We start from the raw sequence: 57,671 nt of genomic DNA on the forward strand, positions 1-57,671 counted from the left end.
TGGCTATAGCACGGAGCAGGAGCTGATTCAAGCACGCAAACGCATTGGGGCAATTATTGAGGCTCCTGCGTTGTATCCGCATATGACAGCGGCTGAAAACTTGGAGGCGCATCGATTACTAAAAGGAATTCCAGGGAAAGCGTGTATTGAAAAAACATTGAAGCTTGTTGGGCTTGAGAACACTGGGAAAAAGAAGGCGAAAAATTTTTCCCTCGGTATGAAGCAACGCCTCGGCTTGGGGATTGCTCTATTAGGTGATCCGGAGTTTTTAATTTTAGATGAGCCAATTAATGGGCTTGATCCAATGGGCGTAGTTGAAATACGAGAGCTGCTCAAAAAATTAAATCAAGAATACGCTATTACCATTTTAATTTCTAGCCATATTTTAAGTGAGCTACATCTCCTAGCAACCCATTATGGCATTATTCATCAAGGTAAGCTTATTGAGCAGCTGACAACAGAGGAATTAACGCAAAAATGTCAGCAATATATTCATATTAAAGTGGATAATCCAGATAAAGCGGCAACAGTTTTTGAAATGCAGTTAAATACGAAGCATTTTGAAGTGTTACCAAATGGCACAATGAAGCTTTTTGCTTATACAGATTCAGTGGGCTATGTTTCAACAACATTGGTGCAAGCAGGTTTAGTCATTGAAGAGTTTATGCCAATGGGAGAGGATTTGGAAACATATTTCAAGAATTTGATTGGAGGTGTGTCACATGAGTAATTTAATGATGGCTGAATTATTTAAGCTGAAAAAGGACCGTGTATTTTTAGTGTTAGTTGTGATCTTAGCAGCAGCAGGTATCACTTATCCATTCCTTGTGTTTTTCGATGAGGCGACATTTAATGCACAGGCAGTCGCAGTCAAGGAGCTATATACGTTTTCGGCTTTAGCTGGCAATAACTATATTATCCGTTTGATTCCTTGTATATTAGCAGGATTTTTTATTTCAAGTGAGTATTCAATTGGGACAATGAAAAGTATTTGTGCTTCAGGCAATAGTAGAGTGCATCTTTATCTTGTCAAATTGCTTGTATTTTCGCTTGGTGCAATAATTATTGCATTGGCGTTTCCATTAGCGCTCCTATTTTCAAGCAGCTTGCTGTCAGGCTTTTATGGCATGCCAACTTTCATTTATGTGGCTAAAACGCTAGGTCTAACAATTTTGTATGCTGCTGCATTCGCCTCCATGATGGCTGTAGTGGCGATTATTTTTACAGATAGCGGTAAAACAATTGGTTTTTCCATTATTTTTTTCATTTTAATTGATAGCATTTTGTATATGCTAAGCCAAGAGTTCACACTGTTTGAATGGCTATTTAATCATTCGGTATTTAAATTATTTCTAGATATATCGAAGGAAAGTTACACATCCTCAATGCTCATTGTGCCGCTTATGACATTTGCTTTATTTGCAGTTATTGGTAGCATCATATTTAAGCAAAAAGAAATTAAATAACAGAAGGTGGTGAGCGGATATTATTTTCATATGTATAGCGATTGCTCTATTTTTTGCACTGCGCTTTTATTTGTTGAAACGTGAGGTCAAAAGGGCATATCGTCAGCTAATCGCTGTAAATCGTAAAGAAACCGAGAAAAAGCTAGATTTGCAATTTTGGGATAAAGATTTGCAAAAGCTGGCAGAGACCATTAATGCACAAATTGATTTAACAAAGCAGGCAACGGCAGAAAAACGCCAGCAGGAAAATGAATTAAAGCAGGCAATTGCTAACATTTCTCATGATATTCGCACACCACTGACCTCGATATTAGGCTATATTCAATTTTTAGAGCAGGACAACCGTAGTCAATATACCGCCATTATTAAACGAGGCGCTTTGCGCTTAAAGGATTTGCTAGAGGACTTCTTTGAATTATCGTTAATTGAATCAACTGATTATTTGTTAAAGCCTGAGCACATTAAAATGAACCAGCTTTTATCAGAGGTGCTAGTAGGCTTTTATGATCAGTTTCATCAAGCGAATTTGCAGCCGACTATAGATATGCCAACACAGGAGCTGACGATGATTGCAGACTCCTCAGCTGTAAAGCGTGTCATCGAAAACTTAGTGTTGAACACGATTAAGCATGCACATAGCAATATTCTTATTCGCATAGAGCAGGAAGGGCATATAGTGAGGCTTATGATTAGTAACGAGGTCACTAATTTATCAGAGAAGGACGTGAATCATCTATTCCAACGCTTTTATAAGGGGGATAAAACAAGAGCGGAAAATGGCACAGGTTTAGGGCTAGCAATTGCCAAAAGCTTAATGCAGAAAATGAACGGACAGCTTTCTGCTGAGTTACAAAATAATAGATTAACTATTATCTGTGAATGGCGCTAGGATAATTCGTATTCATAAGTACTTGGCATAGACAACAAAAAATAATAAACACATTAGCCAATTTTTTTAGTAAGATGTACAATAAGAATTGTGTGTAAATTGTGTGTGTGCCTGGCACTATATCAAAGAAAGGAGTTAGCTCATGACAAATAATGATATATTGATTCGTTTGCGCTACGCGTTCGATATTAAAAATATAGATATGGTAGAAATTTTTAAGCTTGGTGGCATAGATGTGACGAAGGACGATGTAATGAATATGCTTATTAAAGTGAAGGAAGATGAAGAGGAGCCAGCGAACTATAAAAAATGCAATAATAAAATGCTGGAGGCTTTTCTCAACGGCTTTATTACCTTTAAGCGTGGCCCACAGCTATCCGCAGCAGGAGAGCCTGTGGCACCACCGAAGGCAACGGGTCAAGAAAGTCCAAATAATATGCTATTTAAAAAGGTAAAAATCGCTTTAGCTTTAACGACTGAAGATGTTATTGATTTCATTGATGATGGCGGTGGCATTAAAGTATCAAAGGGCGAAATGGGCGCGATTTTACGCAACCCAAGCCATAAAAACTATAAAGAATGTGGCGATAGCTTTGCTCGTTATTTTTTACGAGGCCTTACAAATAAATATCGCGTATAAAAAAACAGCTCTGATTCGTTTAATCAGGGCTGTTCTTTTTGGCTTGAGAATCCATTGTCTTTAAAAAATCCTTGGTGATACGAACGACGTATTTCACTTCATCTAAGTTGCGTTCTTTTAATAGTGAGTGATGAATGCTCAGCATTAAATTTTTCTCCTCGATATCTGTAACGCTTGAGAGGCTTTGGAAATTAAAAAGCTCTTCAGGTGCAATGTCCAATGCCTGCATTAAGCTTTCAAGCGTTTTTAACGTAATATTGGATTGACCATTTTCAATATTGGAAATGCGCCCTTTACTATAGCCTATTTTCCCCGTTTTTTCTGCAACTTCCTCCTGACTTAATCCCTTTGCAACACGAATTGTTCGAAGCTGTTCTCCTACTAGCTTTAAAAAATCTGACATAGCATTTCACCTCTAAGATAGAGGCTAGTGAAAAACTTTTTAAATGGAGATACCTTTAAAATAGTACATTTTACAAAAGTTATATTATAATGGTACAAATGATATAGTATATATGTTTTATTTCATAGCAAGAAGAAATTATCGGCTTAAAAATATAAGCTGATAAAGTAGGGGGGAATACTTTGATGAGACAATATAAATTGGGGGATATTGTAACAATTGTAAAAGGTGTTGCTAGACAGCCTACACATTATTTTGTAAGTGAAGGTATACCGTTTGTTAGTTGTGATTATTGGGATTTATTGAAAAATAATCTGCAGCTATTACCTAAAATACCATCCTCGCTACAGCATGAAAGTGATTTAACAAAAGTTCCAACAGGAGCAGTTTTAATCTACCCAAGTAAAAACGCATATTATGTTTGTCAGCAAGAGTATTACATTGGAGAAAATATTATGGCGATGATTCCATGTCAGTCCATTATTTTAAGTAAATATTTATTTTATTATTTACAAGCACAGTCATTGAAAATTGAAGAGGCTATAGAGCAAAAAATCTATCTGCCTAGAATTGCCATACAGCAGCAACTAATTGCCCATATGGCACAAGTACATGCTGTGTCAGATCAAGTGCAAAATATATTAATAGCATTACTACAATTAGAAGCGTATTTACAGACAGAAAATACGGATTTGTTAAAAATTCAAGATGAGTTAATAGAAAAAATGGAGTGGATGAATAGTCTACACAAGATATTATTACATAATATCAAGCACCTCAAATAAAAGGAGGGGGATAGTGGAATTGGATGCGCAACAAATTGATGTGAAATTTACAATGCACAATTTGCAGCGTGCTAAATATTGTGCAGCAACGATTATTATACTTGAAGTGTTATTGGCGATAGTGCATATTGCTCAAACGAAAACAATTGGGGATGGTTATTTTTTACTTTATATAATGCTCCTTGTACTTTCGATATTATTTTTAATTTTAGTGAGCGTTATAGAGAAAAGGTTTTTTAACTATCGCTATATTAAAACAGCCGTATGGGGCTATTATTGGTTTGTTTTAATGTGGGGCGTATCTATTGCATTATTAGATCAACGCTCATATGGACAAGTGACAGCCTATTTAATTAGTTTATTAGCAGTTACTATGCTATATCATGTACGTCTACGAAAATTCATTTTGCTTCAAAGCATTCCAACTATTTATTTAATGAGTGGTTTAATGCTTGTGCAGCAAGATAGCGAAATGGTTTTGACATATTTGGTTAATATAGTGCTATTTATTGTAATTAGCGCAATCGGCTCGCGTTTCCTTTATTACGGTCAGTATAAGATGCTGGCACAGGAGCAGCTAAATAGTCAATTAGTACAGATGAACGGAGATTTACAGTTGCTAGCTACTTATGATGAATTAACAGAAATGCCAAATCGCCGAGGCTTATATGACTATGTGCAGGCGAATATGAGAGATACCCCACGCCATGTAACAGCAATGATTTTAGATATTGATGCCTTTAAACAATTTAATGATTACTATGGGCATTTAGAGGGAGATAAAGTGCTGAAAGAAATTGCAGTTATTTTGAGGGCACTAGCGAGTAATTGTTGTTTTGTAGGGCGCTTTGGTGGGGAAGAATTTATTTACCTAATTTTTGATATGGAGCATAGTGAGGCATTGCATTTTGCAAATAATATATGCAAAGCTGTTGAGCAACGACGCATTCCACATCAAGCCTCTCCTTTTTTACCATACGTGACAGTTAGCATTGGGGTCGCAACAGACCCTTGCTGTACTATACAGGGTTTACAACAATTATTTCAAAATGCGGATGCAGCATTATACAGTGCTAAACGGGCTGGGCGTAATCGTGCAGAGCTAACGATATAAAATAATTGGTATCAACATCAGGCTCCATTCATACGATGTACAATAAAGGTTTGAATGGAGGAATTACGATTAGTATTTTAAATAAAATTAAAAATTACAGAGAAGAAGAAAATCGCCTAAAGTGGGAAGGTAGCTTTGCCGATTATTTAGAAATCGTAAAAGAGCGGCCAGAAGTTGCACAAACAGCTCATTCGCGCGTCTATAACATGCTGAAAAGTGCAGGTGTTGAAGAGCGAGATGGACAGAAAATGTATCACTTTTTTGGCGAGGAAATTTTCGGCTTAGAAACAGCGCTTGAACGATTAGTTGAGGAATATTTCCATCCAGCAGCAAAAAGGCTTGATGTGCGCAAGCGAATTTTATTGTTAATGGGGCCTGTCAGTGGTGGGAAGTCAACAATTGTAACGTTGCTAAAGCGCGGCTTAGAGCGCTATTCGCGCACAGATAGCGGAGCGGTTTATGCCATTAAGGGCTGCCCAATGCATGAGGACCCATTGCATTTAATTCCACATCATTTGCGCGACACCTTTTATGAGGAGTATGGCATCCGCATCGAAGGAAGCCTGTCCCCTTTAAATACGATGCGCCTTGAGCAGGAGTATGATGGGCGTATTGAGGATGTGCGAATTGAGCGTATTTTCTTCTCGGAGGACCGCCGAGTAGGTATTGGGACATTTACTCCTTCTGATCCAAAATCACAGGATATTGCGGATTTAACAGGGAGCATCGACTTTTCAACAATTGCGCAGTACGGCTCGGAATCTGACCCGCGCGCATACCGCTTCGATGGCGAGCTAAATAAGGCGAATCGTGGCATGATGGAGTTTCAAGAAATGCTGAAGCTCGATGAAAAGTTTTTATGGCATTTGCTGTCATTAACACAGGAGGGCAATTTTAAAGCAGGGCGTTTTGCCTTAATTAGTGCAGATGAATTGATTGTTGCACATACTAATGAAACAGAATATCGCACATTTATTGCCAATAAAAAGAATGAGGCATTGCATTCGCGTATTATCGTCATGCCAATTCCGTATAATTTAAAGGTGAGCCAAGAGGAGCGCATTTATGAAAAAATGATTCATGACAGCGATATGGCACATGTACATATCGCACCACATGCGCTCAAAGTGGCTGCGATTTTCTCGGTTTTAACAAGACTAGAAATCCCGAAAAAGCAAGGGGTTGACGTTGTTAAAAAAATGCGCCTGTACAATGGCGAAAGCATAGAAGGCTACAATGAGGTTGATATTGAAGAGCTGAAAAAGGAATATCCAAATGAAGGGATGCAGGGCATTGACCCACGTTACGTCATCAATCGCATTTCATCAGCCATTATTCGCAAGGAAGTGCCGTCGATTAATGCATTAGATGTGCTGCGTGCCTTAAAGGATGGCTTAGACCAGCATGCCTCGATTTCAGAGGAAGACCGCAAAAAATTTATGAACTATATTGCGGTTGCTCGCCGCGAATATGATGAAATTGCTAAGAAGGAAGTACAGAAGGCATTTGTATACTCCTACGAGGAATCAGCGAAAACATTATTGAATAACTATCTTGATAATGTTGAGGCATTTTGCAATAAAAATAAGCTACGCGACCCGCTCACTGGCGAGGAAATGAGTCCGGATGAAAAGCTAATGCGCTCAATCGAAGAGCAAATTGGTGTATCTGAAAATGCAAAAAAGGCATTTCGTGAGGAAATTTTAATTCGTTTGTCCGCCTTTGCAAGAAAGGGTAAACGCTTCGATTACCATTCGCATGACCGCCTGCGTGAAGCTATTCAGAAAAAGCTATTTGCTGATTTGAAGGATGTTGTAAAAATTACAACATCTTCGCAAACACCAGACGAGGCACAACTGAAAAAAATCAACGAGGTTGTTGCAACGTTAGTCGATGAACATGGCTATAACACAACATCAGCAAACGAGCTGTTGCGCTATGTAGGTAGTTTATTGAATCGATAATCAAAAGGAGGTTATGTAAAAAGATATTATCTTTTTACATGGCCTTTTCCTGCTTTTTATATTTTGCATGTTATGATGGAAATAGTATCCTATTGGAGGTGGACAAGTTGTCGCAGTTGAAACGCTTTGCTTTTTGGCTACCATTATTAGCTTGTCTTAACTATGTTTTTGAATTAACTGTCAATCCAATCAAAGATATTTTATTGACAGACCCTTTGCTGCAACGCAGTTTGCGAATGATGGGTGATATTGGATATGATAGTGATCAATACCAACTTTTATTTCCAGGCTTTCTTGTCCACTTTTTCCTATGGTTTGTATATGGACGAATGATTGATTGGTTTGTGAAGCAGCTGATTTAACGGAGAACGGAGAATAAACTTTGTGAAGAGCGGTGTGTGGAAGCGAATTTCTGCACACCGCTTTTTTAATTAAATGTATCAGCTATAAATTGATAAAAAGCCTCTTCTTCCTCAATGTTAGGGAAATGATTGCTCTCATCAAAAGTTTTCAATGTGGCGTTTGACATAAGCTCAGCTGCTTCAGCAGAAAATTTATGTGGGCATTGTGCATCATGAAGGCCGCAGTATATATAAGCAGTTGTTGTGACATGAGGCAATTCGGGGCGCAAATCATATGTAGGTAGCTCTTCATAGGAAAAATAATCAAGCCGTTTTGATACTGTTTTTCCACTATTAGGGCGACTAATCATCTTGTCATAAGATGTTTCATGATATAAGGACATCAGCGACCATTCTTTACTACCAGCACGTCTTTCTTCAAGAGATGATTGAGGATTACCTAGCATTGTTAAAATTTCTTTAATGCGCCGATTATTCGGGTTATCTATGCAATAAATGCTATCTGGGTGGTGCATATACTCTGAGGAAGCGCACAACCCTCCAGCAACGATATGTATAAGGCTATGTGGATGCATAATAGCGTATTTTAGTGCCAGCATACCGCCTGTTGAATGCCCTGCAAATATCCATTTTTCAAAACCAAGCGCTTGGCGAATTGCCTCTAAATCAGCGACCGTATGCGCCATACTGTAATTGAATGTAGAAAGGTCATCTGTTGAATTGCCACAGCCTCGCAAATTTACTAAATATACAGTTGCATGTGCTGTAAATGTATTTGCAAATAAATTGCCATTCTCATTAAATTCGCTATATAAATGTGTAATACAGACAGGCTGACCATTTCCTTTTTTAAATACTTCAAAAATCCCGCGTGCTGTTTCAACTAAATGTTGCTCCCACATCTCTAAACCCTCTTTCTGAATATTGTTTATTTTCATTATACCGAAATTATTTAGCGAGTGAAGTTCAAGATTTTGCTAGATGTGCATAAGATAAAAAAAGCGAATTTGCAGATGGGTGTGGATAAAATGAGTGACAAACAGCAACAGTTCATTATCTCAAAGGAAAATTGGTCCCTCCATCGTAAAGGATATCAGGACCAAGAGCGCCATCGTCAAAAAATTGATGAGGCGATTAAAAATAATTTACCAGAGTTAATTAGTGAGGAAAGCATTATTTTATCAAATGGTCGAGAGGTTATTAAAATCCCGATTCGTTCTTTAGATGAATATAAAATTCGTTACAACACAGATAAGTCAAAGCATGTCGGGCAAGGGCAGGGCGATAGTCAAGTAGGTGATGTTGTTGCACGAGATGGCAAGCCGCAGCAAGGGCAAGGAAGAGAAGCTGGTAAGGAAGCAGGGAAGGATTATTATGAGGCAGAAGTACGGCTGGAGGATGTGGAAGAAATCTTGTTCCAACAGCTTGCATTGCCAAACTTACAGCAAAAAGAAGTGGCCAATATTGCAACAAATAAAATTGAATTTAACGATATTCGCAAAAAAGGTTTAATGGGTAATATCGATAAAAAGCGTACAATTTTAACAGCAATTAAGCGCAATGCCATCAAGGGTGAGGCAACTATTAATCCAATTCATCAGGACGATTTGCGCTTTAAAACATGGGATGAGGTTGTAAAGCCTGAATCGCGTGCAGTTGTACTTGCAATGATGGATACGAGTGGCTCAATGGGCATTTTCGAAAAGACCTGTGCACGTAACTTTTTCTTTTGGATGGCACGTTTTTTACGCACGAAATATAGCGCTGTTGATATTGAATTTATCGCACATCATACAGAAGCAAAGGTTGTAACAGAGGAGGCGTTTTTTACAAAGGGTGAGAGCGGTGGGACGATTTGCTCCTCTGCTTACGCAAAGGCGTTGCAACTAATAAACGAAAAATATTCCCCAGCCCGCTACAATATTTATCCTGTCCATTTCTCAGATGGAGAAAATTTGTCATCAGATAATGAGCGTTGCCTCCAATTAATTGAACAATTGATGGAAGTATCTAGCATGTTCGGCTATGGCGAAGTCAATGCTTATAGTAGAACGTCTGCGCTTATGTCGGCATATAGCAAAATTGACAATCCGAAGTTTCGTCATTACATTATTAAGCGCAAAGTAGATGTCTATGATGCGCTAAAAAGCATTTTTAAAAAAGAAGGAGTGCAGTAATGGAAAAAGCGCTGCAAAAAGCAATTGATGAAATTACGGAAATTGCTACAGGCTTTGGCTTAGATTTTTTCCCGATGCGCTATGAAATTTGTCCTGCTGAAATTATTTATACATTTGGCGCATATGGGATGCCTACACGCTTTGCGCATTGGAGCTTCGGCAAGCAATTTCATCGCATGAAGCTCCAGTACGATTTAGGCTTAAGTCAAATTTATGAGCTTGTTATCAATTCAAACCCATGCTATGCATTTTTACTTGATACGAATACGTTAACGCAAAATAAATTAATCATTGCGCATGTCTTAGCGCATTGCGATTTCTTTAAAAACAATATCCGCTTCTCCAATACGAGGCGTGATATGGTGGAAAGTATGACAGCAACCGCTGAACGGATCGCAAAATATGAGATATTATATGGCAAGGATGCAGTCGAGCAATTTTTAGATGCGGTGCTAGCAATTCAAGAGCATATTGACCCTGCTATCATTCGTCCACAAATAGTGGAAGAAGAGGAGCCGTTGGAAGCTCGTACAACGCCATATGATGATTTATGGCATATCGATGAGCCACGTAAAAAGCTAATAGAGAAAAAGAAAACCTTCCCAGCAGAGCCAGAAAAGGATTTGCTCATTTTTATTGAGCAGCATAGCCGTGAGCTAGAGGATTGGCAGCGTGATATTTTAACGATGATGCGTGAGGAAATGCTGTATTTTTGGCCGCAGCTTGAAACAAAAATTATGAATGAAGGCTGGGCATCCTATTGGCATCAACGTATTATGCGTGAGCTTAATTTAACGACAGCTGAAACGATTGATTATGCCAAATTAAATGCAGGCGTTGTTCAGCCTTCTAAAACATCAATCAATCCATATTATCTTGGCTTGAAAATTTTCGAGGATATTGAGCGATGCTATAATGAGCCGACAGAGGACATGCAAAAGCGTGGCATCAAACCAAACTCAGGAAGAGAAAAAATATTTGAAGTGCGTGAAATTGAATCAGATACATCCTTTATTCGCAATTACTTAACAAAGGAGCTCGCCCAGCGAGAGGATTTATATGTATTTGCAAAAACAGGTGATGAATACCGCATTACAGATAAGGAACATGAAGCAATTCGTGATCAATTAGTTTCAATGCGTGTCAATGGAGGCTTCCCATATATTGTTGTCGTTGATGGTGATTTTAAACGCAATGGCGAGCTCTATTTAAAGCATTGCTATGAAGGAATGGAGCTAGATCAGCAATATTTGGAGGCAGTGCTCGGCTATATTTACAAGCTATGGGGACGTCCTGTCCATTTAGAGACACATGTTGATAATGAGGTTGTTGTATTTTCGTGTAGAAAATAGTGCCAGGCACACACACAATTCTCACACAATTTCGAAGGCACATCTTTTCTCTTGTTGCCATATGTATACAACAAGAGAGGAGAGATGCATATCGTTGCAATAGAAGCTTTGCATATTAAAGGACATTCGTTTACAGCAGTCACGGTGTATTTGCCAAACACAACTTTGTTAACGATATCAAATGATCGCGGTTATATTATGTGTGGTGCTTTGGACATTGCTTTATTAAATGATCGTTTAGCTGAGCGCAAAATTATTGCTGGGCGTGCAGTCGGTGTCAAAACGATTGATCAATTGTTAAAGGCTCCGCTTGAATCCGTCACATATGAGGCAGGCAGACAAGGGATTTTACCTGGTATGACGGGGGAAGAGGCTTTATTGAAGATGATTTAAATCGTGATGTAACTATAAGCAAGCGCCAATAAAATTACTAAAATCGCCAATAAAACACGAAAAAGCGCTAATAGAATCACCAAAAGCGCCAATAAAACTACAGGGCGAGCCGTCCAAGTCAAGACAAGGTTCGCCCAGCTAATTAAAGTATCACACTGCAATAATAATTGGCAAAATCATCGGCTTTTTACGTGTGGCTGTGAAAATATATTGCCCAACAGCCTTTTTGATCGCATGCTGCATAGCGCGAATATTTGCATCTTGAAAAGGCTGGATAGAGGAGATAACGAGGTCGTTAATTTCGAGCAATAGCCCTTCCGCATTTTTGGCATAGACGAAGCCTCTAGAAATCGTATCTGGTGGAGCGAGAGGTTGTCCGTTTTCTTGATTAATAGTTAACACAATCACAAGCATGCCATCCTCTGCTAGCTGCTGGCGGTCCCGCAGGACGATGTTTTCTACTTCCCCAGTTCCTACTCTGTCAACATAGGTTTCGCCCGCCTGTACAGTGCGCGTTTGCTGTGCTACAGAGTGAACAAAATCGACAACCTCACCGTTTTTTAAAATATAAATATTATTACCTTCAACACCCACAGATTTTGCAAGCTGTCGGTGCTTGTAAAGCATGCGATACTCCCCATGTATTGGAATCAAATACTTTGGCTTCATCAATGTTAGCATTAGCTTTAAATCCTCCTGATAGCCATGTCCAGAAACGTGCATACCTGCTGAACCATATACAACATTTGCCCCTAAATAAAATAAGTCATCAATTACTTTTGAAACATTTTTTTCATTTCCTGGGATAGGGGAAGTAGCAAAAATAACTGTATCTTCAGGATAAACCTGCAAATCACGTTGTCGACCGCTCGCCAAACGAGCAAGTGCAGCAAGCGGCTCCCCTTGGCTACCAGTACATAAAACAACCACTTGCTCAGGTGCAAGCTGCTGCGCTTCACGTGCATCAATTAGTAAGCGATGAGGAACACGTAAATAACCTCGTTCAATCGCAACAGATACAACATTAACCATGCTGCGACCAAGCAAAACGAGCCTGCGATTTGTTTCAATTGTTGCTTCAACAATTTGCTGAATCCGATTCACATTGGAGGCAAATGTTGTAATGAAAATTTTATTTGTTGCTTTCGCAAAGGCACTTTTTAAATTATCACCAACTAGCTGCTCAGATGGTGTCATACCGGGGCGCTCTGCGTTAGTGCTTTCAGAAATAAGCGCAAGCACACCTTGTTCTCCAAGCGCTGCCATTTTATGAATATCAGAAGCCTTATCATTGACAGGAGTAAAGTCAAATTTAAAATCACCTGTATGCACGATATTGCCTTGAGCTGTATGAAAAACAATGCCTAAGCAATCAGGTATACTATGATTGATTTTGAAAAAGCTGATGGACGTTGTTGCAAATTGTAGGCTAGAATTTTCATCAATTTCAATGAGCTGCGTATCGCGCAATAGCTTATGCTCCTTCAGCTTCAATTCAATTAATCCGAGTGTAAAATGACTCGCATAAATCGGCATATTCAACCGTTGCAAAACATAGGGAATACCACCAATATGATCCTCGTGCCCATGTGTCACAATCAGCGCACGAATGCGATCTTGATGCTGTTGTAAATAAGTAATATCAGGTACAATTAAATCAACACCTAATAAATTGTTATTGGCGAATTTTGCACCGCAATCAATAATAAAAATATCTTCCTCACATTCAATAACGTACATATTTTTCCCAATTTCATTCATACCACCTAAAGCGTAGATAGCGAGCGTATTTTCAGTCATAATCATCCTCCTCTTACTTTTAAATATGGCTAACATTCGAAGGAATTATGCTACAGAGTAAAGTATTTTACATGCAAAGAAATAAAAATTTGATAAGATAGAATATGATGAAAAATTATGGAATGGTGAATGAACTGTGAAAACATTTAAAAAGGTATATATCGAAATAACGAGCGTTTGTAATTTAGCGTGTAGCTTTTGTCCGCCAACAGCACGTGCAAAAGGTTTAATCAAGGTGGAGCAATTTAATAAAATTTTAGATGAAATTAGACCACATACAAAATATATTTATTTGCATGTCAAAGGAGAGCCGTTGCTACACCCACGTATTGATCAATTGCTTGATGCTGCACATGAAAAGGGCTTTAAAGTAAATATTACAACGAACGGCACACTCATTAAGAAAAATTTTCATAAGCTATTAGGGAAGCCTGCATTGCGTCAAATAAACTTTTCACTACATAGCTTTGATGGACATGAGGGCTCTGAAAACCGTGAGAAATACTTAGGAGATATTTTACACTTTGTACGTGAAGTACAGCAGCATAATGTACTTATTTCCTATCGATTATGGAATTTACAAAAAAATGAAGTATCGGATGTTGTTGCTCGAAGAAATCGTGAGACGCTTGAAATGCTTGAGCAAGAATACAATTTAGATTATTTAATTGAAGAACGTGTAGAGCCTGGCAAAGGAATAAAAATTGGTCGCAATATTTACTTAAATCAAGACCATGAATTTAGATGGCCAAGCCTTTTAGAGCCAGAGGATAGCAGCAAAGGCTTTTGTCATGCCTTGCGTAGCCATGCGGCTATTTTAGTTGATGGGACGGTTGTACCTTGCTGCTTAGATGGTGAAGGGGTTATTAATTTAGGAAATGTACATGAAACATCATTTAGCGATATTGTAGAAGGTGAGCGGGCAAATCGCCTTGTCGAAGGCTTTTCACGTCGTGAGGCAGTCGAGGAATTATGTAGAAAATGCGGTTATCGTCAAAAATTTGGCTGATTGTGTTATTTAGTTCTTTAATAATGAAAAGAAGAAGTATATAAAATAAAGCGAAAAAAAGCCGATTTATACCAAGGAATTTGGTGTAAATCGGCTTTTTTAGTACAGAAATATTATTATTTTCTTTGAAATACTATCAAGTTAGATAGGTAAAATATTTTCTATAAAATCTTCATGAATTCTATATGTTTTAGGGTTTTTACTTATCTTTTCAAAAAGTATTTCTAAAATATTCATTAATTCTTTCTAACTTCATTAAGTTTAGTTCTAATATTAACTGTCTTTAAAAATCTGATTAGTAGCTTCACTTTCAGCTCGCATAAACATCACTGTCATAGCGTCGCTATCATACAAGCACCAATCTAATGTGTCGACTACAGATCCCACATTAATGACATATGGTCTATCTCCAACAAATAGCGGCTCACTATAGGAAATTGCTGTGCGTACCCCATTCACATAAATCGCTGCGCGGTGGCTATGACCAAAAAAGACTAACGGTGTATGAAAATCAGGGAATGTTGGCTCAAACTGCTCATTCCACTCAAATTGATGTCCATGGATAAGCAGCGCATTGTCAATATAAAGCTTCTCTTCATATTGTAAAAAGCGCTCGTCCCCTGTGACAAGTGCAATGCGCTCCTCCTGATTGCCGATAACAGAAGGGAAGGTTAACAGTTCCTCAAATTTTTCCTTCGTCTTTACTGCTTGCTCTAACGGAATATTGCGTGCAGTCATCGCCTTGCGCTTGCCAATTTTACACTCATATAAATCACCTAAAGCAAATAAGGAGGCATTAGGCGCAACCTCCTGTATATGCGAAAGCACCCGTTTAGTATGCTTTTTATGTGAATGTAAATCTCCAAAAATTACGTATTGCATAAAATCACCTCAATATTTCATCAACTGAGTTTGGAAATATGGGATTTCGGAATTGTAAAAGCAATTGTCGTCCCTTCTCCAATGGCACTTTCTACAGCAAGCTCTGTGCCAAAAAGCTGCTTGAGGCGTTGCTCGGTATTGATGAGTCCAACGCTTGTTTGCTTGCGGGGACGTGTCGTATCAAAACCAATGCCATTATCGATAATAAGTATCTTATATTCCTCGTTTGATTCTGTGATACGAATCGTAATTGTGCCACCTCCACGCTGTGGTAAAATACCGTGGCGTATGGCGTTTTCTACTAATGTTTGAATAGATAAGGGTGGTACATTTAATAATAAGCCTTCAGGTATATCCCAAACAATTTGAATTTTATCGCCGAAACGAATCTGCTCGATATCCAAATAAGAGCGTACGAGCTTTAGCTCATAATCGAGCGGTACGACTAAATCTACATTTTGGAAGTCAAAGCTCATTTGTAAATAGTTTCCAAATGCGAGTAGCAAATCTTTCATTTTCTCATCATCGACACCGTGCAAGGAAATAATCGCATTTAGTGTGTTAAAGAAGAAGTGTGGCTGGATCTGTGCTTGTAGCCATGCAGCCTCAAAGCGCAAGCGCTCCTCACTGGATTGCTTCACTTGAATCAATGCATCGACACGTGATTTCAGCTCCATATATTCAATCGGTTTTCTTACATAATCATTAGCCCCGTTTAAGAAGGCAAGGCGAATATCCTCACTTTGTTGACGTGCTGTTAAAAATAAAATTGGAAGCTCTGAAATAGAATATTGCTCTCGAATTTGCTTCGCTAATTCATAGCCTGACATATTTGGTAGCATAATATCAGAGATAACTAAATCATAGCTGTGCTTATAAATTTTCTCAAAAGCCTCTATCCCATTTAAAGCTGTGTCGATTTTATAAGCTTCTGTTGATAGTACCTTTAATAGCACTTGTAAGCTTAAAGGATCTGAATCAACGATTAAAATACGTGCTACGTTAGCTGAGTCTGTATGCTGATTTACAGATACAGCTAGCTCTTGCTCTATAGCCGATAGATCATCCTGTAAAAGGATATACTTTGATAACATGCTGCTCGTAGGTGGCTCACTTTGTTCAACAATTAAGCCTTTTGCAATTGGTAGTGAAAATGTAAAGGTAGTTCCTTGACCAATCGTTGAGTCTACAGTAATTGAGCCGTCATGCATCTCAATAATTTCCTTACAAATGCTAAGCCCAAGCCCTAAGCCGATATGGCGAGAGGACTTAATATGAGCATCCACTTGTTCATACGGTTCGAAAATAATCTCTTGCTTACTCTTTTCAATGCCCATTCCTGTATCTGTAATTGAAATATAAAGCTGATTGTTTTTTACTTTAGCATGAACTGTGATAGAGCCTCTATCTGTAAACTTAATGGCATTATGAATTAGATTAATGAAAACTTGAATAAGTCGATTTTCATCAACAAGCACAGGTGGCAAATCTGCTGGTATATCAACAATTAAATTTATTGGTTTGCCTTTAATTGTGAGCTGAAACATATCACCAACACTTGTGGCAATATGCTGTACATTAATCGGCTTGATTTGCAAGTTTATCGTTCTTTCTTTTAGATGAATTAAATCTAACAAGCCATCAAGCATAAAGGACATATGATGGCCGATTGTCACTAACAGTCTTAAATCATGCTGTTCTTTTTTCGCTAATAGCGATTGTGCAATGCTTAGCATATGCTGGAGTGGTGTACGTAACTCATAAGATGTGTTGGAAAGAAATTCATCCTTTCTATACAGTTCCTGTTGTAGCTTAATGGAAAGCTGCTTTGACTTGACGGATATATGAAAATAACGCATAAACCAAAAGCCAGATAAAGCAATAATGGCTATAAGTAAGTCAAAAGGATAGTGACTATAAGGTGTTGTTAAAGAGCGATTAATCATTATAAATAATGAATTATTACTAATGGCAGTAGCCATTAAAAGCAGGATAACAGCACCTCTCTGTCTAGAGATTGCTACTTTATAAATAACAATGGCTAGAATAATAGGTGAAACAAAAAATAATATATAGAAAACGATTTGTGTAGAATACACGTAATCAATTGGTGCGATAACAATAAATAATAAATACGTACAACAAAAGGCTATAAGAATGTTAAGCAATTTTGTATTCACATAATTTTTTATTAATTCATTTAAAAATAAAATAAACCATAGCATTGTCATAATATATGAAAAGAAAAATAGCTTTGTTGACCATACCCAGTTGATAGGTACATACCATAAAAGAATTTTATTACTCGACACAATAACTGTAATAAATGTTGAAAAAATGAGTATGGCAAAGTACAATAATGACTTTTCTCTTATGCCAACAATAAAAAGTAAAATCGTATAAATTAAATAAAAGAGAAAAATGGCACATACAATGATTTGGGTAACAGCAGAAAACCATTTTAAGCCTTCCATCGAATGTAAATCACCAAAAATGAGTGACTTTGTTAAACCGCCAGCGACATGTTCATTCGTATGAAAGCCAGAAATAATAATTTCATTGTCCCCAGGTTGCAGAGGAAAATAATATGTAATAGGTCTAGCATCTACGCTAGGCTTTCTTGGGACAGTTGTATTATTACCATATTCACCAACGTATTCATTATTTACTTTGAGACTATAAGGTGACAGGCTAGCAGGTATCGTCAAACCGTAAAGCCTATTAGAATCAGGCGCATTAATAATCTTTAAATAGTATGAGCCATGTGGCACTGAGCCAGGTTTGCGTTGTATATACGTGTCCCATGCCTCAGGTAAGTTGGCGTAGATGGGGGTAGTGGTATTTTTATTATTTCTAGAAATAAGTATAGTGTTGGGGAAAAATTCCCACTCCCCGTCGAGAATTGTTTTAAAGCGGTTGCTATTGTCAATTTGTGCAAAATCCATAATTCCATGCTGGATTTTGACTTCGTTTGAAAAGGACAAATGGTTGACCCAATTATAACGCATGAAAAAAAGTAATAAAAAAAATAATAAAATAATTACAATAACTTTTAATTTATGGTAATGACTATGCTTTTTTATCATAATAAATTGAGCCCCATTTTCTTTAGTCGTTCATTAAATGTTTCGCCATTAAGTACGATATATAAGTATGTTACACTAAATGTGTAAGTTAACCAATAGTTTAAATAGTAATAACTTTGTAGAAATTTAAAATTAAATTTATTAATTCAACATAAATGGTAATTTCTACATCACTCTAACTATAGTGAAATTTTTAGAGAGGAGGACACTTTTTGAGAGTAGTACTTATAGATGATGAGGTATTGCCGATGGCTCGCTTAAAAACCTTGTTATTAGAAAATGAATTACAAAAAATAGAAATTGTCGGAGAGTATAATGACCCAATAGAGGCATATGAAAATATAAAAAGCCTACGTCCTGATGCCATATTTTCAGATATTGAAATGCCAGAATTGAATGGCTTGGAGCTTGCAGAGAAAGTACAAGAAATACAACCCTCTGTTGAAGTTGTATTTATTACAGGGTTTGACCGTTATGCAATTGATGCATTTAATATTCATGCAATTGATTATATGTTAAAGCCTGTTCAAAAAGATCGCTTACATAAAACGCTTACAAGGCTTCAATTAATGCTCAATGATAAACCAGCTCAAAAGTATAATAGTACTTGTCTTAAGCTTTTTGGTGAACTTAGAGTAGTAACAGCAGATGGTCAAGTACAGTCTATGAAATGGCGGACGGCAAAAGCAAAGGAAATATTTTCATACTTATTATCTCGAAATGAAAAATCCATATCGAAGGATGCGCTACTAGAATTATTTTGGTCTGAAGTAGATATCGAAAAATCAGTTAAGCAACTATATACAACAATTTATACAATTAGAAAAACGTTAAAGCAATATAATTTACATGACGTGCAAATTGCTAGTCTACAGCTTGATTCAGGCTATCAATTGCAACTTGGCAACGTGCTCGTTGATGTAGATGAATGGACAAAGCAGCTTAACGCGTTACCTAATTTAACAGTTGATACATACGAAGAACATGATCAAGTATTTAATGCGTATCAAAATCATTTTCTAAAGGATTGTGATTATATTTGGGCTGAAAGTGAGCGAGAGCGCTTGAAGCGAATGTGGCGTCAGCATGCATTACAGCTTAGTAAATTTTATATAAATGAACAAATGTATGAGAAAGCGATACAAGTAGAAAAAAAATTACAATCTTTAGATGCAGATGAAGAGTTGCAATATTTTACACTAATGAAACTATACGATATATTAGATAATCCTGAAGCAGTTGAAGAGCAATATACCTTGTTAAAGCAAGTATTAGAGGAGCAATTAGCAGTAGACCTTAGCGAGGAAGTAACGAGCTGGTATAGGCAATGGCGAAGCAAGCAAAAAAGAAAATAGTTTAATTAAAAAACGCAAGAAGCTCATAAATGGGTTTCTTGCGTTTTTTTATTAATTCAGTAGAAATTCGATTTTTTTGGTATTGAAAAGGAAACGGTAGTTCCTTTACCGATAATGCTATCAATTGTTAGCGTTGTGCCGAATAATTGCTTTAAACGCTGCTCTGTATTAAAAAGCCCGACGCTTTCTTTTCTATCAAGCAGCTCCGGATTAAAGCCAATGCCATCATCAATAATTTCTACTACATAACAAGCCTCTCGCTCTGTAATTCGTAATGTCACTGTTCCACCTTCAGGGCGATTTAGTATACCGTGACGCACTGCATTTTCAACAAGTGTTTGCAATGCAAGTGGAGGGACAGAAAAGGCAATATCATTCGGAATGTCCCATATTATTTGAATGCGCTCCTCAAAGCGAATTTGTTCAATAGCCATATAAGAACGCACAAGCTGTAGCTCATAATCAAGAGGCACAAGCAAGTCCACATTTTCAAAATTAAAGCTCATTTGTAAATAGTCATTGAAAGCGAATAATAGTTCTTCCATTTTTTCGTTATCCACACCATACAATGAAATAATGGCGTTTAATGTGTTAAAGAAAAAGTGTGGCTGAATTTGAGCTTGCAGCCATGCAGCCTCAAAGCGCAAGCGCTCTTCGCTTGATTGCTTTACTTGAATTAATGCATCAACACGAGACTTCAATTCAATATATTCAATTGGCTTTCTCACATAGTCATTAGCACCATTTAAAAATGCTAATCGAATATCCTCACTTTGTTGACGCATCGTTAAAAACAAAATAGGTAGCTCAGAAATTGAAAAGCGTTGACGAATTTGCTTTGCTAATTCATAGCCTGACATTTGTGGCAAGGCCGTATCTGATATAACTAAATCAAAGCTTTTCCTTTGAATTTTAGCAAGTGCATCTACGCCATTTGTAGCTGTTTCAATTTTATAAAAATCGGTTGTTAATGCCTTTAATAATACTTGTAAGCTTAAAGGATCTGCATCGACAAGCAAAATTTGCGCTTGATGAACAATCGATAGCTGCTCGCTAGTGGAAACGGCTAGCTCCTTCTCTATTTCAGACAAATCATTTTGTAAAAAGATATATTTCGAGAGTGCCTGACTCTGCTCTATTATTGGCTTATTTTGTGAAGCTGTTAGTCCTTTAGCAATCGGCAAAGAAAATGTAAATGTAGAGCCTTCACCAACAGTTGATGTAACTTGAATGGCACCACCATGTAATTCAATAATTTCTTTACTGATACTTAAGCCAAGCCCAAGACCAAGCTGTGCTTCATTATTAAGTTGCTCATACGGCTCAAAAATGAGAGCTTGTTTATTTTTCTCAATTCCAATACCTGTATCTGTGATCGATATATATAACTGATTGCCTATTACTTTTGCTTGCAGTGTAATAGAGCCTTCCTCTGTAAATTTAATGGCATTATGAATTAAGTTAATAAAAACTTGTATAAGCCGATTCTCATCAACAAGCACAGGTGGTAAATTTTCTGGTAAATCAATCATGAAGTCAATGGGTTTATTGTTAATGGTATGGTTTAACATATCGCAAACACTTGTAGCGATATAATTTACATTGACAGGCTTAAATTGCAGCTTAATTGATTGCTCTTTTAAATAAATCAAATCTAGTAAATTATCGAGCATTAGAGACATATGCTGTCCGATTGTTACTAATAATCTCAAGTCCTGCTGTTCTTTTTTTGCCAATAAAGACTGTGTAATACTTAGCATATGCTGTAAAGGTGCGCGTAGCTCATTTGATGTGCTCGCAAGAAAGTCATCCTTACGATACAGTTCTTGTTGAAGCTGCATAGCCAATTGCTCTGATTTCGATGATTTATAAAAATAATCTATAAATAAAAAGGCTAATAATGCTGTCATGGCAATGAATAAATCGAACGGATAGAAAAAATCAAGCTTCTTCGTGAAATAATGACTAATGAAAAATACACAATGATTCATTAGAGCTGCAACAGCTAAAAGTAGCATCATATATCCTTTATATTTACGGAAAGCGATTTTATAAATCATAATAGCCATTATCATTAAAACAACAATAAAAAATGCAGAGAGCATAACTTTCGTATAATAAATAAAGCTAACAGGTAGCATTGCACATAATAATAAATAAGCTAAACAAATAATAGCAATCACGTTTAATATTTTCGAATGAATGTATTTCTTCATTAGCTCATTGAAAAATAAAATAAACCAAAATAGCGCCATGACATAAGAGAAGTGCAATATTTTCGCCGCTGACAGCCAGTCTATTTTGACATACCAAAGTAATAGCTTATCATTTGAAAGAACAATTGTAATAAATATAGATAGGACTGCTAGTAAAAAATAGGCCACTGTACTTCTTTTAATTCCAATAATAATTAGTAAAATCGCACTTGAAAAATAAAAGATAATAAATGCACAAATAATTATTTGTGCGATAATAGCATGCCACTTTGCTTTTTCTAATGAATGTGAATCACCAAAAGTAAGCGATGTTGTTAAACCGCCCGGCATGTATTGGTTCATGTTAAAGCCAGTAATAATAATTTCATTGTCTCCAGGCTGTAATGAAAAATGATAAGTAATAGGCCTAGGGTCATCAGAAGGCGTTCTTGGATTTAACGTCGGTTTACCATAATGGTTAGTATATTGATTATTAACATAAAGCATATATGGCGAAAGACTAGCAGGAATTGTTAGGCTATAAACAACCTTTACGTCAGGTACATTAATGATTTTCAAATAGTATGAGCCGTGGGGGGCATAATCTTGTTCAGGCTTTATATATGGGTCCCACGTTTCAGGGATATTGGTATAAACAGGTATACTGTGCTCCCTTATGTCCCTTGCAATAAGCAAAGTGTTAGGATACAAAAGCCATTCCCCATCTAAATGCATTTGAAAGCTTTGTACTCTATGAATTTGTTCAAAATCTAGTACCCCTTTTTTTATGCTGGCTTCTGTGGAAACAGAAAAATAATGTAGCGAGTTGAAGCGTAAGAAAAATAGTAACGAGAAAAAAATTAAAATTATTGTCATTAATTGAATAAATTGGTTGATTTTTTGTTTGCTAGTTATCATTAAAAATTAACTCCATTTTTCTTTCTTGAAATACTTCAATTTACTAATAAAATAATGACTATACGTTCGATATATATAATATGTTACATTAAAAATTAAACTTAACCAAGTGAATAATATTTTAAAGAAAATACCTAATTATTCCTTTTGGAGTTTGATTATATTTATGTTCTTTTTTGATAGTGTTTTTATCGTGGTATAATTTGTTATTTATTATATTTGTTACATACTGAAATGGCGGGTTTATTAGAGTAGGAGGGTGTTTCTTGAGAGTAATACTTGTAGATGATGAAGCTTTATCTATTAAGCGTTTAAAAAGTTTATTAGTAAAGTGTGAAATACAGCCATTATACATTGTTGGTGAATTTACGAATCCGTTAGAAGCGCTAAGCAATATAGCAGAGTTACAGCCAGATATTGTATTTTTAGATATTAAAATGCCTGCTTTGAATGGTTTAGAGCTTGCAGAAAAAATACAGGCTATTAAGCCAGAGGTTGAGATTGTTTTTATTACAGCATATGACCGTTATGCAATTGATGCCTTTAATGTACATGCGATTGACTATATGCTAAAGCCTATTCGTAAAGAGCGATTACATAAAACAATGGCTAGATTGCAATTAATCTATAGTAATAGAAGGGTTTCTAAAAACAATAGTACATTGCTACAGCTTTTTGGAGGCTTGAAGGTAGTATTGGCAAACGGGCAAGTGCAGCCTATGAAATGGCGTACAGCGAAAGCAAAGGAAGTTTTTATTTATATGCTATTAAACCAGCAAAAAACAATTTTGAGAGACACATTGCTTGAAATGTTCTGGGAAGGGATTGATATGAATAAAGCAGTTAATCAGCTGTATACAACTATATCTACAATTCGTCAAACATTAAAAAAATATAATTTGCTCGATATTTATATTTCCAGCCCAACATTTGATGCAGGTTATCAATTGCAGCTCGGCAATGTATTCATTGACATCAATGAATGGTTGAAACAGCTTAAAGCACTGCCTATTCTTTCAAGTGACACATGTAATCAGCATGAACAAGTAGTAAATGGGTATAAAGAGCATTTATTAAATGATTGTGATTATATTTGGATAGAAAGTGAACGGGAGCACTTAAAACAACTGTGGATTGAGCACACATTACAGTTAAGTAGGTTTTATACAGATGAGGGGAAGTATGAGTCAGCAATTACTGTTGTTAAAAAACTACAAAATTTGAATCCCGATGACGAATCATATTATTTTATGTTAATGAAGCTATATGATGCAATTGATGCTCCAAAATCTGTTGAGCGTCAGTACATGCTGCTAAAGCAAATGCTAGAGGAGCAGCTCGCAGCAGAGCCAGATAAAGAAATAACAAACTGGTACAAACAATGGGAAGTGAAACAATATGAGCCTAAAAAATAAAAATGAGAGCGTCTGAATTAGATGCTCTCATTTTTAACACGCACGTTAAAACATTTGTGGTAAAAATTCTTTTCTAAAAAGTGGATTTTTTCGTAGCCATATTTTTAAAATCATGCGATGTGTGAGTAGCTTATGCTTTTTACGTGGCTTTGATTTTGCCTCCTGCAAGCTTTGCAGTAAAAGAGATGTTTCTATATTGCAGGTTTGTGGCTCTACAAGTACGTTGAGCTGATAATCAATTAAACCTCCTGCCTGTACTTTGGCAAGCAATTTTGCGAAAGCGGTATTCATCTCAGCATGCTTTTCCTCAATAGCTAGTTGAATAAGTAAGTTTAATGTTTGCTTAATTTCTAATTCGAGCGCTTGTAACAGTTCGGTAGATTGTCCCATCGTATCACCTAGCTTTTTTTGATATAACTATAATAGCTTGTTTTTGTCTATTTGTGCGCAGTTTTTTACATAATGAATCGCTAAAATATGATAAACTAAAGTCCATACTATAAATTTAAAGTGAGTTGAAAAAATCAATGGAACAACCATTTTTACCAATATTATTAGGATCAGATATGAACGCTTACGGCATGGCCCGTTCTTTTTTTGAGGCATACGGTATTCGTCCACTTGTTTTAGGACGTTCCCATTTAACAGCTACGCAAGATAGCAATATTTTAACATTTCAAGCAATTGACCGCTTAAACGAAGATGAGGTTTTTTTACCTGCATTAGAAAAAGTCGCACAGCAATATGAAGGCAAAAGGCTTTTATTATTGGCATGTGGTGACGACTATGCAAAATTAATTATTAAAAATAAACAAGCCTTACAACAATATTTCACAGTGCCATACATTGATGAGGAGCTAATGGATCAAATTTTATTGAAGGAAAACTTCTATAAAATGTGTGATAAATATGGCTTTAAATACCCAGGGACAACAACGGTGACAGTAGAAAACTATGAACACTTCGAACCGCCATTCAGCTATCCAATTATCATTAAAGCTTCCAACTCAGTGGCATATTGGGCATGCTCATTCCCAGGGAAAAAGAAAGTGTTTGTAGCGCATGATGAGGCAGAAAAAACTGCTATTTTAAAGGCGATTTACCAATCGAGCTATCAGGATACGTTAATTGTTCAAGAGTTTATTCCAGGCGATGATTCATATATGCGCGTGTTAAATGCATATGTCGGAAAAGACGGCAAAGTAAAGCTAATGTGCTTAGGAAATCCTATATTAGAAGAGCATTCACCAGAAGGAATTGGCAGCTATGCGGCAATTATTACGACCTTTGATAAAGAGCTGATGGATCAAGTACGCGCCTTTTTAGAGGACATTGGCTATACAGGCTTTGCCAATTTCGATATGAAGTATGACACACGTGATGGGCAATATAAGCTATTTGAAATCAACTTACGCAACGGACGCTCAAGCTACTACGTAACAGCAGCAGGCTACAATTTAATGAAATATGTTGCTGATGATCATATGCTAAATATTAAACAACAGCTAACATATGCAGATAACGCTCATTTATGGATGATTATTCCCAAAGGTGTCCTATTTAAATATGCTTCAAATGAAAAGATGAAAATGGAAGCAAAAAGCTTAATTCGCCAAGGGAAGTTCACAAATTCATTATTTTATGATAAAGATATGAATGCCAAGCGTTGGATAAAGCTAACACTTAATAGCTTGAATTATTATCGCAAATATAAGAAATACTTTAACAATAAAGGTTTGAGTGAGTAAATGAAAAAGACGTTAGGAATTATTGGTGGTGTTGGTCCACTTGCAACGATGTTTATTGGTGAAATGATTGTGCGCCGTACGAAGGCAAGCAAGGATCAGGAGCATGTCCATATAATCATTGATAATGATACGGCAATACCTGATCGTACTGCCTATATTTTAGATCCAGCAAAGCCGAACCCAATTCCAGTGTTACAGCATGATGCACAGAAGCTGGCTGCGTATGGGGCGGATATTATTTGTATTCCTTGCAATACAGCACATACATTTTATGACAAAATGCAGGAGGCTTGCCCAGTCCCAATCTTGCATATGATTCGAGAAACAGCAAAACATGCACAGGAGCTAGGGGCAAAGCGTGTCGGTATTTTAGCAACAGATGGTACACTTGCGGCTGAAGTATATCAGCAAGCATTGCTTGAGGTGGATATTCAGCCAATTTTACCGAACGAGGAAGTTCAACAGCAAGTGATGTCTGCTATTTATGATTACGTAAAAGCAGGACAACCTGTAAGTAAGGAGCTATGGCAGCCCATTGAAGAGGAGATGTTGCGACAGCAGTGTGATCTCATTGTTTTAGGCTGTACGGAGCTATCTATCATTAATAAAGAGCTACATTTAGGACAACGTTACATCGACTCATTACTCGTGTTGGCAGATGCAGCAATTATTGCATGTGGCTATGAAGTAGTGCTTTAAAGAAGGGGCTGTTTGAAAGGAACTATCTTTTCAAACAGCCTTACTTCAATATAAAAGGGGCTTTTCACTAAACCCTTTTTCACAAAGAAATATGATACACTAACTAATACAGTAAGTAGGATAAAGGTGGGTATAATCATGTCGGCAATTCAATTATTGAATGAGGCGTTACAAAAAAAATGGACATTTTCACATGAAATGAAAATTCAACAGGAAATGATTCCTGCAATGTTAGATGGTAAAGATATTGTAGCAGAATCACCTACTGGCTCTGGGAAAACATTAGCCTATGTGCTGCCAATCTTAAACAAAGTGAGTGGTAGTAAAAAGCAAACACAAGCATTGATTGTTGCACCGTCACAGGAGTTGGCAATGCAAATCGTTAATGTAATTCGTGAATGGATCGTAGGAACAGATATTACAGTACAGCAATTAATTGGTGGAGCTAATTCAGCTCGTCAAATCGAAAAGCTGAAAAAGAAGCCAACAATTGTTGTTGGCACACCAGGTCGTTTAAATGAGCTAGCACGTTCAGGAAAGCTAAAATTAAAGGAAATAGAAACAATCGTACTTGATGAATGTGACCAGCTATTAAGCCGTGAATACCGCGTTGTTGTTAAATCGTTTATCGATGGTGCAGCATATGGACGTCAAGTCGTTGTCGTATCAGCGACGATTACAGAGGAAATTGAAATTGTAGCGGAGCGATTAATGTTTGAGCCGATACATATTAAAATTAAGCCTGAGGATATGGTAAAGGTAGGTAAAATTGTTCACTCTTATGTCAAGGTTGATGAGCGTGATAAAACGGATTTATTGCGTCGTTTAGCGAATATTTCAGGTGTACGAGCATTAGCATTTGTTAATAATATTGACCAAGTGTTGATGAAGCAAAATAAATTAGCCTATAAAGATGCACCAATTGTTGCACTGCATTCCGATATGAAGAAGGAAGAGCGCCAAAAAACGCTTGAGGCATTCCGTAAAGGTGATGCGCGCATTTTAATTGCAACAGATATCGCAGCACGAGGATTGGATATTACAGGTTTAACACATGTTATCCATGTAGATGTGCCGCGGACAATAGAGCAATATACACATCGCTCAGGGCGTACAGGACGTGCTGGGGCAGATGGGGAAGTGCTAACACTTTTATCCTACCGAGATGAAAAAACGTATAAAAAATGGCTGCGTGAATTAGACTTGAAGGCCGTGCAAAAAATATGGCATAAAGCAGAGCTTATTGAAGGGAATGCGAAAACAATCGCTACACCTACTCCAAGCACTAAAAAAGGAAAAAAATCTAATAAATAAAAGGGGTATATATGATGACATTTGAGGAGAAATTAGCGGAATTCGCAGAGCTTGCTGTGCGTGTGGGTGTCAACATTCAGCAAAGACAATATTTATTAATTAATACCTCAACAGATACGCTTGATTTTACTCGCTTAGTTGTACAAAAAGCATATGAGGCTGGTGCAGGGCGTGTGCATGTGAATTTAACAGATGCAACATTTGAGCGCGCATTTTTTGAGCATGCAACAACTGAGGAGATTGAGAAGTTCCCAAAATGGATTGTGGCGCAGCGTGAAGAATTGATTGCACGCCAAGGTGCATTATTGTGGATTGATGCAGAGGACCCAGATTTATTAGCAGGTATTGATGTGACAAAGCTAGCTGCACAGCAAAAAGCATCGGGCACAGCGCTCGTGAATTATCGTAAAGCAGTAATGAACGATGATATCGCATGGTCAATTATTGCGGTGCCATCTGTGAAATGGGCGGCAAAAGTATTCCCAAGCTTACCAGCAAATGAGCAGGTCAATGCATTATGGGAAGCGATTTTTGCCACAGTGCATATTGGAAAAGGGAATGCTGTAGATAAATGGCAAAACCATGTAGCAAGCTTGGAAGCAAGAGCGGCACAGTTAAATAATAAAAAATATAAAAAGCTCCACTATAAAGCGCCAGGTACAGATTTAACAATTGAGCTGCCAGATAAGCATATTTGGCAATGTGGTAGCAGCAAAACGCCACAGGGCACAATTTTTATTGCAAATATGCCAACAGAAGAAGTATACACTTTGCCAGCGAAATATGGTGTAAACGGTACTGTATCAAACACGAAGCCGCTTGTTTATAAAGGCAATATTATTGATCAATTTATGCTGACATTTGAAGCGGGAAAAATCATCAAGGCACAGGCAGAAGTAGGCAATGATCTGTTACAGGAGCTAATTAGTGCAGATGAAGGATCAGCCTATTTAGGTGAGGTTGCTTTAGTGCCACATGAATCACCTATTTCAGCATCTAATATTTTATATTACAACACATTGTTTGATGAAAATGCATCGAACCATTTAGCAATTGGTGAAGCGTATCCAACGTGCTATGAAGGTGGGCGTGAGCTTGAGGAAGGTCAGCTTGAAGCGTTAGGCATTAATACATCAATTACGCATGAGGATTTTATGATTGGCAGTGGTGTGATGGATATTGATGGTGAGCTAGCAGATGGCACTGTTGAGCCGATTTTCCGTCAAGGAAGCTGGGCGTTTTAGCGATGAAAAAATGGCTTGTGTTACTTTTGCTAATAGTAAGTGCGACAAAGGTAGAGGCACAGGAAATATATATACCGTTAGGGGATTCACTAGCAGCGGGGCAAACACCTTATCGACAAATTGATACAGGTTATACCGATTTAATTGCACTCCGATTAAGCTATGACAATGATATTCAGTTTTATTCGAAGGAGCTAACATTTCCAGGCTATACAGTGGCAAATGTTTTACAGCGTATCGAACAGCCTGATGCGAAAAGCTTGTTATCAAAAGCGACATTAATTACGATTTCAGCAGGAGCAAACGATTTATTACAAATCGTTCAGCATCGACCACAGGAGGGAACATTAACTTTCTCGCAACTAGCTGCTGATTTTTCATTGAATCAAGTGCGACAAAATATGGGCAAGCTGTTACAACAATTAACTGAAGCTGCACCAAATGCTGAAATTTATGTCATGGGCTATTATTTTCCGTACAGCCATGTGCACCCTACGCAAAGGGAAGGGACAGCACAACAATTACAATTATTAAATACCATATTACAGCAACAAGCGGAGGAGCATGGTGCCTCTTTTATTGAAGTTGACTCTAATTTCAATAAGTATTTACCAAATGCGGCAGATGTTCATCCAACAATGGATGGCTATTTAACAATGGCCAATGCATTTTTGCAGCAATATAATGGTACATCTTTAGCAAAAACGATGTTGCCAAAGCCGAATCCAATAAGCTTTGAACAGCTTATACAAGCGGAGCAAAGTAAAACACAACAAGAAAAAGATTTACGAATGAGCCCTTACTGAGGGGATCAATAGCCCGCTTTGAAAAGCTATATTGAGATGGGATTTTAATTAAAAAGTAAAAGGGTGTCTGAAAAAGCGGCGTATTAGCCTACTTTTCAGACACCCTTATTTTTTTAATTAGTTGTTAATTTTAACGTCTTTTAAGTGGTACATGCTATCAGCAGTTACGCGGAAGCCTGTCACTTTATCAGATACACCAGTTAAAACTGATGGGTGTAAAACGAATGCCATAGGTGCATCTTCTGAGATCATTTGGATTGCATCTTTGTAAATACCTAGACGTGCATCTTGATCTGCTTCACGACGACCAGCATCCAATAAAGCATCTACCTCTGAGTTTGTGTAGAATGAACGGTTACCTGGGTCACCATGTTGTGATGAGTGGAATAATGCATATAGACCGTAGTCAGCATCACCTGTGCTGTTTGACCATCCTAAGATGAACATTTCATGCTCACCAGCAGCCGTTTTCTCTAAATATGCACCAAATTCCATTACTTCAATGCTTACATCAATATTTAACTGCTTTAAAGCATCTTGTAAAACAACTGCAACATTTTGACGAACTGGATTATCATTTGTCCAAAGTGTTGTTTTAAAACCATCAGCATAGCCAGCTTCAGCAAGTAAAGCTTTCGCTTCTTCAATGTTGAAATCTGTTGGTGTCACATCTTCTGTATAGCCAAAGATTCCTGGTGAAAGTGGGCTAATTGCAGGAATACCGAAACCTTCGTAAAGACCATCAATGATTGTTTGACGATCAATTGCTTTTGAAATTGCTTGACGTACAAGTGGATTATCGAATGGTGCTTTAGTTGTATTAAAACCAACATATGTTAAAGAACTTGATGCTGTTTCATCAACTGTTGCAACACCTGAACCATTAACATTTGCTACTTGAGCTGGTTCAACAGTACCAATAATATGTGCATTACCTGATTGTAGCTCAGCAACACGTGTAGCCATTTCTGGAATAACTTTAATTGTTACACTATCAATATGTGCTGGTGTACCCCAGTAGCTTGGATTTTTTTCAAGTTTAATTTCGTTACCTGGCGCCCAAGATACGAATTTGAATGGACCAGTACCAACTGGTGCTGTAGCGATAACAGAACCTGCAAGCGTATCGCCTGAAATTGCTGCATAATCCTCATCAATCGATTTTGGAGAAATGATCCCACCACCGTTATGTGTTAAGTGGGCAAGTAACGGTGAGAATGGATATTCTGTTACAAATTGTACAGTTGTTTCATCAATAACGTTTACTTCTGTTACCATTTCATATAAAAAAGCACGTGGAGAAGCGACAACAGGGTCTAAAAGACGATCGAAGTTTTTCTTTACTGCTTCCGCATTGAAAGCTTCACCGTCATGGAAAGTTACGCCAGTGCGTAGTTTAAATTCCCAAGTTAATTCATCAACTTGTGACCATGACTCTGCTAAGCCAGGAGCTAGGTCGCCGTTTGCATCACGAACAACTAAAGTTTCATAAATTTGACCTTGAACATTTGAAGATGGAACATCATTTGAACCGTGTGGGTCTAATGATGAAGCATCCGATAACTCAGCAATAATTAAATCGCCACCACTTTCCCCAGATGTATCAGTGCCTTCTGTTTTTGTGCCTTCATTTGAAGTGCCTTCTTTCTCTGCCTCTTCTTTATCACCGCTACCACATGCTGCTAAAACAAGTGTTAACGTTAAAGTTAAGAAGAGTAGCCATAATGACTTTTTTGAAAATGTCATACGGAAAATCCCCCTTGGAAAAATTATTCTAGAATATTACAAGGTTGTAACATCTGGTTAGAATATATCATACCTCCCTCTAAACAGGCAATAAATTGTTTAAAAATAGAGATTTTTCTTTTAATTACGTTGTTTATAAAAATTTAATACTATAAAATAGATGAAAGAGTAAACCTTTTCAAAACATACATTTTTACAGGTTTCGACAACAAAAAACAATAGACTTTAGAAAAGAAATTATTCACCAAAAAGTAATATTATATTTTAGAACAATCAAAAAACTATTGAAAAAACGCTATATTCATAGCTATACTGTTATTCATACTAATGTAATCTTTATCTTGATTCAGCAATATTCCTTCTTGTACGAAAATAGTGTGATTGCCTACATTTTTTGTATTAACTATTTTTTAGTACGAAAGTAGGGCATCATCGACAGCAAATATTTTAAATCATCGGCAATAGAGGTAGCAGGATGAAGAAAAGATTTTGCCGATGTTACAGATTTTGCATAAATAAATTTGAGGGGTAATTTGCAAAAAGGTTAACAAAGGCACAAGGGTAAAAATTATCTGAAAAATTCGATTAATGAAAGGATGGTCACAATGAGCGTGCAAACTGAAAAGGTACAAACGCAAGCAAGAAGTAATCCACGAGTAGAAGCTTTTAAAACCTTCTCAAAAAGATTGCTGAAAAATAAAGCCGCAGTAGTCGGAGGCTTAATTATTTTGTTCATCATAATAGTTGGCATAATCGGTCCGCTATTTATGAAAACAGATCCGAATGCACAAGATTTAATAAATAAACTCCAACCACCTTCAAAAGAGCACTGGTTTGGAACAGATAACTTCGGACGAGATATTTTTACTCGTATCATTTTCGGTACACAGCTAACATTGAAAGTTGGATTTTTATCCGTATTTATTGGAGGCGTTGCGGGTGTCGTATTAGGAATTGTAGCAGGCTACTACGGTGGCATGGTTGATACGATCACAATGCGTATTATGGATGTTTTATTAGCTTTCCCAGGTATTTTATTAGCATTAGCTATCGTATCTGTATTAGGTGGTAGTTTAACAAATGTAATTATTGCGGTAGGTATTTTCTCTGTACCAGCATTTGCTCGAATTGTTCGAGGGTCTACGCTACAGGTGAAAAAATTGGAATATATTGATGCTGTGAAGGCGCTCGGTGCGAGTGATGGACGTATTATTTTCCTACATATTTTACCGAATATTATGTCACCGATTATCGTTCAAGCAACGATGCGTATTGCAACAGCTATTTTAACTGCCTCTGGCTTAGCTTTCTTAGGTCTAGGTGCACAACCGCCAGCTCCAGAATGGGGTGCAATGTTAAACGATGGACGTACTTATATGCATAATGCAAGCCATATGGTAATGTTCCCAGGAATGATGATTATTATTGTTGTATTAGCATTTAATATATTCGGAGATGGTCTACGTGATGCACTAGATCCAAAAATGAAGCAATAAAGGAGGGGCAGCTATGACAAAATATATTATTCGTCGTTTGTTACAAACGATTCCAGTATTAATTGGGGTATCGATTTTAGTATTTTCATTGATGTTCCTTATTCCTGGAGATCCTGCACGCGTAATGGCTGGTGAAGGTGCTTCAGAGCAAACAATTGAAAACTTACGTGAAAAATTGGGGTTAAACGACCCTGCATATGTACAGTATGGACGCTTTATTACAAGTGCAGTAAAGGGTGACTTAGGAAATTCTGTGCGTACAGGGCGACCTGTAATGGATGAAATTTCGGCACGTTTTTGGATTACGGTTGAATTAGCAATATACTCAACAATTGTAGCGGTATTTATCGGCTTAATCGCAGGTATTATTTCCGCTGTACGTCATTACACTTTAACGGATATTTTCATAATGATTATCGCGTTATTCGGCTTATCGATGCCAAACTTTTGGCTCGGCTTAGTATTAATTCAATGGTTCGCACTAGGAAACTTACCTTTTGGTACGGACATGCCTGAATGGCTATTTAACATTGTGCAAATGCGGCCATCTGGTTGGGGAGAATCATGGCGACAGATGGTGCTACCAGTTATTACATTAGGTACAGGTGGGGCAGCGATTATCGCACGTATGACACGTTCCTCGATGCTTGAAGTTATTGGGCAGGATTATATTCGTACAGCTCGTGCAAAAGGGGTTTCAGAACGTATCGTTATTTACCGTCACGCACTTAAAAACGCTTTAATTCCTGTTGTAACAGTAATTGGTCTTGAATTTGGTGGTTTCTTAGGTGGAGCAGTATTAACAGAAACGATTTTTGCAATTAACGGTATGGGGCGTTTAACAATTGATGCGATTAGGCAACGGGACTTCCCAATTGTACAAGGAACGGTACTCGTCATATCAGTAATTTTCGTACTTGTAAACTTACTCGTAGATGTTTCATACAAATTATTAAATAAACGAATTGACTTGAATTAGTTGAAAGTGAAATGAGGTGAATCATTGTGACACAACAATTAGACAATATTTTAGAAGTGAATAACTTGCAAACAGTCTTTAGTACCGATGGTGGAGAGGTACGTGCAGTTGATGGTGTAAGCTTTGTCGTACCAAAAGGAAAAACGATTGGTATTGTAGGGGAATCGGGGTCAGGTAAAAGTATTACTTCCTTATCTATCCTTCGTCTTCTTGCCAAAAACGGGAAGGTACGAGAAGGTGAAATTCTTTTCAAAGGAAAGGATTTACTAAAATTAACAGATAAACAGATGCGCGATATTCGTGGGAATCAAATTTCAATGATTTTCCAGGAGCCGATGACATCGTTAAATCCTGTTTATACAGTAGGTCAGCAAATTAGTGAAACGCTAATTATTCATAAAAAGATTTCAAAGCAAGAGGCGCTAAAGCAATCTGTAGAAATGTTAAAGCTAGTAGGTATTCCTTCTCCGGAAAAGCGTGTCAAACAGTACCCGCATGAGCTTTCAGGAGGGATGCGTCAACGTGTAATGATCGCAATGGCACTTGCGTGTGATCCAGAAATTTTAATCGCGGACGAGCCAACAACAGCACTTGACGTAACAATTCAAGCGCAAATTTTAGAGCTGATTCGTGATTTGCAAGATCGTTTAGGCATGTCTGTTATTATGATTACACATGATTTAGGCGTTGTTGCAGAAACATGTGATTATGTTGCGGTTATGTATGCAGGTCAAGTAGTAGAGTATTCAGATGTACGTTCACTCTTTAAAAATCCAAAGCATCCATATACATTAGGACTATTAAATTCATTGCCTCGTCATGATGTGGACCAAGAACAGCTAATTCCGATTAAAGGGATGGTTCCTAGCCCACATGAAATGCCTGTAGGTTGTCGTTTTGCACCGCGTTGCCCAGTAGCTACGCAAGGCTGTCATAGTAAGCCACCAACTCTTGAAACTATCGGAGCAAATGAGCAAATTCGTTGCTGGATGTATTCAGATGAGTGGGACGGCGATTCGGAGGTGACGCTATATGGCGAAAAAAGAACTGTTAAAGGTTGAGGGGTTAAAGCAGTATTTCCCGATTAAAGGTGGATTTCTTGGACGTACAGTAAATCATGTAAAAGCGTTAGATGGCGTGACATTCACGATTTACGAAGGTGAAACTGTAAGTATCGTAGGAGAATCAGGCTGTGGGAAATCAACAACTGGACGTGCTATTTTACGATTAGAGGAGCCAACGGAGGGCGTTGTAGAGTTCCAAGGTACTGATTTGACTAAAATTTCGAAAAAAGAAATGCGTAAGTTCCGTAAAGATTTACAAATCATTTTCCAGGACCCTTACGCTTCAATCAATCCGCGCCAAACAGTAGCAGCTGTATTGAATGAGGCGATGCAAATTCAAAATGTTTTACCGCCGAATCAGCGTCGTGCACGTATTGAGGAGTTATTGGAAACAGTAGGCTTACGTCCATATCAGGCAGACCGTTATCCACATGAGTTTTCAGGTGGACAACGTCAACGTATCGGTATTGCACGTGCTCTTTCTGTAAATCCAAAGCTGATTATTTGTGATGAAGCTGTATCTGCACTCGACGTATCAATTCAAGCACAAGTATTAAATTTATTAGAGGAATTACAAAATGAATATGGTTTAACATATTTATTTATTTCTCATGATTTAGGTGTAGTACGTCATATTTCAGATCGCATTATCGTAATGTATTTAGGGAAAATTGTGGAGATTGCGGATAAGGTTAGCTTATTTGAAAATCCACAGCATCCATATACGAAAGCATTATTATCGGCGATTCCTGTGCCAGATCCAGATGCGAAAAAAGAGCGTATTATTTTAAAAGGTGATGTCCCTTCACCAATCGATCCACCAAATGGTTGTCGCTTCCATACACGTTGCCCATTTGCGACAGATAAATGTCGTACTGAGGAGCCACTATTGCGTACATCTAATTTGATGAAAGAAGGACATCAAGCAGCATGCCATTACATGGAAGATATTACAAATGGTAAAATGCAACCGAATTACTAAAAAGACAAGCTGTAGGGAGCTCGATTTAATATGGTCCCTTAGTCAAGGACAAATGTAAAAAAGGGTTTAGGCTGCCAAGAGATGGTTTCTGTATTGTACAGGAGCCATCTTTTTTAGGTTCCATTGATAGCGATAATTATTGTAGTAGACCATGTAGTGATCGATTTTAGCACGTACCTCGTCTAACGTTTTGGCCATGCTGAAATCAACCTCGTCTTTTAAGTGTCCGAAGAAGGATTCTTGTGGGGCATTATCCCAACAGTTACCTCGACGTGACATCGATTGACCAAGTTTGTAGTGCTTTAAAAGCTTTTGGAATTTAGGGCTTGTATAATGAACACCTTGATCGGAGTGGATGAAAGCATCTGGCTGGAGCTTTACACGTTTATTACGGAAGAGTTTTTTCACCGTTGTTGTGGCGATACCTAGCGTAATACGGTCTGATACATGATACGCTAAAATTTCATTCGTTGAGCCGTCTTTTATGGTCGATAAATAAGCCATCGTTCCGTTGTATGGAATATAGCTGATGTCTGTTAGTAATACTTTACCTGCCACACCTTGTTTGAATTCACGGTTTAATAAATTCGGCACCACGCGATGTTCTTTCGTTGCTTTCGCCATTTGTTTATAGGGATTCGGTTTACGATGTGGGCAAACGACGCCATATTTACGCATAATACGCTGGATTTTCTTTCGGTTCATGACGAGATCAAAATCTTGTTCAAGCGTCATTTTAATCGAGCGTGAACCTTTCTTATAACCACGACGCTTAAAGGCTTTTAAGATCTGGTCGCGTGCTTCTTCATCTCGTTTTTCCTTTACAGCTCGTGCTTCTTCTGTCTCTAAAAAGCGATAATAGCCTGAACGAGAGACGTTTAAAAGCGTACAAAAATACGTCACCATGCGTTTAAATGGAAACTGCTTAAGCGTATCTGCAATGAGTTGAAATACTTTACGTGCGCTTTGTTTTTGACTGTCGCTGAGCAGCCTCCTTTCGGTCACTTCGAGCTTTTTTAGTAGCTCGATTTGTCCTTCTAATAATTCAATACGAGCCGCTTGTCTTTCTACCATTTCTGTCATGGTTAATTCACGCTGTAACGGTCTGCCTGAGCTCGTTTTTCGCGTATCTGTCAGACCAATTAATCCATTTTGATCATACGCTTTTCGCCAACGTGAAGAAGCTTGTTCAACACGCTTCATCCCGAGCACTTCGATATCAAAGCCATATTCGCTAAAGATCTGTCTTGGTGTTTTACCAGCCAAATACTCATCGATAAATTGGCTTTTAAATGTATCTGCGTACGTAATTGTTCGTTCGGTTACTTTGACTACATGTGGATTCTGTTGTAGTTGTTCCATCTGTTTTGGTGAAAATAATTGTTTACTCATCGTTGTTGTCCGTCCTTTAGTTGCTTGAGAATCAAGTATATAAAAAATACCTGTGAAGTGCACACTCTTTTTCAAGTGTCCACTCCACAGGTACCATATTAATTCCTTGCAGTTTTTCTTTTTATGCAAACTGTATAAATAATCTCCATAGAAAAAGCCACAAACACTGTTAAATCAGGATTCGTGGCTTTTTAATACACTTACTATAAACTTTTATCTTTTAAAATTATGCAAATGGACAAGGACCAGCACTCTTGCCACAATGTATTGCTCCGTAATAAGGATTAACTTCCCCAGCAAAAGCACCAGTTGATCCTATAAGTAATACAGCGGCACAAAAAACTGAAGCAATAATTTTCTTCATAATTTCACCTCCAAATAACATAATACCAATATTTTACCATAAAATCCTTAAGATTGCAACTTATTATTTTTTGAAGATGGATACAAAAGTAATAATCCACATAGCTATAATTACATACATTAAAGCTATAAAAAGAAGTTTATTATCAGCAAAACAAAATGAAATCATAGTATAAATAATAGCCAGTGCGAATGCTTGTTTAGTTTTACCTTCTTTTCCGAAGTTAAACTGGTAGTGTAAGAAAATCACAGTGAATAGTGTTAATAGCCAAAAAGTAATAATTTAAACACACCCTCTTAAATAACAAAATATAGAATCTATTACATATAACTATAGCTGAATTAGATTATTTTAACATTACTAAATTTAAAAAGCTTAATGTTAATCAGCTAGAAACATGTAAATATTCTTTAATGGATGTCATTATACTAAGGTATAATTTGATGGTACTATTACTTTGAGACAGCTAATAATTAAAGCCGAAATTAACTATAAAGAAGGTGGTAATAGTGAAAATTTTCCATACAGCCGATTGGCATTTAGGAAAGCTTGTTCAAGGCGTTCATATGACAGAGGATCAGCGCTTTATATTGGAGCAGTTTATTGCAGCAATTGACGAAGAACAGCCAGATGTCGTGATTATTGCAGGTGATTTGTATGATCGAGCAATTCCACCAGTAGAGGCGGTCGATTTATTAGATGATATATTGAATAAAATTACGTTGCAACGAAAAATCCCTGTGCTAGCTATCGCAGGAAATCATGATAGTCCAACGCGTCTAAGATTTGGGCAGCAATTAATGGAGCAAGCTGGATTACATATTGCTGGCGATTTTAGTGAGCACCAGAGACCTGTCGTATTAAATGATGAGCATGGTGAAGTTCATTTTCATCTCATTCCGTTTGCTGAGCCTGCAACAGTAAAGGCCGTGTTACAAGATAGCACAATACTTACATACGATGATGCAATGAAAAAAACGATTGAACAAATTACACCAACTTTAGATGCTAATGCACGTCATGTGGCGATTGCTCATGCCTTTGTGACACCGAATGGAGAAAAGCAAGAGAATACGAGCGACTCGGAGCGCCCGCTTGCAATTGGTGGCTCTGAATGTGTTGATGCACATTATTTTGCTCCATTTCACTACACAGCATTAGGGCATTTACATCAGACACACTATGTGTTGAATGAGACGATTCGTTATGCAGGCTCACCACTTAAATATTCTATATCTGAAGCAGCACATGAAAAAGGCTTTTTGATAATTGATTTAGCTGCTGATGGCATAGTAACGGTGACAAAACAGCCGCTTATTCCACGTCGTAATTTACGTATTGTAGAAGGCACATTACAGGAGATTTTGCAGCATAAAGAAAGTGAGGACTATGTTTTCATTCGTTTGACAGACATAACTCCTGTTATAGGGGCTATGGAGCAAATTCGTACCGTTTATAAAAATGCATTGCACGTAGAGAGAAAGGCAATAGTTGTTGAACGGGAGAAAGAACAGGTGATAATGCGTGATCAATTGGATGAACGCACATTATTTCAAGGCTTTATGAAGGAAATGACAGGAGACGAACCTTCGCAATATGCGCTTCAATTGTTTGATGAGGCATTGCAGGAGCTGTTACAGGAAGAGCGCGAGGAGGAAACGGTGGAATGAAACCAATTCGTTTAACATTGCAAGCATTTGGTCCTTTTAAGAAAAAAGAGGTCATCGATTTTACAGAGCTACAAAAGCATCGCTTATTCGTCATTTCTGGGCAAACAGGCGCAGGGAAGACGACAATTTTTGATGGTATTACCTTTGCATTATACGGTGTTGCTAGTGGACAAGATCGTAAAGAAAATAAATCGATACGTAGCGACTTTGCTGAGGACGATGTGCATACAGCGGTAGAGTTAGTGTTTGAAGTACGTGGTAACCTATATCGAGTAAAGCGTCAGCTTGCACATATTAAAAAAGGGCGTAAAACAGCAAGTGGAGAAGCCTATGAATTTATGCGCATACAGGAAAACGGTACAGAAAAGCCTGCTGTCGAGCGACAAAAGGTGACAGAAATTAATAAAAAAATTGAGGAGCTCATCGGTTTATCCTACGATCAATTTAGCCAAATTATTATGCTGCCACAAGGTGAGTTTCGTAAGCTATTAACATCACAATCGGATAATAAAGAGGCCATTTTGCGCAAAATTTTTAAGACGGAGCGCTATGGGGAAATTGCAAAAAAGCTTGAAACAAAAAAACAGGACGCAGAACGTCTGCAAAAAATGGCTGTTGCTCGCAGTGAAAGCTATGTTGAGCAGCTTGCGGGAGCATTGCCGGAGCGCGATTCACAGCTTTTTGAACGCTTGAATGGAGAGGCTAATTTATATCAAATAGACGAAGCATTAGAGTCTGAGCTGCAATACTATGAAATGAAGGCAGCTGCTGACGAGCAGCTCTATCAGCAAGCATTTGCCAAGCATGAGCAGCAGCAAAAAGCGGTGCTAGAATGGCAGCGTCTAAATGAAAGAATTGCGTTTTTTGAAAAAAAACAGCAAGAGCTTATAAATAAAAAAGCAGATGAGGCTATATTTGAAAGCAAGAAAAAAGAATATGAAGCTGCAATGAAAGCACAGCAGCTATTACCAATTGCTGAGCAGTGTACACAGCTGAAGGACGAAGTAGCAAGGAAATCAACACAGTTAACTGTATTATTAGAGAAGCAGCAGCAATTGCAGCAAGCACAGCAGCAAGCATATGAGCTATTGCAAGCAGAAAAAGAGCGTGAAGAGGAACGAATTGCTTATCAACAAGAGCTGCTACAGCTAGAGAAAATTAAACCATTATATGAGGAAATCATGCTGTTAACAGCTGAGGTAGAAAAAAAGCAACAAGAGCTTGAGCGTCAGCAGCAAACGATAGAAAAAAATAATAAGCAAGTGGAGAAGCTAAAGCTGCAACTGAATGAGCAACAATATGTGATTGAACAGCAAGAAGAGCAGGTCGCTGCTCTACCCAAATTATTAGAGCAACAGCAACGTTTTAAGGAAGTTGTAGCTTTATTCGAAAAGCTTACAGATATGAATAGAACAGAGCAGCAGCTTACAGAGCAGCTTTCTTATATAGGGCAAAAATATAATGACGCACAAATGCACTATGATGAAAAAATGGAGCGCTGGCTTGCAAACCAAGCGCATATACTCGCATTGCAGTTAGTTGCTGGAGAGCCTTGCCCAGTTTGTGGCAGTGTAGAGCATCCAGCGATTAATGACAATGCTAGTGAGCTCATAGAGCAGCCACAGCTCCAGCAATTAAAGGAGCAGGCGAATAAGCTTCACCAGCAATTTATGCAATTAACATCAGCGTATAACCTCACTGTTCAAGGGCAAGAGCAGCTATATGAACAGCTTCAGCAGCTAGATGTAGAAAAGAGTGAGGAGCTTTTTTATAAGGAGTGCTATGAGCAAAACAAGGCAGAAGTAGCTCAATTACAGCAAGTAACGCAAAAATTAACGGTTAACCGTCAACAGTTGAAGGAATGGAAGCTGACGATTAGCATGCTTGAACAAACTCAAAAAGACAGCGAGCAGCAATATCAGACGCTGAAAAATGACTTCATTCAACAGCAAACAGTATTACAGCAAAAGCACTTGCATGTACCGTCAGCAATGAAGAGCTTGACACAGTTAGAGGAAATAATAGAGCACAAGCAGCAAGCATTGCAGACGCTCAAGCGAGCATTGAATAAAGCACAGCAAAATTATGATGAGCTACAGGCTGAGCATATGAAAATAGCGGAGAAACATACGTTATCATCAGCACACTATGAAGAATTACAGCAAAAGCTAGCAGCAGTGACGACGCAGTTTAATGAAAAAAGAGAGGCATTGGGCTTTGCGACAGAGGAAGAATTTATTCAGTGTTGTCGAACACAACAGCAAATTCAATTATTACAGCAGGAATATATGACTTATGCGAAGGAGTTACATGCTTTAACTGTTTTTATCGAGCAAGAGACAGCACAATTAGCAGATGCCAAAAAGGCGGATATTACATTAGCTACAGAGCAATTACTCACATATAAAGAGGCGTATGAAGAAGCTTTAAAAACAGCGAATGCTTCGAAAAATTATCAAAAGCTTTGTTTAGATTATAAAGACAAGCTATTGCAAGTAGCTGATGAGATTTATGCATTAACACAAACAACGAATGAGGTTATCATGTTATACAATGTATTGCGTGGGCAAAATGCAAAAAAAATCTCCTTCGAGCGCTATGTGCAAATTGGTTATTTAGAGCAAATTACGGGCGCAGCAAATCATCGTTTGAAACATTTATCGAATGGACAATATCAGCTAGTATGTTCAAGTCGTCAAGAATCGCATGGTCGACAAAGTGGATTAAGCTTAGATGTGTATGATAGCTATACAGGGCAAACACGTGATGTAAAATCATTATCAGGTGGGGAAAAGTTCAATGCTTCTCTATGTCTAGCATTAGGGATGGCAGATGTTATTCAAAGCTTCCAAGGCAATGTGCAAATCGATACAATGTTTATTGATGAAGGCTTCGGTTCACTCGATGAGGAAGCTTTAATGCGCGCCATTGATACGTTAATTGATTTGCAAAAATCAGGACGGATGGTTGGAGTTATTTCACATGTAGCAGAGCTAAAGGCAGCGATACCAGCAGTTTTACAAGTTGAAAAATTAAAAGAAGGCTTTAGCCGTACAACGATTAAAGCGCAAGGGTTACATCCTGTATAAAGTGAAACTACCATGACCTGTTAATATAAAATGAAAAGCCAAATGATGACAGAAGTTGCGCTCTGTAGTCATTTGGCTTTTTCATTAATTTTAAACTAACTTTTACGACGAGTTGTTGTTGGTTGCTGTTTTTTATCATCTAATATTTTTTTTATAATCGGATACGCAACAGGTGCCCATTTAATAGCTGTTTTCACGATTTTACCGAGTTTCATAATTGATTCGCTCCTTTGACTTCAGCTTGTACTAGTACTATTAGTATACCCAACTACTCGCTTTTACTAAACATTGCGGAATACGAGTACAGCTTGCACGATATTCCAAATGACAAAGCCTAAATATACTAGACCGTAGAGTAACATACCGCCAAACCCTGCAAAAAATAGTGTTGCGTCTTCCTGAGCCCCGCCAAAAATTGTTGTAAAGAGGAAGAAAACCCCTGCTAATAAGCCTAATCCAATTGGAATAATATGTGAAATAAGAGCGCGCTTTGCATGACGGCGAACATCGCTATCTTGGGAAACTAGCCAAATGATAATTGGTGCTATAAACGGTGCGAAGAAAATGCTTAAATAGCTTAATGCACTTAAAATTCTACGATCTTCCATCAAATCATCCCCTTAAAAGTTTTACTATTTATACGTATGAGCATATGTGGAAGTTTCAACAATTATCGCTTCCATCTCTAAAAAATTGCTTGATGAACAAAAATGAATTTTTTTGAAGGTTTTTGAAAGAAAGTTGTTGATTTATTTTAAAATTCGAACTAATATAGAGATAACAACATAGCGGAGGTGGAGAGATGTTAACAGTTGAACGACAACGCTTGATTCGAGAGCTACTAAAACAACAAGATATTGTTACGATGCAAGAGCTAATCGAGATAACAAATGCCTCTGAATCGACGATTAGGCGAGATTTAATTCAGCTAGAGAAGGCAAAAGTATTAAAGCGTATTCATGGCGGTGCAGCAAGGCTGCAAGGTAAGCTAGTTGAGCCGAGCGTTTCTGAAAAATCCTCCAAAAACCTCAGCTCAAAGAAAGCGCTTGCATCATTTGCTGCAAACTTAATAGAAGATGGAGATTGTATTTATTTAGATGCAGGCACAACGGTTTATGAAATGATTCCATATTTACAAGCGAAGCAAGTAGTTGTCGTAACAAACAGTGCTTACCACCTTGATTTGTTAATAGAGAACAATATTAAAACCTATTTAATTGGTGGGGCAATTAAGCATCAAACGAAGGCAATGGTTGGGCAAGGAGCCGTTATTAGCCTAGAGCAATATCGCTTTGATAAATGCTTTATTGGGGCAAATGGTGTCCATCTAGAATATGGCTACACAACACCAGACCCAGAGGAAGCGATGATTAAAATGACAGCAATTCGATTAGCACAGGAAGCATATGTCTTAGTGGATGATTCAAAATTCAACGAAGTATTCTTTGCTAAAATAGCTGATTTGCGGGAAGCTACGATTATTACGAATAACATTAAAGAAAGCCTGCATAAAGCGTTACAGGCAAAAACAAATGTAAAGGTGGTTAAAGCATGATTTATACGATGACATTAAATCCATCTATTGATTTTATCGTGGAGGTAGCTGATTTTGAAGTCGGTATATTGAATAAAATCCAAAAGGAAGCGAAGTTCCCTGGCGGTAAAGGTATTAACGTTTCACAAGTATTGAAGCGACTAGGGACGGATAATAAGGCATTAGGCTTTGTTGGTGGCTTTACAGGTGATTATATTGTAGATTCCTTAAAACAAAGAGGCATTGTCACAGACTTTGTTGAGGTACAAGAGGATACGCGTATTAATATTAAGCTAAAGACGGGACAAGAAACAGAAATTAACGGACAAGGTCCAACAATTCAGGAGCCTGAATTAACCGCATTATTAAATAAGATTGATGCATTAACTGCTAATGATGTGCTCGTATTAGCCGGGAGCATCCCACAGTCTTTGCCCGTAACAATTTATGAAACATTGGCGTCTATTGCAACCAAAAAGGGGGCAAAGGTTGTCGCAGATACAACAGGAGAAGTGCTGCTAAATGTTTTACCAAATAAACCTTTTTTAATTAAGCCAAACCATCATGAGCTTGGTGAGTTATTTGATGTAAAAATTGAAACGGTGGAGGAGGCTGTTCCTTACGGCAAGCGCCTCGTTGAAATGGGCGCACAGCACGTCATCGTGTCGATGGCTGGTGCAGGGGCATTGCTATTCAGTAAAGATGTTGCGCTCTATGCAAACGTGCCAAAAGGTGTGCTGAAAAATTCAGTAGGTGCAGGTGACTCTGTCGTAGCAGGTTTTTTAAGCAATTATTTCCGCACGGGTGATGTGCAGCAAGCTTTTAAGTACGGCGTAGCATCAGGAAGTGCGACCGCATTTTCACCAGAATTATGTACACAGCAAGAAGTTGAGGAGCTACTTCCTCAAATTAAACTAACAACGATGTAAGGAGGAGAGAACAATGAGAATTACAGAGCTGTTGAAAAAAGAGACAATGATTTTAAATTTATCATCTACTTCTAAGGAAGCGGTGATTGATGAGCTAGTAGCGAAATTGGATAGAGCGGGTAGATTAGCAGATGCTAAAGCTTATAAAGAGGCAATTTTAGCACGTGAGGCACAAAGCACGACAGGTATTGGCGAAGGTGTAGCGATTCCGCATGCAAAAACAAATGCTGTACGCACACCGGCACTTGCTTTTGGGCGCTCACAGGCAGGTGTTGATTATGATGCACTAGATGGTCAGCCTAGTCATTTATTTTTCATGATTGCAGCGTCAGAAGGTGCAAATAACACGCATTTAGAAACGTTATCACGTTTATCGATGTTATTAATGGACCCTGCCTTCCGCGAGCAATTAATGCAGGCACAATCGGAAGATGAGATTTTAGCATTGATTGATAGTCAAGACAAAGAGGATGAGGAGGAAGAGGTCGCACCAACGCAGACAGCAACTTCATCAAAAGGGCTGATTTTAGCGGTAACAGCTTGTCCAACAGGTATCGCACATACGTATATGGCAGCGGATGCATTAAAAAATAAAGCGGCTGAAATGGGCGTTGACATTAAAGTTGAAACGAATGGCTCAACAGGTGTGAAAAACGCTTTAACAGCAGATGAAATTGCCAATGCAACAGCAATTATTGTTGCGGCAGATAAGCAAGTAGAAATGGCTCGTTTTGCAGGCAAGCATGTAATTCAAGTACCTGTAGCAGACGGTATTCGTAAAACACAGAATTGATTGAACGCGCGGTTAAACAAGACGCGCCAGTTTATCAATCATCAGGCAAGCAAGAAGGCGAAGAGAAGCAACAACGTACAGGCTTTTATAAGCATTTAATGAATGGTGTATCGAATATGTTACCATTCGTTGTTGGTGGCGGTATTTTAATCGCCATTTCGTTTATGTTTGGGATTCATGCATCTGACCCAAATGACCCTTCCTATAGCCCGATTGCAGCAGCATTAAATACAATCGGTGGCGGTAATGCATTTGGCTTAATGATCCCAGTATTAGCAGCATTTATCGCCATGAGTATTGCAGATCGACCAGGCTTTGCGCCAGGTATGGTTGGTGGTTTAATGGCTGCAACTGGTGGAGCAGGTTTCTTAGGTGGATTGATTGCAGGTTTCTTAGCAGGTTATTTAGTGCTTGGCTTGAAAAAAGTATTTGATAAATTACCAGCATCATTAGAAGGTGTTAAACCAGTATTGCTATATCCGTTATTCGGTATTTTATTTACAGGGCTTATTATGACGTATATTGTGATTGAGCCAGTTAAAGGCATTAATGAAGCAATTACAACATTTTTATCTGGTATGGGAACAGGTAACTTAATATTACTTGGTTTATTACTTGGCGGTATGATGGCGATTGATATGGGTGGTCCGATTAATAAAGCGGCATTTACATTCGGTATCGCCATGATTGATGCAGGAAATTTCGGACCGCATGCAGCCGTTATGGCTGGTGGTATGGTTCCACCACTAGGCGTTGCATTTGCTACAACGTTCTTCAAAAATAAATTTACGAAGAGTGAAAAAGATGCAGGGAAAACTTGTTATATTATGGGCGCCTCGTTTATTACAGAAGGGGTAATTCCATTTGCAGCAGCAGACCCTGTACGTGTGATTACAGCATCTGTTATTGGCTCAGCTATTGCAGGGGCATTAACGATGGTATTCGGTATCGGTCTTCCAGCACCACATGGCGGATTATTCGTATTCCCTGTTGTGGAAGGTAATCCATTCTTGTACTTATTAGCTGTATTAATCGGTGCAGCTGTCACAGCAATTATTTTAGGCTTTATTAAAAAGCCTGTAACAGAATAATAAAAGAATAGCTTTTGCTGCTTAGTCCAAAAAACGGGCTGCCTCATTTATTTTGAATGAGGCAGCCTGTTTTGTTTAGACAATTGAAATATGAGAATGTTGTAAATAAAGTGAGGGAGTCACAAATAAAATGAGCAACCCGCAAATAAATTAAGGAGCTGCATTGTGAAAAATTAAGCGGCTCCCTTTTCAATGCTTTTTACAATCAAATATTTTTAGATTGCTTCTCTTTCATCATCGTTTTTATTCTTTTTTTATCCGCATACATACTGAAATCGGCAACATGGAATAGCTCCTCAAATGATTTCCCCTCATACGGTGCTAGACTGTAGCCAATGCTTGGAGAAACTTCAAATGATATATTTTCTTCATGTGTAAAGGGCTGTGCTTTAAAAGCTTGTCGTATCGTATCTACATAATGTAATAGCTCTTCCTCATGATCTAAAGTTTGTAGAAATACTGTAAATTCATCACCGCCAAGGCGAGCAACTTTATGTGGCGCAGGGATACATAATGTTAAAATGTTGGCTACATGTTGTAAAACGAAGTCACCAATTTGATGTCCATATGTATCATTGATTTGCTTAAAATAGTTTAAATCTAGCAAAATAAGCGCATTTTGTTGCGTTGGGTTAAGCATTAAGTGCTGTGTAACATATTCAACAAAATAAGCACGGTTATATATGCCTGTTAATGAGTCATGGTAGGCTAAATGCTTAATTAAATTTTCCCGTTCAAATTCCGCCGTAATTTCTCTCCACATAATATAATAATATTTTTCAATACCGAGCGTTATAAAAGTAGCGTCAATGGATACTTTCAATATACTTCCGTCACGACTTTTTAAATCAATAATATAATTATGGATGAGCTGCTTTTCTCGAATGGTGGTAATGAGCATATGGATTTGCTGCTGGTTAAATTCGCTACGAGCGGCAACGAGTAAATTTTCCTCACAAGCTTCTTGAGAGGCTAAAAAACGACGAGCACGATCATTAATTTCGATAATATTTAGCTTACAATCAACAACTGTAATAGCAACTGGCATTAGCTCAAAAACAAGACGATAACGTTGACCTATCGAGGGCATTAAATCGAATTTTCGAATACCAATTGTTAACAGGACAACAGTGAAGAAGTTTAACAATAACATAGGAAGTGGAATCAATTTATTCATGCCTAAGCTTAAAACAGCAATATAGCCTAAGACAATGCATGTATAACTAGTCGCTAAAAAAAGCAATAGCTGTTTGCTAATTGAAATGGTTGTTTTAAAAAAACCATAAATAAACATAAATAACGTGATGCAAATGGTAAATGTAGTTAAGCTATGCGCCCAAATATTATAGCTGTGTGCGATTCGATACGTCCAAATACCAATGCGTTCATAGCTTTGCTGCACAGGTGCTATTGGTGAAAGACTGATAAATAGTTGAACGAGTAATGGTGTATAGAGCATATAATATAACGCTTTACGAAAATGAATTTTGGCATTTTTAGCAACAAGAGTATAAATTAAATGTAACGTTCCAACCATTGCTAGCACGATAAAAGGACCAACAATTGCTTTGGAAATCAATGGGTTATATTTTAGTGCGATAAGCTGACGGGCAAATTCCCCTGAAAAAGCGAAAATTAGTACACCTGTTATAACACATAGTAATCGATTTTCAAGCAATGTCATATTTTTCGTAAATAAAATAACAAGGATAATAAATAAAATAAATATAGGTATGCCGTATACAAGCAAATATATATGAAGTGGCTGCATTAAAAACACTCCTATTACAGTATTTAATTTTTTTCTGTTAATAGAGCCTGTTGTTGCTTAATAGCTGCTTTATTAATATACATATTGACATGGCTCACATGTAATAATTGCTCTAGTGTATCGCCATCTACTGCATATATGCTATGACCAATACTAGGAGAAATAGTTATTTGGATGTCTTCGAAATGGAAAATATCTGCTTCACAACGCTGCTGAATCGCCGCTATAGCTAGCTCCAGCTCTTCTATGCTCTGCAAATTTTGCAAAAAGAGTACGTATTCATCTCCGCCAAGCCTAGCAACAATGTGTGGATCCTTAAAAAGAAATTGTAAAATAGAAGCCATATGCTGCAGCACTAAATCACCAACGGAATGACCATAGTTATCATTAATTTGTTTAAAGGAATTTAAATCTATTAAAATTAATGCATGAAGATCTGTAGATGTCGATTGATTAATAAATGCCTCTACGTGCTGTACAAAATAGGCACGATTATGCAAACCTGTTAAGGCATCATGATAAGCTAAATACTGTGCAAGTAATTCCTTTTCAGTATCATTCGTTATATCGCGCCACATAATATAGTAGTATTCATCAGAGCCTACAGAAATGATTGTTGCTTCAAATACTAAAATCATCGTTTGCAATGTTGAAGGATTTTCAAAATCTAATATAAAATTACTAAGCCCTTTTGAGTCCTTCAAAGCTTTCATTAGCAATATACCTTGTTTTTGATTATGTATTGTATGCAATAAATCAAGTAAGCTTCGACTTGACGTGGCATGAAACGTGTTGCGTGCATGATGATTATATTCAAGCACTTCATACTCGTTTGAAAGCAAAATAATAGCAGTTGGTGACACTTCAAACATTGTTTGATAGCGAGATGTCAAGCTTGGGATAAGCTCGAATTTCGCAATACCTACAATAAAAATAATGCTAGTCATAACCATAAATAAAAGGATAGAAAGTGCTGGGAAATAATCTTTTAAAAAAAGTGTAAAGATAAATGCTGTGAAAAATAAGCTATAGGCGATAAGGGAAAATCGAAAGGCATTTTTTTCCGTGTATCGATTGAGCGTGAAAAATACCAAAGGCTGATAAAATAATGGCAACCATAATATGTACACTAATAATGCCAAAAACCCATATTTTACGAAAAAGAGTATTTGGAATAATCCGAATATTTAGGACGCTAAAATCTTCTATAGATGGACTAAAGCCTAAAAAAAGTACGAGCACTTGGCACAATATAGGAATATAAAAAAGCGTAACGATAAACGAATGTGATTGTAAATGACAATACTTTACTAATAGTACATACATTAAATGTAAAAGTGTAGATAGTGAGATTAATAGACATAACCCCATTAAGATTGAAAAAGAGAAAGGGATATATTTAGAGAGCAATGTATGTCGTAAAAGCCCTTCTAACAGCACAAAGCAAAAGCTAATTAATGCGATACTTAGCAATCTTGTTTCTACCATTTTGGAATTATTAAGTAATAATTTAACAATGATAAATGTTAAAATAAAAATAGGGATGATAAATAATAAATAAATAGCTGGATTAGTCATTTCATCACCTCTGTATATGTATATAAATGATGCTTTGATGTAATGGATTGTTAAAATTTTAAGAAAAGTTATAATTTTGTTATTGGAAGTCCATTATACAATTTATTTATACATTTGTGGTATAGTTATTAAAGATTTCTTTAAAAGGAAGGACGTTAAAAAATGATTGTAACTACTCAAGAAGAATTAGATGCATTTAAAAAAATTGGGCGTATCGTTGCAGAAATTCGCGAGGCGATGAAAGCAGCTACAAAGCCTGGAGTTACAACAAAGGAATTGGATGAAATCGCTGGTCGTATGTTTGCAGAAGCGGGTGCTTTATCTGGACCAAAGGGCGAATATGATTTTCCAGGCTATACTTGTATTAGCGTGAATCATGAGGTAGCACACGGTATTCCAGGTGAGAAAGTAATTAAAGAAGGCGATTTAGTTAATATCGATGTGTCTGGTTCATACAATGGCTATTTTGCAGATACGGGTATTTCCTTTGTGGTAGGTGATGGCTATGAGGATAAGGAAAAGCTATGTGCTGTTGCCAAATCTGCCTTTGACCGTGCTATGACAAAAGTGAAAGCTGGCTCAAAATTAAATCAAATCGGAAAAGCGGTAGAACGTGAAGCAAACGCAAATGGCTTGACGGTTATTATGAATTTAACAGGGCATGGCTTAGGGCGCTCATTACATGAGGCACCTGATCATATTTTAAATTATTATGATGCATGGGATTCGACAATTATGAAAGAGGGCATGGTGCTAGCAGTAGAGCCTTTTATTTCTGCGAAGGCGGAGCATATCGTGGAAGCTGGAGATGGCTGGACATTTATTACACCAGATAAATCACTTGTTGCGCAAATTGAGCATTCCGTTATCGTTACAAAAGATAAACCAATTATTTTAACAGAGCTAGAAAATTAACCCCATTTGAAAAACTAAAAAGCCTGAGAAATTTTATGAGCTGTAAAATTTCTCAGGCTTTAAATATAAATGATTTCCATATCCATATATGATTGTCGTTCTAAATAAGATAAAATAATAATAATTTACTAATTAAGGAGTGGGAAAATGAAAAAATTAAGCGACTTAGATTTAACATTAAGCATGGATAAAAAAATGTATAAAAAGAAATTAAAAATGCTACAGTATGAAATGCTCAATGCACAGCAGTTTTTATTTAATAACAAAATCGGCTTAATTTTTGTATTTGAAGGAATGGACGCAGCTGGTAAAGGTGGCGCAATTAAGCGATTGACAGAGCGTATAGACCCGCGTGGCCTAGTTGTACATCCAATTTCTGCCCCACAGCCACATGAGCTTCGCTACAATTATTTACATCGCTTTTGGCGTAAATTACCTCAGCATGGACAAATTGCTATATTTGACCGCTCTTGGTATGGACGAGTGTTAGTAGAGCGTTTAGAGGGTTTTGCAACAAAGGATGAGTGGAGCCGCGCATATGAAGAAATAAATAATTTTGAAAAGCTGCTAACAGATGGCGATTACATTGTCATTAAGTTTTGGCTACATATTGATGAAGAAGAGCAGTTAAAGCGCTTTAATGATCGCGCTGCAGATCCTTATAAAGCTTGGAAGCTTACAGATGAGGATTGGCGCAATAGAGAGAAATTTAAAGATTATACGTCAGCGGCTAATGAAGCATTTGCCAAAACCGATAGTGAGCATGCGCCATGGATTTTAGTACCTGGCAACGACAAATTATATGCACGCGTGCAAGTTTTAAAGGAAACGTTAGCCCATATAGAAAAAGAAGCAGAAAGAAGAGGGCTTCATTTAACAAATCAGTTTGTTGCTCCGCAGGATGAAGCTGAAGAAGAAGTTGAACAAGTGCCATCAGTGGATATGAAGCCGAAAAATGTAGTGAAAAGTAAAAAGAAAAAGCGCAAATAACTAGCACAGGATAAACTTTAAGGAGAAGACGCTTTGGCGTTGTGAAAAAAATGCTGAGAGATTTTTTAAGCTTATTTCAAAAGAAGGGTGATGCGGTGATTACAATCGCATGTAATCGATGTGATTTGCGAACTTTAGTAGAAGCGGATGCACCTAACTTGGCTGTGTTGTTAGCTGAAAATAAATATTTTTGGTCAACATATGAGCCATTACACCATCCTAATTTTTATACAGTAGAAACACAGCGTAAAAAAATTATGGAAAGCTTATATTTATTGCAAGAAAAGCGGGAGTTTTCCTTCGGCATATTTGCTAAAGGAACAAATCGCTTAATAGGACATATTTCCCTTTATGCAGTGAAAAGACTACCATACTCTAGTGCCTTTATTGGCTACTCTATGGACCAGCATTTTGTAGGAAAAGGGATGGCGACGGAGGCAGCGAGGGCGGTAGTGAAATTTGCCTTTGAACAAGTAGGGGTTCATCGTGTTGAAGCATATGTCGCACCAGCAAATACTGCGTCAATACGTGTATTAGAGAAGGTAGGCTTTCAAAAAGAAGGGCTCCTACGTAAGCTATTATTTATTAATGGGCAATGGGTTGACCATTATATGTTTGCATTGCTTGCAGAGGATTGATCATGTAAAAAAGGGGTGCAAGGAAAGGGGATTATATACCACTTTACCTTACACCCCTTCAATTATTTACAAAAACTCGCTGCCATCCTGTATTAAATCAAGACGGCCTGTATTCGGATCGATAACAAGACCGTGAACAGGTATACCTTTTGGCATAAGTGGGTGTTGACGAATCAAGTCCACACTTTTTAAAACGCTTGTTGTTACATCGCCAAAGCCGCGCAACCATTCTCGTAAATCAACACCTGAATAGTTAATAATATCGAGTGTTTCCTGAGTAATACCGCGCTCCTTCATACTAGTAAGTATTTGATCAGGGTCAACGGCGCTCATTCCACAATCGTAGTGACCAATTACATAAACTTCATCGGCTTGTAGGGCATGAACACCTACTAATAAGCTACGCATAATCCCACCAAAAGGATGGTTGACGATAGCGCCAGCACTTTTTACGATTTTGACATCTCCGTTGCGAAAGTTCATCGCTTTCGGTAATAGCTCGACTAAACGCGTATCCATGCAAGTAAGGATAACGATTCTTTTATCAGGATATTTTGTCGTAATGTAAGGTTCATATTGCTTATGTGCGACGAAAAATTCATTAAAATTTAAAATCTCTTGTAATGAAGTCATATAGTTGTTGCCCCTTTCTGTTACATCTAAATTGTAAAGCAAAATAGAAAGAATGCCAAATAGTAAATTGTCAGTTTTTCCTTGAAAAATAGCAATATTATATAAAAAAGACTATGCAATAAGCATGAGCTTATAACATAGTCTTTTAGGCATTGTATTATTTTTTAGCATCGACACGACTAGCGTCTGATGAATTTAAACCTACACGCAAGTAATGAATAAAGAACCATACAGAAAGTAAAATAACTACTGTAAAGCCTAATACTGTTGTATAGAATTCAGGCGCAAGTGGGTGATGATGATTAAATTCAAACATTGTGTCTATCTCCCTTCATACAATCATTATTTACTATTATACATGAAAGATGGCTAGCAAAGTAGAGCTATTTCATATTATTTAAATTTAATAGTTGAACTTATGACAACATTTTGAAGGGAATTTCGACTAAAAAGCCCAATTGCCATTGCGGAAGACAGGCTCTGTTTGTCCATCCGCTGTAATGCCATCAATATTCATTTCACCTGAACCAACCATGAAATCAACGTGTGTGATACTTTGGTTTAAGCCATTTGCTAATAAATCTTCCTGTGACATTGTTTTGCCACCTTCTAAGCAAAAGGCATAGGCACTACCGATAGCAAAGTGATTTGATGCATTTTCATCAAATAATGTATTAAAGAATAGTAGACCAGATGCCGAAATTGGCGATTCGTGTGGTACAAGTGCCACTTCTCCTAGATAATGTGCGCCCTCATCTGTTTCCACTAATTGCTTTAAAATTTCTTCGCCTTGCTCTGCCTCCACTTTGACAATACGACCATTTTCGAAAGTTAATTTAAAATTATCAATAATATTACCGCCATAGCTTAATGGCTTCGTGCTAGAAACATAGCCATTGACACCTGTCTTGTGGGGAACTGTGAATACTTCCTCTGTCGGCATATTTGCCATAAATTCATGGCCACGCTCATTGATGCTACCAGCACCACACCATAAATGTCCTTTTGGCAAGTCGATTGTTAAGTCTGTACCAGGTGCTGTATAGTGGAGCTGTGCATATTTTTTATCGTTTAAGTAATCCACTTTTGTATGAAGTGTATCGTCATGATTTTTCCATGCCTCTACAGGGTTTTCTAAATTAGCACGTGTTGCTTTAAAAATAGCATCCCATAATGCCTGAACTTGCTCGTCTGCTGCTAGCTCAGGGAACACTTTAGCAGCCCAGTCCTTAGAAGCAGCAGCAATAACTGTCCAGCTAATTTTGTCTGATTGTACATATTGGCGATATTTATTTAAAGCTGTACCCGCTGCCTTTTGAGTTGCAGCAATACGTTTCGTATCAACGCCTTTTAATAAATCTGGGCTTTGAGAAACGATGGACATAAATGCTGCGCCTTGCTCAGCTAACCATTCACGCTCAAGCTTTTTCCATTCAGGGAAGAATTCGAATGAATCTTCAGGAGCTAGCTCGTAGCGTAGACGTCCAATCTCATCATCTAAAAAATCAACAAATACTTGGCGTGCACCGCTTTCATAAGCGACCTTTGTAACTAAACGAACGAATGGTGCGACTTCTGTCGAAGCTTGAATGAAAAGGTACTGGTCCTTTTGGATATTTACTCCTATTTTTACAGCAAGTTCAGCATATTTTAATAAATTCCCCTCAAAAACTGTGCTCATTTTCTTATATCCTCCAATGTTTATATGATAAAAATCGATTGTAATGATACCATCTAATCAAATATACCGAAATTTATAGAAAAATGCATTAATACATCGAAAAAAAATGAAAATAAGCTTATACTAAATGGTAGAATATAAATAAAAAGAATTAGGTTAATGGGGGTATACATAATGGATCTTTCCTCGGTGGTAGGTATAGTTCTAGCATTCGTTTCATTATTGACAGGTATGGTACTAAAAGGGGTAGGATTAGGTGCATTGGCGAATCCAGCTGCCATTTTAATCATTATTTTTGGTACTATTTCTGCAGTAGTAATCGCCTTTCCTATGAAGGAATTAAAGCGAGTGCCAAAATTATTTAAAGTATTGTTTAAAGAAACAAAACTAGCTAATGATATTGACATTATTAAAATGTTTTCACAATGGGCAGATTTAGCACGTCGTGAAGGCTTGTTAGCACTTGAAAGCAAGGCTGCAGAAATTGAAGATCCATTTTTAAAAAATGGCTTAACACTTGCGATAGATGGTCAAAATGCAGACTATATTCGCGATGTATTATCTGAAGAGGTTGAAGCAATGGAAGATCGTCATACGAGCGGAGCTTTAATTTTTACACAAGCTGGTACATATGCACCTACGCTAGGGGTATTAGGAGCCGTTATTGGTTTAATTGCCGCTTTAACTGATTTAAGTGATATTGATAAATTAGGACATGCCATTTCTGCTGCCTTCGTTGCAACATTACTAGGTATTTTCACAGGGTATGTATTATGGCATCCATTTGCTAATAAGCTGAAGCGAAAATCAGCAGTAGAAGCTAAGCAAAAGCGCATGATGATTGAAGGGATTCTATCTGTTCTTGAAGGGGAAGCACCACGTGTCATTGAGCAAAAACTTGCTTCTTACTTATCTTTAGAAGAACGCAAGCAAATCATGGAAAGCGGGGCGGGTGGCCTTGGCAAAGAAGCATAAAAAACATAAAAAGCATGAAGAGCATGTTGATGAATCATGGTTAGTTCCATATGCAGACATATTGACATTGTTATTAGCTCTGTTTATCGTACTGTTTGCTTCTAGTTCAGTAGATCAAGAGAAGCTAAACAAAATGTCTGATGTATTCAGTCAAATATTCGATGGTGGCGTTGGGGTTATGGAAAATCCATCAGCAGTACCAGACCCAAATGCAACAAGTGATGAAATTACAGACCAAACTATGAAGTATATAAGAGACCAAGAAGAGCTACAAGAAACAGTAAAACGAATTGAGGAATTTATCGCAGTTAATGAGCTAGAGGAGCAGTTTGAAGTTGTTAAAATAGATGACGGCGGCGTCTTAATCATTATTCGCGATAGTATTTTATTTGATCCAGGGCGCGCAGATATTAAGCCAGAGTACGAAACAATTGCACTGGAATTATCAAATATATTGCAATCTGATATACCTCGTAGAATACTGATTCGAGGACATACAGATAATGTGCCAATGAACAATGCACAATTCCATTCAAACTGGGATTTATCGGCAATGCGAGCATCTAGATTTTTAGATAGCATTCTTGAAAATAATCCTAGTTTAGACCCCGGCTATTTCAGCGCAATAGGTGAAGGTGAGTACAAGCCAATTGCTGATAATGGAACAGCAGAAGGACGCGCCCAAAACCGCCGTGTTGAAGTATTAATTCAGCCATTAGTAGCCGAAGATGGCAGCGAAATTGAAGAACCATAAAATAAGAACCGCTTAAAGGGTACACTTTAAGCGGTTTTTTGCTGTAAAGAGAGAATCGCAAATATATTTGGGAAGTCGCAAATAAAACGGGAAAGTCGCAAATATATCAGAGAAGTCGCAAATAAAATGGGAAACTCGCAAATATATCGGAGAAGTCGCAAATAAAAGAGGAAACTCGCAAATATATCGGAGAAGTCGCAAATAAAAGAGGAAATTCGCAAATATATCGGAGAAGTCGCAAATAAAACGGGAAATTCGCAAATATATCAGAGAAGCCGCAAATAAAATGGGAAACTCGCAAATATATCAGAGAAGTCACAAATAAACTGAGCAACCAGCAAATAAAACGAAGGCTCTATTTTTATCTTGCGCTGTAACTTTCTTTAAATATAAGAATTTTTCAATTTGACTTCTTTAGAACAAAAGTTTATAATTTAAACAAAAGTTCAGATAGGGGGATTGCGATGAACGACAAGGAGCAACTTGTCCTACAATCGATTCGAGAAAACCCATATTTATCACAGCAAGACATGGCGGAAAAATTAAATATGTCACGACCCGCACTCGCTAATATTATTTCAGGCTTAATTA

At 37.5% G+C, this 57,671-nt stretch carries 49 protein-coding genes and 1 pseudogene (2 of these 50 only partly in view); 34 read left to right on the forward strand and 16 right to left on the reverse strand.

Features of this window, described 5'->3' with window-relative positions:
- The 4 genes from R6U77_RS08550 to R6U77_RS08565 form a co-directional block, all read left to right on the forward strand.
- Positions 1-730: the 3' portion of an ABC transporter ATP-binding protein gene (locus tag R6U77_RS08550; protein WP_319838156.1), read on the forward strand. The gene continues 191 nt to the left of window position 1, outside the view; 730 of the gene's 921 nt are visible here — the last part of the coding sequence; its start codon lies beyond the left edge, outside the window; its stop codon occupies positions 728-730.
- The gene (locus R6U77_RS08555; RefSeq protein WP_319838157.1) at positions 723-1,466 is read left to right on the forward strand and encodes an ABC transporter permease; all 744 of its coding nucleotides are present in this window, start codon (positions 723-725) and stop codon (positions 1,464-1,466) included. The genes R6U77_RS08550 and R6U77_RS08555 overlap by 8 nt, the downstream gene beginning before the upstream one ends.
- Before the next feature lie 73 nt (positions 1,467-1,539).
- Positions 1,540-2,355, forward strand: a complete 816-nt coding sequence (locus R6U77_RS08560; RefSeq protein WP_319838158.1) for a sensor histidine kinase — start codon at positions 1,540-1,542, stop codon at positions 2,353-2,355.
- A 142-nt stretch (positions 2,356-2,497) separates the two neighbouring features.
- Positions 2,498-2,995 carry a YehS family protein gene (locus R6U77_RS08565; protein WP_319838159.1) on the forward strand — a complete coding sequence of 166 codons (498 nt, stop codon included), beginning with the start codon at positions 2,498-2,500 and terminating at the stop codon, positions 2,993-2,995.
- A gap of 19 nt (positions 2,996-3,014) precedes the next feature.
- On the opposite strand, the gene R6U77_RS08570 is transcribed toward R6U77_RS08565, so the two are convergent.
- Positions 3,015-3,398: a helix-turn-helix domain-containing protein gene (locus R6U77_RS08570; RefSeq protein WP_319838160.1), complete on the reverse strand. Its 384-nt coding sequence runs from the start codon at positions 3,396-3,398 to the stop codon at positions 3,015-3,017.
- Between the two features lie 185 nt (positions 3,399-3,583).
- On the opposite strand from R6U77_RS08570, the gene R6U77_RS08575 reads away from it, so the two are divergent.
- The 4 genes from R6U77_RS08575 (at position 3,584) to R6U77_RS08590 (ending at position 7,623) form a co-directional block, all read left to right on the forward strand.
- A complete protein-coding gene (locus tag R6U77_RS08575) occupies positions 3,584-4,183 on the forward strand; it encodes a restriction endonuclease subunit S domain-containing protein (protein ID WP_319838161.1) in 600 nt (199 codons plus the stop codon).
- A gap of 13 nt (positions 4,184-4,196) precedes the next feature.
- Positions 4,197-5,297, forward strand: a complete 1,101-nt coding sequence (locus tag R6U77_RS08580; RefSeq protein WP_319838162.1) for a GGDEF domain-containing protein — start codon at positions 4,197-4,199, stop codon at positions 5,295-5,297.
- Positions 5,298-5,365: 68 nt separating this feature from the next.
- On the forward strand, positions 5,366-7,261 hold the full coding sequence (locus R6U77_RS08585; RefSeq protein ID WP_293923944.1) for a PrkA family serine protein kinase: 1,896 nt from the start codon (positions 5,366-5,368) through the stop codon (positions 7,259-7,261).
- A 107-nt stretch (positions 7,262-7,368) separates the two neighbouring features.
- On the forward strand, positions 7,369-7,623 hold the full coding sequence (locus R6U77_RS08590; protein ID WP_293923785.1) for a hypothetical protein: 255 nt from the start codon (positions 7,369-7,371) through the stop codon (positions 7,621-7,623).
- Positions 7,624-7,688: 65 nt separating this feature from the next.
- Here the strand turns inward: R6U77_RS08590 and R6U77_RS08595 are convergent, their stop codons facing one another.
- Positions 7,689-8,525 (reverse strand): alpha/beta fold hydrolase, encoded by an 837-nt coding sequence (locus R6U77_RS08595; protein WP_319838163.1) that lies wholly within the window; start codon positions 8,523-8,525, stop codon positions 7,689-7,691.
- 126 nt (positions 8,526-8,651) lie between these two features.
- Here R6U77_RS08595 and yhbH point away from each other — a divergent pair, with 126 nt between their 5' ends.
- The 3 genes from yhbH to R6U77_RS08610 all read left to right on the forward strand — a co-directional run bounded on the left by yhbH (position 8,652) and on the right by R6U77_RS08610 (position 11,545).
- Positions 8,652-9,800 (forward strand): sporulation protein YhbH, encoded by a 1,149-nt coding sequence (gene yhbH, locus R6U77_RS08600; RefSeq protein ID WP_293923782.1) that lies wholly within the window; start codon positions 8,652-8,654, stop codon positions 9,798-9,800.
- Entirely contained in the window at positions 9,800-11,152 is a 1,353-nt protein-coding gene (locus tag R6U77_RS08605) for a SpoVR family protein (RefSeq protein ID WP_293923779.1), read from the forward strand. The genes yhbH and R6U77_RS08605 overlap by 1 nt, the downstream gene beginning before the upstream one ends.
- Before the next feature lie 90 nt (positions 11,153-11,242).
- The gene (locus tag R6U77_RS08610; RefSeq protein WP_293923941.1) at positions 11,243-11,545 is read left to right on the forward strand and encodes a YunC family protein; all 303 of its coding nucleotides are present in this window, start codon (positions 11,243-11,245) and stop codon (positions 11,543-11,545) included.
- Positions 11,546-11,695: 150 nt separating this feature from the next.
- Here the strand turns inward: R6U77_RS08610 and R6U77_RS08615 are convergent, their stop codons facing one another.
- Positions 11,696-13,351, reverse strand: a complete 1,656-nt coding sequence (locus R6U77_RS08615; protein ID WP_319838164.1) for a ribonuclease J — start codon at positions 13,349-13,351, stop codon at positions 11,696-11,698.
- A 130-nt stretch (positions 13,352-13,481) separates the two neighbouring features.
- Between R6U77_RS08615 and R6U77_RS08620 the strand changes: the two genes are divergently transcribed.
- Positions 13,482-14,354, forward strand: coding sequence for a radical SAM/SPASM domain-containing protein (locus R6U77_RS08620; RefSeq protein ID WP_293923775.1), 873 nt, complete (start codon positions 13,482-13,484; stop codon positions 14,352-14,354).
- Between the two features lie 273 nt (positions 14,355-14,627).
- Here the strand turns inward: R6U77_RS08620 and R6U77_RS08625 are convergent, their stop codons facing one another.
- Together R6U77_RS08625 and R6U77_RS08630 are read right to left on the reverse strand one after the other, a co-directional pair.
- Positions 14,628-15,236: a metallophosphoesterase family protein gene (locus tag R6U77_RS08625; RefSeq protein WP_319838165.1), complete on the reverse strand. Its 609-nt coding sequence runs from the start codon at positions 15,234-15,236 to the stop codon at positions 14,628-14,630.
- A gap of 20 nt (positions 15,237-15,256) precedes the next feature.
- Positions 15,257-18,322: a hybrid sensor histidine kinase/response regulator gene (locus R6U77_RS08630; protein ID WP_319838166.1), complete on the reverse strand. Its 3,066-nt coding sequence runs from the start codon at positions 18,320-18,322 to the stop codon at positions 15,257-15,259.
- 212 nt (positions 18,323-18,534) lie between these two features.
- On the opposite strand from R6U77_RS08630, the gene R6U77_RS08635 reads away from it, so the two are divergent.
- On the forward strand, positions 18,535-19,677 hold the full coding sequence (locus tag R6U77_RS08635; RefSeq protein WP_319838167.1) for a response regulator: 1,143 nt from the start codon (positions 18,535-18,537) through the stop codon (positions 19,675-19,677).
- A gap of 56 nt (positions 19,678-19,733) precedes the next feature.
- Here the strand turns inward: R6U77_RS08635 and R6U77_RS08640 are convergent, their stop codons facing one another.
- On the reverse strand, positions 19,734-22,790 hold the full coding sequence (locus tag R6U77_RS08640; RefSeq protein ID WP_319838168.1) for an ATP-binding protein: 3,057 nt from the start codon (positions 22,788-22,790) through the stop codon (positions 19,734-19,736).
- A gap of 266 nt (positions 22,791-23,056) precedes the next feature.
- Here R6U77_RS08640 and R6U77_RS08645 point away from each other — a divergent pair, with 266 nt between their 5' ends.
- Positions 23,057-24,205, forward strand: coding sequence for a response regulator (locus tag R6U77_RS08645; RefSeq protein ID WP_319838169.1), 1,149 nt, complete (start codon positions 23,057-23,059; stop codon positions 24,203-24,205).
- Between the two features lie 45 nt (positions 24,206-24,250).
- On the opposite strand, the gene R6U77_RS08650 is transcribed toward R6U77_RS08645, so the two are convergent.
- On the reverse strand, positions 24,251-24,595 hold the full coding sequence (locus R6U77_RS08650; RefSeq protein ID WP_293923763.1) for a hypothetical protein: 345 nt from the start codon (positions 24,593-24,595) through the stop codon (positions 24,251-24,253).
- Between the two features lie 137 nt (positions 24,596-24,732).
- On the opposite strand from R6U77_RS08650, the gene R6U77_RS08655 reads away from it, so the two are divergent.
- The 5 genes from R6U77_RS08655 (at position 24,733) to R6U77_RS08675 (ending at position 30,016) form a co-directional block, all read left to right on the forward strand.
- On the forward strand, positions 24,733-25,953 hold the full coding sequence (locus R6U77_RS08655) for a carboxylate--amine ligase (RefSeq protein ID WP_319838170.1): 1,221 nt from the start codon (positions 24,733-24,735) through the stop codon (positions 25,951-25,953).
- Positions 25,954-26,652 (forward strand): cysteate racemase, encoded by a 699-nt coding sequence (gene cuyB, locus R6U77_RS08660; RefSeq protein WP_319838171.1) that lies wholly within the window; start codon positions 25,954-25,956, stop codon positions 26,650-26,652. It abuts the gene before it with no gap.
- 138 nt (positions 26,653-26,790) lie between these two features.
- Positions 26,791-27,966 carry a DEAD/DEAH box helicase gene (locus tag R6U77_RS08665; RefSeq protein ID WP_319838172.1) on the forward strand — a complete coding sequence of 392 codons (1,176 nt, stop codon included), beginning with the start codon at positions 26,791-26,793 and terminating at the stop codon, positions 27,964-27,966.
- A gap of 14 nt (positions 27,967-27,980) precedes the next feature.
- Complete coding sequence (locus R6U77_RS08670) at positions 27,981-29,210, forward strand: aminopeptidase (RefSeq protein WP_319838173.1); 1,230 nt, start codon at positions 27,981-27,983, stop codon at positions 29,208-29,210.
- Between the two features lie 2 nt (positions 29,211-29,212).
- Positions 29,213-30,016: an SGNH/GDSL hydrolase family protein gene (locus R6U77_RS08675; protein WP_319838174.1), complete on the forward strand. Its 804-nt coding sequence runs from the start codon at positions 29,213-29,215 to the stop codon at positions 30,014-30,016.
- Positions 30,017-30,133: 117 nt separating this feature from the next.
- On the opposite strand, the gene R6U77_RS08680 is transcribed toward R6U77_RS08675, so the two are convergent.
- Positions 30,134-31,762, reverse strand: a complete 1,629-nt coding sequence (locus R6U77_RS08680) for a glutathione ABC transporter substrate-binding protein (RefSeq protein WP_293923750.1) — start codon at positions 31,760-31,762, stop codon at positions 30,134-30,136.
- A 605-nt stretch (positions 31,763-32,367) separates the two neighbouring features.
- Here R6U77_RS08680 and nikC point away from each other — a divergent pair.
- The 4 genes from nikC to R6U77_RS08700 are packed head-to-tail and all read left to right on the forward strand — an operon-like array spanning position 32,368 to position 36,283.
- Complete coding sequence (gene nikC, locus R6U77_RS08685; protein WP_293923748.1) at positions 32,368-33,258, forward strand: nickel transporter permease; 891 nt, start codon at positions 32,368-32,370, stop codon at positions 33,256-33,258.
- A gap of 13 nt (positions 33,259-33,271) precedes the next feature.
- Positions 33,272-34,237 carry an ABC transporter permease gene (locus R6U77_RS08690; RefSeq protein ID WP_293923745.1) on the forward strand — a complete coding sequence of 322 codons (966 nt, stop codon included), beginning with the start codon at positions 33,272-33,274 and terminating at the stop codon, positions 34,235-34,237.
- A gap of 26 nt (positions 34,238-34,263) precedes the next feature.
- Positions 34,264-35,298 (forward strand): ABC transporter ATP-binding protein, encoded by a 1,035-nt coding sequence (locus tag R6U77_RS08695; RefSeq protein WP_293923742.1) that lies wholly within the window; start codon positions 34,264-34,266, stop codon positions 35,296-35,298.
- Positions 35,270-36,283 (forward strand): ABC transporter ATP-binding protein, encoded by a 1,014-nt coding sequence (locus R6U77_RS08700; protein ID WP_293923739.1) that lies wholly within the window; start codon positions 35,270-35,272, stop codon positions 36,281-36,283. The genes R6U77_RS08695 and R6U77_RS08700 overlap by 29 nt, the downstream gene beginning before the upstream one ends.
- Before the next feature lie 66 nt (positions 36,284-36,349).
- Here the strand turns inward: R6U77_RS08700 and R6U77_RS08705 are convergent, their stop codons facing one another.
- Positions 36,350-37,675 carry an IS3 family transposase gene (locus R6U77_RS08705; protein WP_319836349.1) on the reverse strand — a complete coding sequence of 442 codons (1,326 nt, stop codon included), beginning with the start codon at positions 37,673-37,675 and terminating at the stop codon, positions 36,350-36,352.
- A 226-nt stretch (positions 37,676-37,901) separates the two neighbouring features.
- Positions 37,902-38,039 (reverse strand): hypothetical protein, encoded by a 138-nt coding sequence (locus tag R6U77_RS08710; protein WP_293923738.1) that lies wholly within the window; start codon positions 38,037-38,039, stop codon positions 37,902-37,904.
- A 509-nt stretch (positions 38,040-38,548) separates the two neighbouring features.
- Here R6U77_RS08710 and R6U77_RS08715 point away from each other — a divergent pair.
- The gene (locus R6U77_RS08715; protein WP_319838175.1) at positions 38,549-39,709 is read left to right on the forward strand and encodes an exonuclease SbcCD subunit D; all 1,161 of its coding nucleotides are present in this window, start codon (positions 38,549-38,551) and stop codon (positions 39,707-39,709) included.
- Entirely contained in the window at positions 39,706-42,798 is a 3,093-nt protein-coding gene (locus R6U77_RS08720) for an SMC family ATPase (protein WP_319838176.1), read from the forward strand. Before R6U77_RS08715 ends, R6U77_RS08720 begins: the two co-directional genes overlap by 4 nt.
- Before the next feature lie 281 nt (positions 42,799-43,079).
- Here R6U77_RS08720 and R6U77_RS08725 read toward each other — a convergent pair whose 3' ends face one another.
- Positions 43,080-43,406, reverse strand: coding sequence for a magnetosome magnetite crystal formation protein family (locus R6U77_RS08725; RefSeq protein WP_293923729.1), 327 nt, complete (start codon positions 43,404-43,406; stop codon positions 43,080-43,082).
- Positions 43,407-43,600: 194 nt separating this feature from the next.
- Between R6U77_RS08725 and R6U77_RS08730 the strand changes: the two genes are divergently transcribed.
- The 3 genes and pseudogenes from R6U77_RS08730 (at position 43,601) to R6U77_RS08740 (ending at position 47,145) form a co-directional block, all read left to right on the forward strand.
- Positions 43,601-44,353: a DeoR/GlpR family DNA-binding transcription regulator gene (locus R6U77_RS08730; RefSeq protein WP_293923727.1), complete on the forward strand. Its 753-nt coding sequence runs from the start codon at positions 43,601-43,603 to the stop codon at positions 44,351-44,353.
- Positions 44,350-45,261 (forward strand): 1-phosphofructokinase, encoded by a 912-nt coding sequence (gene pfkB, locus R6U77_RS08735; protein WP_319838177.1) that lies wholly within the window; start codon positions 44,350-44,352, stop codon positions 45,259-45,261. Before R6U77_RS08730 ends, pfkB begins: the two co-directional genes overlap by 4 nt.
- 13 nt (positions 45,262-45,274) lie before the next feature.
- A pseudogene (locus tag R6U77_RS08740) lies at positions 45,275-47,145 on the forward strand (PTS fructose transporter subunit IIABC).
- Between the two features lie 205 nt (positions 47,146-47,350).
- Here the strand turns inward: R6U77_RS08740 and R6U77_RS08745 are convergent.
- Complete coding sequence (locus R6U77_RS08745) at positions 47,351-48,916, reverse strand: sensor domain-containing diguanylate cyclase (RefSeq protein WP_319838178.1); 1,566 nt, start codon at positions 48,914-48,916, stop codon at positions 47,351-47,353.
- A 23-nt stretch (positions 48,917-48,939) separates the two neighbouring features.
- The gene (locus R6U77_RS08750; protein ID WP_319838179.1) at positions 48,940-50,058 is read right to left on the reverse strand and encodes a GGDEF domain-containing protein; all 1,119 of its coding nucleotides are present in this window, start codon (positions 50,056-50,058) and stop codon (positions 48,940-48,942) included.
- Positions 50,059-50,656: 598 nt separating this feature from the next.
- Between R6U77_RS08750 and map the strand changes: the two genes are divergently transcribed.
- From map to R6U77_RS08765, 3 genes are all read left to right on the forward strand, one after another.
- Positions 50,657-51,409 (forward strand): type I methionyl aminopeptidase, encoded by a 753-nt coding sequence (gene map, locus R6U77_RS08755; protein ID WP_319838180.1) that lies wholly within the window; start codon positions 50,657-50,659, stop codon positions 51,407-51,409.
- Between the two features lie 147 nt (positions 51,410-51,556).
- Entirely contained in the window at positions 51,557-52,399 is an 843-nt protein-coding gene (locus R6U77_RS08760) for a polyphosphate kinase 2 family protein (protein WP_319838181.1), read from the forward strand.
- A 50-nt stretch (positions 52,400-52,449) separates the two neighbouring features.
- The gene (locus tag R6U77_RS08765; RefSeq protein WP_319838359.1) at positions 52,450-53,037 is read left to right on the forward strand and encodes a GNAT family N-acetyltransferase; all 588 of its coding nucleotides are present in this window, start codon (positions 52,450-52,452) and stop codon (positions 53,035-53,037) included.
- A gap of 66 nt (positions 53,038-53,103) precedes the next feature.
- On the opposite strand, the gene R6U77_RS08770 is transcribed toward R6U77_RS08765, so the two are convergent.
- From R6U77_RS08770 to R6U77_RS08780, 3 genes are all read right to left on the reverse strand, one after another.
- The gene (locus R6U77_RS08770) at positions 53,104-53,670 is read right to left on the reverse strand and encodes a beta-class carbonic anhydrase (RefSeq protein WP_319838182.1); all 567 of its coding nucleotides are present in this window, start codon (positions 53,668-53,670) and stop codon (positions 53,104-53,106) included.
- A 157-nt stretch (positions 53,671-53,827) separates the two neighbouring features.
- Complete coding sequence (locus R6U77_RS08775) at positions 53,828-53,986, reverse strand: hypothetical protein (protein WP_319838183.1); 159 nt, start codon at positions 53,984-53,986, stop codon at positions 53,828-53,830.
- 129 nt (positions 53,987-54,115) lie between these two features.
- Positions 54,116-55,351 carry an aminopeptidase gene (locus R6U77_RS08780; RefSeq protein ID WP_319838184.1) on the reverse strand — a complete coding sequence of 412 codons (1,236 nt, stop codon included), beginning with the start codon at positions 55,349-55,351 and terminating at the stop codon, positions 54,116-54,118.
- Positions 55,352-55,525: 174 nt separating this feature from the next.
- On the opposite strand from R6U77_RS08780, the gene motA reads away from it, so the two are divergent.
- The 3 genes from motA to R6U77_RS08795 all read left to right on the forward strand — a co-directional run.
- The gene (motA, locus tag R6U77_RS08785) at positions 55,526-56,326 is read left to right on the forward strand and encodes a flagellar motor stator protein MotA (protein ID WP_319838185.1); all 801 of its coding nucleotides are present in this window, start codon (positions 55,526-55,528) and stop codon (positions 56,324-56,326) included.
- Positions 56,310-57,080 (forward strand): flagellar motor protein MotB, encoded by a 771-nt coding sequence (locus R6U77_RS08790; RefSeq protein ID WP_319838186.1) that lies wholly within the window; start codon positions 56,310-56,312, stop codon positions 57,078-57,080. The genes motA and R6U77_RS08790 overlap by 17 nt, the downstream gene beginning before the upstream one ends.
- 464 nt (positions 57,081-57,544) lie before the next feature.
- Positions 57,545-57,671, forward strand: the 5' portion of a protein-coding gene (locus tag R6U77_RS08795; protein WP_319838187.1) for a PfkB family carbohydrate kinase. The gene runs 959 nt beyond the window's last position; 127 of the gene's 1,086 nt are visible here — the first part of the coding sequence; its start codon is at positions 57,545-57,547; its stop codon lies beyond the right edge, outside the window.

This window comes from Lysinibacillus louembei (genome assembly GCF_033880585.1).
Lineage (GTDB): Bacteria > Bacillota > Bacilli > Bacillales_A > Planococcaceae > Metasolibacillus > Metasolibacillus louembei.

What these genes read in the sequence shown, in the direction of transcription:
- R6U77_RS08555 (WP_319838157.1), top strand. Translation starts at nt 723, where the DNA reads ATGAGTAATTTAATGATGGCTGAATTATTTAAGCTGAAAAAGGACCGT.
- R6U77_RS08565 (WP_319838159.1), top strand. Translation starts at nt 2,498, where the DNA reads ATGACAAATAATGATATATTGATTCGTTTGCGCTACGCGTTCGATATT.
- R6U77_RS08570 (WP_319838160.1), bottom strand. Translation starts at nt 3,398, where the DNA reads ATGTCAGATTTTTTAAAGCTAGTAGGAGAACAGCTTCGAACAATTCGT.
- R6U77_RS08575 (WP_319838161.1), top strand. Translation starts at nt 3,584, where the DNA reads ATGAGACAATATAAATTGGGGGATATTGTAACAATTGTAAAAGGTGTT.
- R6U77_RS08595 (WP_319838163.1), bottom strand. Translation starts at nt 8,525, where the DNA reads ATGTGGGAGCAACATTTAGTTGAAACAGCACGCGGGATTTTTGAAGTA.
- yhbH (WP_293923782.1), top strand. Translation starts at nt 8,652, where the DNA reads ATGAGTGACAAACAGCAACAGTTCATTATCTCAAAGGAAAATTGGTCC.
- R6U77_RS08605 (WP_293923779.1), top strand. Translation starts at nt 9,800, where the DNA reads ATGGAAAAAGCGCTGCAAAAAGCAATTGATGAAATTACGGAAATTGCT.
- R6U77_RS08615 (WP_319838164.1), bottom strand. Translation starts at nt 13,351, where the DNA reads ATGATTATGACTGAAAATACGCTCGCTATCTACGCTTTAGGTGGTATG.
- R6U77_RS08625 (WP_319838165.1), bottom strand. Translation starts at nt 15,236, where the DNA reads ATGCAATACGTAATTTTTGGAGATTTACATTCACATAAAAAGCATACT.
- R6U77_RS08630 (WP_319838166.1), bottom strand. Translation starts at nt 18,322, where the DNA reads ATGATAAAAAAGCATAGTCATTACCATAAATTAAAAGTTATTGTAATT.
- R6U77_RS08640 (WP_319838168.1), bottom strand. Translation starts at nt 22,790, where the DNA reads ATGATAACTAGCAAACAAAAAATCAACCAATTTATTCAATTAATGACA.
- R6U77_RS08650 (WP_293923763.1), bottom strand. Translation starts at nt 24,595, where the DNA reads ATGGGACAATCTACCGAACTGTTACAAGCGCTCGAATTAGAAATTAAG.
- R6U77_RS08655 (WP_319838170.1), top strand. Translation starts at nt 24,733, where the DNA reads ATGGAACAACCATTTTTACCAATATTATTAGGATCAGATATGAACGCT.
- cuyB (WP_319838171.1), top strand. Translation starts at nt 25,954, where the DNA reads ATGAAAAAGACGTTAGGAATTATTGGTGGTGTTGGTCCACTTGCAACG.
- R6U77_RS08665 (WP_319838172.1), top strand. Translation starts at nt 26,791, where the DNA reads ATGTCGGCAATTCAATTATTGAATGAGGCGTTACAAAAAAAATGGACA.
- R6U77_RS08670 (WP_319838173.1), top strand. Translation starts at nt 27,981, where the DNA reads ATGACATTTGAGGAGAAATTAGCGGAATTCGCAGAGCTTGCTGTGCGT.
- R6U77_RS08675 (WP_319838174.1), top strand. Translation starts at nt 29,213, where the DNA reads ATGAAAAAATGGCTTGTGTTACTTTTGCTAATAGTAAGTGCGACAAAG.
- R6U77_RS08680 (WP_293923750.1), bottom strand. Translation starts at nt 31,762, where the DNA reads ATGACATTTTCAAAAAAGTCATTATGGCTACTCTTCTTAACTTTAACG.
- nikC (WP_293923748.1), top strand. Translation starts at nt 32,368, where the DNA reads ATGAGCGTGCAAACTGAAAAGGTACAAACGCAAGCAAGAAGTAATCCA.
- R6U77_RS08690 (WP_293923745.1), top strand. Translation starts at nt 33,272, where the DNA reads ATGACAAAATATATTATTCGTCGTTTGTTACAAACGATTCCAGTATTA.
- R6U77_RS08700 (WP_293923739.1), top strand. Translation starts at nt 35,270, where the DNA reads ATGGCGAAAAAAGAACTGTTAAAGGTTGAGGGGTTAAAGCAGTATTTC.
- R6U77_RS08705 (WP_319836349.1), bottom strand. Translation starts at nt 37,675, where the DNA reads ATGAGTAAACAATTATTTTCACCAAAACAGATGGAACAACTACAACAG.
- R6U77_RS08710 (WP_293923738.1), bottom strand. Translation starts at nt 38,039, where the DNA reads ATGAAGAAAATTATTGCTTCAGTTTTTTGTGCCGCTGTATTACTTATA.
- R6U77_RS08720 (WP_319838176.1), top strand. Translation starts at nt 39,706, where the DNA reads ATGAAACCAATTCGTTTAACATTGCAAGCATTTGGTCCTTTTAAGAAA.
- R6U77_RS08725 (WP_293923729.1), bottom strand. Translation starts at nt 43,406, where the DNA reads ATGGAAGATCGTAGAATTTTAAGTGCATTAAGCTATTTAAGCATTTTC.
- R6U77_RS08730 (WP_293923727.1), top strand. Translation starts at nt 43,601, where the DNA reads ATGTTAACAGTTGAACGACAACGCTTGATTCGAGAGCTACTAAAACAA.
- pfkB (WP_319838177.1), top strand. Translation starts at nt 44,350, where the DNA reads ATGATTTATACGATGACATTAAATCCATCTATTGATTTTATCGTGGAG.
- R6U77_RS08745 (WP_319838178.1), bottom strand. Translation starts at nt 48,916, where the DNA reads ATGCAGCCACTTCATATATATTTGCTTGTATACGGCATACCTATATTT.
- map (WP_319838180.1), top strand. Translation starts at nt 50,657, where the DNA reads ATGATTGTAACTACTCAAGAAGAATTAGATGCATTTAAAAAAATTGGG.
- R6U77_RS08760 (WP_319838181.1), top strand. Translation starts at nt 51,557, where the DNA reads ATGAAAAAATTAAGCGACTTAGATTTAACATTAAGCATGGATAAAAAA.
- R6U77_RS08765 (WP_319838359.1), top strand. Translation starts at nt 52,450, where the DNA reads ATGCTGAGAGATTTTTTAAGCTTATTTCAAAAGAAGGGTGATGCGGTG.
- R6U77_RS08770 (WP_319838182.1), bottom strand. Translation starts at nt 53,670, where the DNA reads ATGACTTCATTACAAGAGATTTTAAATTTTAATGAATTTTTCGTCGCA.
- R6U77_RS08775 (WP_319838183.1), bottom strand. Translation starts at nt 53,986, where the DNA reads ATGTTTGAATTTAATCATCATCACCCACTTGCGCCTGAATTCTATACA.
- R6U77_RS08780 (WP_319838184.1), bottom strand. Translation starts at nt 55,351, where the DNA reads ATGAGCACAGTTTTTGAGGGGAATTTATTAAAATATGCTGAACTTGCT.
- motA (WP_319838185.1), top strand. Translation starts at nt 55,526, where the DNA reads ATGGATCTTTCCTCGGTGGTAGGTATAGTTCTAGCATTCGTTTCATTA.